This window comes from Actinophytocola sp. NPDC049390, from assembly GCF_044466355.1.
Classification (GTDB): domain Bacteria; phylum Actinomycetota; class Actinomycetes; order Mycobacteriales; family Pseudonocardiaceae; genus Actinophytocola.
In genome coordinates this window covers 692,222-747,997 of record NZ_JBITMQ010000002.1, presented here as the reverse complement: position 1 = coordinate 747,997, position 55,776 = coordinate 692,222, and the positions used below count along the sequence as shown (strand labels likewise).

Annotated in this window: 57 protein-coding genes (1 of these 57 running past the window's edge); 31 read left to right on the top strand and 26 right to left on the bottom strand. The window is 71.6% G+C overall.

The features are described 5' to 3' along the window. Complete coding sequence (locus ACIBVP_RS09665) at positions 1–942, bottom strand: acyl-CoA desaturase (RefSeq protein WP_396105856.1); 942 nt, start codon at positions 940–942, stop codon at positions 1–3. Positions 943–1,026: 84 nt separating this feature from the next. Continuing rightward, on the bottom strand, positions 1,027–1,995 hold the full coding sequence (locus tag ACIBVP_RS09660; protein WP_396105611.1) for a heme A synthase: 969 nt from the start codon (positions 1,993–1,995) through the stop codon (positions 1,027–1,029). 82 nt (positions 1,996–2,077) lie between these two features. Between ACIBVP_RS09660 and ACIBVP_RS09655 the strand changes: the two genes are divergently transcribed. After that, positions 2,078–2,935, top strand: coding sequence for a TIGR03619 family F420-dependent LLM class oxidoreductase (locus ACIBVP_RS09655; RefSeq protein ID WP_396105610.1), 858 nt, complete (start codon positions 2,078–2,080; stop codon positions 2,933–2,935). A 6-nt stretch (positions 2,936–2,941) separates the two neighbouring features. Here ACIBVP_RS09655 and ACIBVP_RS09650 read toward each other — a convergent pair whose 3' ends face one another. The 4 genes from ACIBVP_RS09650 to mptB form a co-directional block, all read right to left on the bottom strand. Further along, positions 2,942–3,721, bottom strand: a complete 780-nt coding sequence (locus ACIBVP_RS09650; RefSeq protein WP_396105608.1) for an ABC transporter permease — start codon at positions 3,719–3,721, stop codon at positions 2,942–2,944. Beyond that, positions 3,718–4,641 (bottom strand): ABC transporter ATP-binding protein, encoded by a 924-nt coding sequence (locus tag ACIBVP_RS09645; RefSeq protein ID WP_396105607.1) that lies wholly within the window; start codon positions 4,639–4,641, stop codon positions 3,718–3,720. Before ACIBVP_RS09645 ends, ACIBVP_RS09650 begins: the two co-directional genes overlap by 4 nt. A 36-nt stretch (positions 4,642–4,677) precedes the next feature. Beyond that, entirely contained in the window at positions 4,678–4,830 is a 153-nt protein-coding gene (locus tag ACIBVP_RS09640) for a DUF6058 family natural product biosynthesis protein (protein ID WP_396105606.1), read from the bottom strand. Positions 4,831–4,993: 163 nt separating this feature from the next. Continuing rightward, the gene (mptB, locus tag ACIBVP_RS09635) at positions 4,994–6,616 is read right to left on the bottom strand and encodes a polyprenol phosphomannose-dependent alpha 1,6 mannosyltransferase MptB (RefSeq protein WP_396105605.1); all 1,623 of its coding nucleotides are present in this window, start codon (positions 6,614–6,616) and stop codon (positions 4,994–4,996) included. A gap of 95 nt (positions 6,617–6,711) precedes the next feature. On the opposite strand from mptB, the gene ACIBVP_RS09630 reads away from it, so the two are divergent. From ACIBVP_RS09630 to ACIBVP_RS09590, 9 genes are read left to right on the top strand one after another with little or no spacing between them, the layout of a single operon-like run. Further along, positions 6,712–7,422: a helix-turn-helix transcriptional regulator gene (locus tag ACIBVP_RS09630; protein ID WP_396105604.1), complete on the top strand. Its 711-nt coding sequence runs from the start codon at positions 6,712–6,714 to the stop codon at positions 7,420–7,422. Continuing rightward, positions 7,419–8,858 carry a Fe-S cluster assembly protein SufB gene (gene sufB / locus ACIBVP_RS09625; RefSeq protein WP_396105603.1) on the top strand — a complete coding sequence of 480 codons (1,440 nt, stop codon included), beginning with the start codon at positions 7,419–7,421 and terminating at the stop codon, positions 8,856–8,858. The genes ACIBVP_RS09630 and sufB overlap by 4 nt, the downstream gene beginning before the upstream one ends. After that, positions 8,859–10,019 (top strand): Fe-S cluster assembly protein SufD, encoded by a 1,161-nt coding sequence (sufD, locus tag ACIBVP_RS09620; RefSeq protein ID WP_396105602.1) that lies wholly within the window; start codon positions 8,859–8,861, stop codon positions 10,017–10,019. Between the two features lie 34 nt (positions 10,020–10,053). Continuing rightward, positions 10,054–10,368: a non-heme iron oxygenase ferredoxin subunit gene (locus ACIBVP_RS09615; protein ID WP_396105601.1), complete on the top strand. Its 315-nt coding sequence runs from the start codon at positions 10,054–10,056 to the stop codon at positions 10,366–10,368. A gap of 29 nt (positions 10,369–10,397) precedes the next feature. Next, positions 10,398–11,171 (top strand): Fe-S cluster assembly ATPase SufC, encoded by a 774-nt coding sequence (gene sufC, locus ACIBVP_RS09610; protein WP_396105600.1) that lies wholly within the window; start codon positions 10,398–10,400, stop codon positions 11,169–11,171. 27 nt (positions 11,172–11,198) lie between these two features. Continuing rightward, entirely contained in the window at positions 11,199–12,455 is a 1,257-nt protein-coding gene (locus ACIBVP_RS09605; RefSeq protein ID WP_396105599.1) for a cysteine desulfurase, read from the top strand. Beyond that, entirely contained in the window at positions 12,452–12,889 is a 438-nt protein-coding gene (gene sufU / locus ACIBVP_RS09600) for a Fe-S cluster assembly sulfur transfer protein SufU (protein WP_396105598.1), read from the top strand. Before ACIBVP_RS09605 ends, sufU begins: the two co-directional genes overlap by 4 nt. Next, a complete protein-coding gene (locus ACIBVP_RS09595) occupies positions 12,886–13,440 on the top strand; it encodes a Uma2 family endonuclease (RefSeq protein WP_396105597.1) in 555 nt (184 codons plus the stop codon). The genes sufU and ACIBVP_RS09595 overlap by 4 nt, the downstream gene beginning before the upstream one ends. A gap of 16 nt (positions 13,441–13,456) precedes the next feature. Further along, complete coding sequence (locus tag ACIBVP_RS09590; protein WP_396105596.1) at positions 13,457–13,843, top strand: metal-sulfur cluster assembly factor; 387 nt, start codon at positions 13,457–13,459, stop codon at positions 13,841–13,843. Positions 13,844–13,888: 45 nt separating this feature from the next. Here the strand turns inward: ACIBVP_RS09590 and ACIBVP_RS09585 are convergent, their stop codons facing one another. Beyond that, a complete protein-coding gene (locus ACIBVP_RS09585) occupies positions 13,889–15,145 on the bottom strand; it encodes a hypothetical protein (protein ID WP_396105595.1) in 1,257 nt (418 codons plus the stop codon). Between the two features lie 117 nt (positions 15,146–15,262). Between ACIBVP_RS09585 and ACIBVP_RS09580 the strand changes: the two genes are divergently transcribed. Then, positions 15,263–16,513: a sensor histidine kinase gene (locus tag ACIBVP_RS09580; protein WP_396105594.1), complete on the top strand. Its 1,251-nt coding sequence runs from the start codon at positions 15,263–15,265 to the stop codon at positions 16,511–16,513. Then, on the top strand, positions 16,510–17,166 hold the full coding sequence (locus tag ACIBVP_RS09575) for a response regulator (protein ID WP_396105593.1): 657 nt from the start codon (positions 16,510–16,512) through the stop codon (positions 17,164–17,166). Before ACIBVP_RS09580 ends, ACIBVP_RS09575 begins: the two co-directional genes overlap by 4 nt. Here ACIBVP_RS09575 and ACIBVP_RS09570 read toward each other — a convergent pair. The 4 genes from ACIBVP_RS09570 to ACIBVP_RS09555 all read right to left on the bottom strand — a co-directional run bounded on the left by ACIBVP_RS09570 (position 17,136) and on the right by ACIBVP_RS09555 (position 20,700). Beyond that, on the bottom strand, positions 17,136–17,534 hold the full coding sequence (locus tag ACIBVP_RS09570; protein WP_396105592.1) for a MerR family transcriptional regulator: 399 nt from the start codon (positions 17,532–17,534) through the stop codon (positions 17,136–17,138). The genes ACIBVP_RS09575 and ACIBVP_RS09570 overlap by 31 nt on opposite strands. Before the next feature lie 10 nt (positions 17,535–17,544). Beyond that, positions 17,545–19,194 carry an EAL domain-containing protein gene (locus ACIBVP_RS09565; protein WP_396105591.1) on the bottom strand — a complete coding sequence of 550 codons (1,650 nt, stop codon included), beginning with the start codon at positions 19,192–19,194 and terminating at the stop codon, positions 17,545–17,547. Positions 19,195–19,315: 121 nt separating this feature from the next. Beyond that, entirely contained in the window at positions 19,316–19,642 is a 327-nt protein-coding gene (locus ACIBVP_RS09560; protein ID WP_396105590.1) for a hypothetical protein, read from the bottom strand. Continuing rightward, entirely contained in the window at positions 19,639–20,700 is a 1,062-nt protein-coding gene (locus tag ACIBVP_RS09555; RefSeq protein WP_396105589.1) for a lycopene cyclase family protein, read from the bottom strand. Before ACIBVP_RS09555 ends, ACIBVP_RS09560 begins: the two co-directional genes overlap by 4 nt. Here ACIBVP_RS09555 and ACIBVP_RS09550 point away from each other — a divergent pair. The 3 genes from ACIBVP_RS09550 to ACIBVP_RS09540 all read left to right on the top strand — a co-directional run bounded on the left by ACIBVP_RS09550 (position 20,699) and on the right by ACIBVP_RS09540 (position 25,737). Beyond that, complete coding sequence (locus ACIBVP_RS09550; RefSeq protein WP_396105588.1) at positions 20,699–22,264, top strand: deoxyguanosinetriphosphate triphosphohydrolase family protein; 1,566 nt, start codon at positions 20,699–20,701, stop codon at positions 22,262–22,264. The genes ACIBVP_RS09555 and ACIBVP_RS09550 overlap by 2 nt on opposite strands. A 221-nt stretch (positions 22,265–22,485) precedes the next feature. Further along, a complete protein-coding gene (locus tag ACIBVP_RS09545; RefSeq protein ID WP_396105854.1) occupies positions 22,486–25,236 on the top strand; it encodes a S8 family serine peptidase in 2,751 nt (916 codons plus the stop codon). Positions 25,237–25,305: 69 nt separating this feature from the next. Beyond that, complete coding sequence (locus ACIBVP_RS09540) at positions 25,306–25,737, top strand: SRPBCC family protein (protein WP_396105587.1); 432 nt, start codon at positions 25,306–25,308, stop codon at positions 25,735–25,737. A 54-nt stretch (positions 25,738–25,791) separates the two neighbouring features. Here ACIBVP_RS09540 and ACIBVP_RS09535 read toward each other — a convergent pair whose 3' ends face one another. Beyond that, positions 25,792–26,811: a Glu/Leu/Phe/Val dehydrogenase dimerization domain-containing protein gene (locus tag ACIBVP_RS09535; protein ID WP_396105586.1), complete on the bottom strand. Its 1,020-nt coding sequence runs from the start codon at positions 26,809–26,811 to the stop codon at positions 25,792–25,794. Positions 26,812–26,923: 112 nt separating this feature from the next. Here ACIBVP_RS09535 and ACIBVP_RS09530 point away from each other — a divergent pair, with 112 nt between their 5' ends. After that, positions 26,924–27,379 (top strand): Lrp/AsnC family transcriptional regulator, encoded by a 456-nt coding sequence (locus ACIBVP_RS09530; RefSeq protein ID WP_396105585.1) that lies wholly within the window; start codon positions 26,924–26,926, stop codon positions 27,377–27,379. Here the strand turns inward: ACIBVP_RS09530 and ACIBVP_RS09525 are convergent. Next, positions 27,371–28,135 carry an SDR family oxidoreductase gene (locus ACIBVP_RS09525; protein WP_396105584.1) on the bottom strand — a complete coding sequence of 255 codons (765 nt, stop codon included), beginning with the start codon at positions 28,133–28,135 and terminating at the stop codon, positions 27,371–27,373. The genes ACIBVP_RS09530 and ACIBVP_RS09525 overlap by 9 nt on opposite strands. Positions 28,136–28,314: 179 nt before the next feature. Here ACIBVP_RS09525 and ACIBVP_RS09520 point away from each other — a divergent pair, with 179 nt between their 5' ends. Both ACIBVP_RS09520 and ACIBVP_RS09515 read left to right on the top strand, forming a co-directional pair. Next, the gene (locus tag ACIBVP_RS09520; RefSeq protein ID WP_396105583.1) at positions 28,315–29,946 is read left to right on the top strand and encodes an ABC-F family ATP-binding cassette domain-containing protein; all 1,632 of its coding nucleotides are present in this window, start codon (positions 28,315–28,317) and stop codon (positions 29,944–29,946) included. A 141-nt stretch (positions 29,947–30,087) separates the two neighbouring features. After that, positions 30,088–30,297 carry a helix-turn-helix domain-containing protein gene (locus ACIBVP_RS09515; protein WP_133909271.1) on the top strand — a complete coding sequence of 70 codons (210 nt, stop codon included), beginning with the start codon at positions 30,088–30,090 and terminating at the stop codon, positions 30,295–30,297. Positions 30,298–30,302: 5 nt separating this feature from the next. On the opposite strand, the gene ACIBVP_RS09510 is transcribed toward ACIBVP_RS09515, so the two are convergent. Then, positions 30,303–31,628 carry a glycosyltransferase family 87 protein gene (locus ACIBVP_RS09510; protein WP_396105582.1) on the bottom strand — a complete coding sequence of 442 codons (1,326 nt, stop codon included), beginning with the start codon at positions 31,626–31,628 and terminating at the stop codon, positions 30,303–30,305. A 103-nt stretch (positions 31,629–31,731) separates the two neighbouring features. Between ACIBVP_RS09510 and ACIBVP_RS09505 the strand changes: the two genes are divergently transcribed. Next, positions 31,732–33,597, top strand: a complete 1,866-nt coding sequence (locus ACIBVP_RS09505) for an ABC transporter ATP-binding protein (RefSeq protein ID WP_396105581.1) — start codon at positions 31,732–31,734, stop codon at positions 33,595–33,597. 1 nt (position 33,598) lies between these two features. Here the strand turns inward: ACIBVP_RS09505 and ACIBVP_RS09500 are convergent, their stop codons facing one another. Together ACIBVP_RS09500 and ACIBVP_RS09495 are read right to left on the bottom strand one after the other, a co-directional pair. Next, positions 33,599–33,931 (bottom strand): DUF1801 domain-containing protein, encoded by a 333-nt coding sequence (locus ACIBVP_RS09500; RefSeq protein ID WP_396105580.1) that lies wholly within the window; start codon positions 33,929–33,931, stop codon positions 33,599–33,601. 82 nt (positions 33,932–34,013) lie between these two features. Further along, entirely contained in the window at positions 34,014–34,811 is a 798-nt protein-coding gene (locus ACIBVP_RS09495; protein ID WP_396105579.1) for a maleylpyruvate isomerase N-terminal domain-containing protein, read from the bottom strand. 72 nt (positions 34,812–34,883) lie between these two features. On the opposite strand from ACIBVP_RS09495, the gene ACIBVP_RS09490 reads away from it, so the two are divergent. Continuing rightward, a complete protein-coding gene (locus ACIBVP_RS09490) occupies positions 34,884–35,507 on the top strand; it encodes a winged helix-turn-helix transcriptional regulator (RefSeq protein ID WP_396105578.1) in 624 nt (207 codons plus the stop codon). On the opposite strand, the gene ACIBVP_RS09485 is transcribed toward ACIBVP_RS09490, so the two are convergent. Both ACIBVP_RS09485 and ACIBVP_RS09480 read right to left on the bottom strand, forming a co-directional pair. Continuing rightward, on the bottom strand, positions 35,500–36,066 hold the full coding sequence (locus tag ACIBVP_RS09485) for an NTP transferase domain-containing protein (protein ID WP_396105577.1): 567 nt from the start codon (positions 36,064–36,066) through the stop codon (positions 35,500–35,502). The genes ACIBVP_RS09490 and ACIBVP_RS09485 overlap by 8 nt on opposite strands. Positions 36,067–36,077: 11 nt before the next feature. Continuing rightward, a complete protein-coding gene (locus ACIBVP_RS09480; RefSeq protein WP_396105576.1) occupies positions 36,078–36,935 on the bottom strand; it encodes an SDR family oxidoreductase in 858 nt (285 codons plus the stop codon). A gap of 64 nt (positions 36,936–36,999) precedes the next feature. Here ACIBVP_RS09480 and ACIBVP_RS09475 point away from each other — a divergent pair, with 64 nt between their 5' ends. From ACIBVP_RS09475 to ACIBVP_RS09465, 3 genes are all read left to right on the top strand, one after another. Next, the gene (locus ACIBVP_RS09475; protein ID WP_396105575.1) at positions 37,000–37,776 is read left to right on the top strand and encodes a TetR/AcrR family transcriptional regulator; all 777 of its coding nucleotides are present in this window, start codon (positions 37,000–37,002) and stop codon (positions 37,774–37,776) included. Beyond that, positions 37,773–38,459 (top strand): alpha/beta hydrolase, encoded by a 687-nt coding sequence (locus ACIBVP_RS09470; RefSeq protein WP_396105574.1) that lies wholly within the window; start codon positions 37,773–37,775, stop codon positions 38,457–38,459. The genes ACIBVP_RS09475 and ACIBVP_RS09470 overlap by 4 nt, the downstream gene beginning before the upstream one ends. A gap of 84 nt (positions 38,460–38,543) precedes the next feature. Then, positions 38,544–39,722, top strand: coding sequence for an LCP family protein (locus ACIBVP_RS09465; RefSeq protein ID WP_396105573.1), 1,179 nt, complete (start codon positions 38,544–38,546; stop codon positions 39,720–39,722). A 47-nt stretch (positions 39,723–39,769) separates the two neighbouring features. Here the strand turns inward: ACIBVP_RS09465 and ACIBVP_RS09460 are convergent, their stop codons facing one another. Continuing rightward, positions 39,770–40,225: a peroxiredoxin gene (locus tag ACIBVP_RS09460; protein WP_396105572.1), complete on the bottom strand. Its 456-nt coding sequence runs from the start codon at positions 40,223–40,225 to the stop codon at positions 39,770–39,772. 35 nt (positions 40,226–40,260) lie between these two features. On the opposite strand from ACIBVP_RS09460, the gene ACIBVP_RS09455 reads away from it, so the two are divergent. Further along, the gene (locus tag ACIBVP_RS09455) at positions 40,261–40,866 is read left to right on the top strand and encodes a hypothetical protein (protein ID WP_396105571.1); all 606 of its coding nucleotides are present in this window, start codon (positions 40,261–40,263) and stop codon (positions 40,864–40,866) included. Between the two features lie 475 nt (positions 40,867–41,341). Then, on the top strand, positions 41,342–42,385 hold the full coding sequence (locus ACIBVP_RS09450) for a DUF2332 domain-containing protein (protein WP_396105570.1): 1,044 nt from the start codon (positions 41,342–41,344) through the stop codon (positions 42,383–42,385). Positions 42,386–42,394: 9 nt separating this feature from the next. On the opposite strand, the gene paaI is transcribed toward ACIBVP_RS09450, so the two are convergent. Beyond that, entirely contained in the window at positions 42,395–42,760 is a 366-nt protein-coding gene (gene paaI / locus ACIBVP_RS09445; RefSeq protein WP_396105853.1) for a hydroxyphenylacetyl-CoA thioesterase PaaI, read from the bottom strand. Positions 42,761–42,897: 137 nt separating this feature from the next. Here paaI and icmF point away from each other — a divergent pair, with 137 nt between their 5' ends. Genes icmF through ACIBVP_RS09430 form a run of 3 tightly spaced genes read left to right on the top strand, consistent with a single transcriptional unit; the run spans position 42,898 to position 47,688 of the window. Then, positions 42,898–46,158, top strand: a complete 3,261-nt coding sequence (gene icmF, locus ACIBVP_RS09440) for a fused isobutyryl-CoA mutase/GTPase IcmF (protein WP_396105569.1) — start codon at positions 42,898–42,900, stop codon at positions 46,156–46,158. A 14-nt stretch (positions 46,159–46,172) separates the two neighbouring features. After that, positions 46,173–47,036 (top strand): 3-hydroxybutyryl-CoA dehydrogenase, encoded by an 864-nt coding sequence (locus ACIBVP_RS09435; RefSeq protein WP_396105568.1) that lies wholly within the window; start codon positions 46,173–46,175, stop codon positions 47,034–47,036. Between the two features lie 4 nt (positions 47,037–47,040). Beyond that, on the top strand, positions 47,041–47,688 hold the full coding sequence (locus ACIBVP_RS09430) for a transglycosylase SLT domain-containing protein (protein WP_396105567.1): 648 nt from the start codon (positions 47,041–47,043) through the stop codon (positions 47,686–47,688). Positions 47,689–47,692: 4 nt separating this feature from the next. Here the strand turns inward: ACIBVP_RS09430 and ACIBVP_RS09425 are convergent, their stop codons facing one another. The 6 genes from ACIBVP_RS09425 to ACIBVP_RS09400 form a co-directional block, all read right to left on the bottom strand. Beyond that, the gene (locus ACIBVP_RS09425) at positions 47,693–49,249 is read right to left on the bottom strand and encodes an LCP family protein (RefSeq protein ID WP_396105566.1); all 1,557 of its coding nucleotides are present in this window, start codon (positions 49,247–49,249) and stop codon (positions 47,693–47,695) included. 126 nt (positions 49,250–49,375) lie between these two features. Further along, complete coding sequence (locus tag ACIBVP_RS09420; protein ID WP_396105565.1) at positions 49,376–50,578, bottom strand: amidohydrolase; 1,203 nt, start codon at positions 50,576–50,578, stop codon at positions 49,376–49,378. A 25-nt stretch (positions 50,579–50,603) separates the two neighbouring features. Further along, entirely contained in the window at positions 50,604–51,134 is a 531-nt protein-coding gene (locus ACIBVP_RS09415) for a DUF6882 domain-containing protein (RefSeq protein WP_396105564.1), read from the bottom strand. A gap of 71 nt (positions 51,135–51,205) precedes the next feature. Further along, positions 51,206–51,508: a roadblock/LC7 domain-containing protein gene (locus ACIBVP_RS09410; protein WP_396105563.1), complete on the bottom strand. Its 303-nt coding sequence runs from the start codon at positions 51,506–51,508 to the stop codon at positions 51,206–51,208. Then, on the bottom strand, positions 51,505–52,950 hold the full coding sequence (locus ACIBVP_RS09405) for a S1 family peptidase (RefSeq protein WP_396105562.1): 1,446 nt from the start codon (positions 52,948–52,950) through the stop codon (positions 51,505–51,507). The genes ACIBVP_RS09410 and ACIBVP_RS09405 overlap by 4 nt, the downstream gene beginning before the upstream one ends. Positions 52,951–53,055: 105 nt before the next feature. Beyond that, positions 53,056–54,003: a LysR family transcriptional regulator gene (locus ACIBVP_RS09400; RefSeq protein WP_396105561.1), complete on the bottom strand. Its 948-nt coding sequence runs from the start codon at positions 54,001–54,003 to the stop codon at positions 53,056–53,058. A gap of 80 nt (positions 54,004–54,083) precedes the next feature. Here ACIBVP_RS09400 and ACIBVP_RS09395 point away from each other — a divergent pair, with 80 nt between their 5' ends. The 3 genes in view from ACIBVP_RS09395 to ACIBVP_RS09385 are tightly spaced (each overlapping or abutting the next) and all read left to right on the top strand, a layout consistent with a single transcriptional unit that may run on beyond the window. Further along, positions 54,084–54,938: an oxygenase MpaB family protein gene (locus ACIBVP_RS09395; RefSeq protein WP_396105560.1), complete on the top strand. Its 855-nt coding sequence runs from the start codon at positions 54,084–54,086 to the stop codon at positions 54,936–54,938. Continuing rightward, a complete protein-coding gene (locus ACIBVP_RS09390; RefSeq protein ID WP_396105559.1) occupies positions 54,935–55,534 on the top strand; it encodes a TetR/AcrR family transcriptional regulator in 600 nt (199 codons plus the stop codon). The genes ACIBVP_RS09395 and ACIBVP_RS09390 overlap by 4 nt, the downstream gene beginning before the upstream one ends. Further along, positions 55,534–55,776: the 5' portion of an SAM-dependent methyltransferase gene (locus ACIBVP_RS09385; RefSeq protein ID WP_396105558.1), read on the top strand. Its footprint extends 186 nt past the window's final position; 243 of the gene's 429 nt are visible here — the first part of the coding sequence; it begins with the start codon at positions 55,534–55,536; its stop codon lies off the right edge, out of view. Before ACIBVP_RS09390 ends, ACIBVP_RS09385 begins: the two co-directional genes overlap by 1 nt.

Genomic DNA, 55,776 nt, shown 5'->3' with positions numbered 1-55,776 from the left:
CTACGCCGCGAGCTTGGCGGCCAGCCGTTCCGGTCGGGGCCAGCGTACGGCCCACGCCCAGCCGAGCTTCTCGAAGATCCAGATCACCCGCGCGGAGATGTCGATCTGCCCACGTCGCACCCCGTGCCGGGCGCCCGTCGGGTCCGCGTGGTGGGAGTTGTGCCACGACTCGCCCATGGACAGGATCGCGAGCGGCCAGAAGTTGGCCGCCTTGTCGCGGCTCACGAACGGCCGCGAGCCGATCATGTGGCAGATCGAGTTGACCGACCACGTGACGTGGTGCAGGAACGCCACCCGCACGAAGCCCGCCCAGAAGATGCCGGTCACGACACCCCACCAGGACATGGTGATCAGGCCGCCGAGCACACCGGGCAGGCCGAGCGTCACCGCGGTCATCGGGATGAACAGCTTGTCGACGAGCTGGATGTCCTTGTCCGACAGCAGATCCGGCGCGAACCGCTCGGCGTTGGTCTTGTCCCGCTGGAACAGCCAGCCCATGTGCGCGTGCCAGAAACCCTTGGCGATCGCCAGTGGCGAGGTGCCGAACAGCCACGGCGAGTGCGGGTCGCCCTCCTTGTCGGAGAACGCGTGGTGGCGCCGGTGGTCGGCGACCCACGAGACGACCGAGCCCTGGGACGCGAGGCTGCCCGCCAGCGCGAGCGCGATCCGCAGCGGTCTCTTCGCCTTGAACGACCCGTGGGTGAAGTAGCGGTGGTATCCGACGGTCACGCCGAGCGAGCTGACCAGGTAGAAACCGGCGGCGAGGCCGACGTCGACCCAGCCGAGCCCCCAGCCCCACGCGAACGGGACCGCGGCGGCGAGGGCGAGCAGGGGGAGGATGAGGAAGACCTGGACGGTCACGTGTTCGGCGCCGGAGCGACGGCCGGAGATGATGGGCTTGGGCGCCTGGGGTTCGCGCGTGGGCGTCAGTGTGGGGGAGATGGTGGCGGAACCTCATAACTCGGCCGGGACGCGGCCTGGTGACGTGGACCTACGGTTACGTATCCGTAGGTTTCCGTCTCCAGGTTAGGCGGTCTCGGACGCACCCGCCATAGTTGTGTGATCCACCGAGGCACGACCGCGCACCCCGCACCACAGCGAACCGGTGGCGATGATCACGCACATCGCGCCGAGAACGTGCAGGCAGACCAGCAGTTCCGGGACGCCGGTCCAGAACTGCACGAACCCGACGGTGCCCTGCGCGAGCACCACGGCGACCAGCACCTGGTAGCGCCGCCACGGCGGGGAGAACGCGTGCTGACGAGCCAGCCAGATCCCGAGCAGCACCAGCGACCCGAGGAACGCGTACAGGAACGCCGCGTGCACGTGGGCCATGGTCTCGACCGGGACGTCGAAGCGCGGGGTCGCCGGGTCGCCGCCGTGCGGGCCCGCGCCGGTGACCATGGTGCCGGTGACGAGCAGCCCGGCGAGGAACGCGGTCTGGACGTACAGCCACGTCGACAGGGTGCCGGGGACGGGCTCGGCCGTGCCGGGGGCCTCGTCGCGGGGCACGGCGTGCACGAGCAGCGTCGCGAGCCACACCATGATCGTGGACGCGAGCAGGTGCACCGCGACGCTCCACCACACCAGGTCCAGCCGCACGGTCAGGCCGCCGATGACCGCCTGGACGACGACGCCGATCGGCATGGCGGCCGCGAGCCACAGGTAGCGGCGGTCGGTGCGCGGGCGGTTCAGGTAGGCGAGCACGAAGCAGACCCCGGCGATGATGCCGACGACGCCCGTGAACAGGCGGTTGCCGTACTCGATCCACTGGTTGAGCGTGTCGTACTCGGGGTGGGAGACAGGGACCATGCTGCCGGGGAAGCACTGCGGCCACGTGGGGCAGCCGAGGCCGGAGCCGGTGACCCGGACGACCGCGCCGGTCATCGCGATCAGCGCCTGCGTGGCGAGGACGGCGACGGCGAACCCGACCTGCAGCCGTCGGCTCGGGTTGGGCAGGCGGTCGATGCGGGCCTTCAGCGTTTCCAGCGGCACGAGCCGATCGTAAGGAGTGGTCGGGCGGGGTCCGCGCGCGGGTTTGCCCTGCCCCCGGCGGCAAGGTCTAGCGTCCGGCGGCGTGCGTTTCGCGATCAGCCACCAGCCCGCCGTCCACGGTCTCGACCCCGACCGGCTCGCCGACTTCGCCCGGCACGCCGAGGAATGCGGTTTCGAGGGCCTGTACCTGCCCGAGCACGTCGTGCTGCACCCCGGCGCGGCGCTCGGCGGTTTCGAGTTCCCGCCCACGACGCCATACCTGGACCCGCTCGACGCCCTCGCGTTCGTCGCCTCGGCCACGTCCCGCCTGCTGCTGGGCACCGCCGTGCTGCTGCTGCCCTACCACCACCCGGTGACGCTGGCGAAGCGGCTCGCGACGGTGGACGTGCTGTCGAAGGGCAGGCTGCGGTTGCTGACCGTGGGCGTCGGAGCCCTGCCGGGGGAGGCACGGGCGATGGGCGTGGACTTCGCGAGCCGGGGCCGACGCGCGGACGAGGCGATCGACGTGCTGCGGCTGCTGTGGTCCGGCGGCGCGGACGGGGTGAGCCACGCTGGCGAGTTCTACCCGTTCGAGGACCTGTGCAGCTTCCCGCAGCCCGTCGGTGGTCCGCTGCCGATCCACGTCGGCGGGTCGAGCGCGGCGGCCGCGCGGCGGGCGGGACGGCGCGGCGACGGCTGGTTCCCGGGCGGCGCGCTCACGCCCGACGAGCGGGCCAGGCAGTTCGACCTCGCACGGGCGGCCGCCGCCGAGGCCGGACGGGATCCGGCCGCGCTGGAGTACACGCGGTGGGCGTCGATCGACGTGCCGGAGTCGTCGGTCGAGGCCTACGCGGCACAGGGGGTGACCCGGCTGGTGGTGAGCCCCACCGCCGACGACCCGGACGGGCGGCACGCGCAGCTGTCCGCGTTCGCGTCCCGCTTCCGCCCGCGACCCGTGTGATCCGGATCAGGCGAGTTTCGTGGTGCGCGTCGCGGCGGTGGTCGCGACCGCACCCCAGCCCACCAGCACCGCGAACACGGTCCAGCTCGGGGCCGCGCCGTCGACGAGCGCGGTGTGCAGCCCGTCGGTCAGGGCGCCGGACGGCAACAGCATGACCACGTCGCCGAGCCCGCCCGGCATCGAGTCCGGTGGGACGACGATGCCGCCGCCCAGGAGCAGCACGAACCACACGATGTTGGCGAGCGCCAGCACGACCTCGGCCTTCAGCGCGCCGCCGAGCAGCACGCCCAGCGCGCCGAACGACAGCGTGCCGATGAGCACCAGCAGCACCACCCACGCCAGCCCCGCCAGGTCCGGCGACCAGCCCATGACCGCGGCGATCACGCCCAGCACGACGATCTGCACGGCGACCACGACGAGACCGGCGACCGCGCGCCCGGACACCAGCAACCACCGGGGCAGTGCGGTCGCGGCGAGGCGCTTCAGCACGCCGTAGCGGCGGTCGAACCCGAGCGCGATCGCCTGCCCGGTGAACGCCGACGACATGACGGCGAGCGCGAACACCCTCGGCACCACCGAGCCCACGCGCGGGTCGGGCAGGTCGAAGATGTCGAGAACCGTGAGGCCGACGAGCAGCGCGGCGGGGATCAGCAGCGTCAGCAGGATCTGCTCGCTGTTGCGCAGCGTGAGCACCGCTTCGGTGCGTGCGTGGACGAGCAGCATCCGGCCCGCCCGGCCGCGGCCGGGCGCGGGCGTGAACGTGCCCGCCGGGAAGGTCGTGGTCATCGCAGTTCCTTCCCGGTCAGCTCGAGGAACACGTCCTCCAGGCTGCGCTTGCCCACGTGCAGCTCCTCGGCCAGCACACCCTGCTGCGCGCACCACGCCGTCACCGCGGACACGACCTGCGGGTCGACACGACCGGTCAGCACGTACGAGCCGGGCGCCGTCTCCTCCAGCCGGCAGCCCTCGGGCAGCGCCGAGCACAGCTCGGTCAGGTCCAGGCCCGCCCGCGCGCGGAAACGCAGCTGCGCGGAGTCCGGCCCCTCCGAGGTGAGCTGGCTCGGGCTGCCGTCGGCCACGACCCGGCCGCGATCGATGATCACGACGTGGTCGGCCAGCTCCTCGGCCTCCGCCATCACGTGCGTGGTCAGCAGCACGCTCACGCCGTCGGCCCGCAGCGCGCGCACCAGCTCCCACACCAGCCGCCGCGCCTGCGGGTCCAGCCCGGCCGTCGGCTCGTCGAGGAACACCAGCTCGGGTCTGCCGACCAGCGCGCACGCGAGCGACAACCGCTGCTGCTGGCCGCCGGAGAGCCGCTTGTACGGCGTCCGGCGCGCGCCGGACAACCCGAGCACGTCGATCAGCCACGCCGGGTCGATCGGGTCGGCCGCGCACGCCGCGACGAGCGCGAGCATCTCCTCCGCCCGCACGCCGGGGTAGGCGCCACCGCCCTGCGGCATCACGCCGATGCGCGGCCGCAGCCGCTCGTGGTCGGTCGCCGGGTCGAGCCCGAGGACGCGGACGTCACCGGCGTCGCGGCGCTGGAAACCCTCGCAGATCTCCACGGTCGTGGTCTTGCCCGCGCCGTTGGGGCCCAGCAGCGCGAGGACCTGCCCGCGGTCGAGCCGCAGGCAGAGCCCGTCGACCGCGGTCGTCGCGCCGAAGCGCTTGACCAGCCCGGACAGCTCGACGGCAGACTCGTTCACGCCGGTAAGGCTATTGCGTGGACCTAAAGCCGCGGTTCACGCCCCTCGCGGCGTGTGACCGAGCACGGACGGCCACCGCTCCCGCACGTGCGTGACGTACCGGTCCCGTCCGGTGTCGCCCCACCGCTCACGGTCGTGGTCGGTGTACGGGCGGAGCAACGCGTCCAACGCGTCGACCGCCTCCCGCATGGCGCCGTACGTAACTCCTCGATCCGCGCGATGAGCCGGGCTTGACTCTGGATCTTTGCGCGCAAGTCTTGGCCTGAGCAGCAGTTACCTCAAGGGAACGTGACGGCACGCAACCACCAACCGCCTGCGGTCCGGCAGTGTCGCCGGGTCGGGACCAACACTTTTAATCGCGGGGAGGCGGGCTGGCCGCGCGCTCGCGGCGGGGCCGGGTCGGGACGTGCCTGCGCACCGCGAACAGCGCGATCGCCACCACGATCGCCGCCGCCAGGTAGGCGTAGGGCAGCTGGTAGGTGCGGCCGTCGAAGGTGTTGCCGGTCGGCGGCAGGGCCACCGCGAACGCGGCGCTGATCGCGGTCGCCGCCATCCGGAACCGGGTGTTGCCCGCCGCGGACGCCAGCGGGATCGCCGCCCACAGCAGGTACCACGGCTGCACGGTCGCGCCCAGCACCAGCACCGCGCCCATCGCCGCGCCGAGGCCGATCATGGGCCGCAGGCGCCAGCGGAAGCTGTCCAGCAGCAGCTTCGCCGCGAGCAGGGGACCGAGCAGCGTGCCGACCATCCTGCTGACGGTGATCGCCGCGTCGATGTGGTTGCCGAGCCCGAGGAAGATGCCCAGGCCGCCCGCGCCGAAGCCGAGCGCGGTCATGGGCGCCATCCAGCTCTTGATCGTGTTGGCCGTGTTCAGCGTCGACGCCCAGCCGAAGCCCAGGCCACTGCCGAGGGAGGTCAGCGCGACCACGCCCAGGAAGATCACGAGCAGCGCGCCGGCGGTGACGAACAGGTGTTTCCACCGGCCACCCCACCGCCGCGCGATCATCACCCCGAGGAAGCCCAGCGCGAGCGCGGCCGGGATCTTCACGACCGCACCCAGCGTGATGACCACGGCACCGATGCCGTACCAGAGCAGCTCACCCGGCTGCCACGGCGGGTACGGCCCACCCGGTCCGCACGGGGGCATCCGCCGCAGGCCCAGTTCGATGCCGACCAGCATGAGCCCGATCGCGAGCGCCTCGTTGTGCACGCCCACGACCAGGTGGAACAGGACGAGCGGGTTGGCGGCACCCAGCCACAGCGCGCTGACCGGGTTGATGCCGAAGCGGCGCGCGAGCCGGGGGAGCGCCCACACGATCATCGCGAACCCGAACAGCGCGAGCAGCCGGTGGAACACGACCCCCATCACCACGTGGTCACCGGTCAGCCAGGTGATGCCGCGCCCGACGACCAGGAACAACGGCCCGTACGGCGACGGCGTCTCCCGCCACATCGTCGGCACGTTCTTGGTGAGGATGTCCTCGTAGCCGAGCGCGTCGGCGGGCCCGACGGTGTACGGGTCGAGGCCCCGTGCCGCGATCTCGCTCTGCGCGAGGTAGCTGTAGACGTCCTTGCTGAACATCGGCACCGTGATGACCAGCGGCGCGGTCCACATGACCAGCGTGCGGGCCATCTGCGGCAGCGACATCAGCCGTGCGCGGCCGGGCAGCGAGAGCCGCCCGAGGCCCAGCCACGCGAGCACGATCATGAACACGCCCGCGAACGCGATCGCGATCGAGACCGTGGTCATCCGGCTGAACAGGCCGAACACGGGCAGGCCCCACACCGGGTTGTTCACCGGCGCGGCGCCCGCGCCCAGTGAACCGGCGGCGAGCAGCAGCGCACCGACCGTGCCGAAACGGCGGATGACGTCGAGTTGTCTGCGCTCACGCGTGTCGAGCGGCTCGGTGACGGACACGGCTGGTCCAGGCGGCCGTCCGCCCACGTCTGCCTCCGTCACGTCACCCACCGCCACGTGCGGAAGCGTATCGGTCGAGACTCCCCGTGACTCCGATCACCTCACGGCGGGGCGGCTTTGCCCACTTCAGGGAAATAAGACACACTGGTGTTGTGAAAAACGAGCAGCAGCTCTCCGAGGGCCGCACCAGGCATGGTGTGGCGCGGCTGCTGCTGGAACGGGGACCGATCACCGCGGCGGCCGTCGCGGAGACGCTCGGGCTGAGCCCGGCCGCGGTCCGCAGGCACCTGGACTGCCTGGTCGCCGACGGCGAGGCGTGCATGCGTGACGCTCCGTCACGGGGCAGGCGCGGTCGCGGGCGGCCCGCGAAGCTGTGGCTGTTGACCGAGACCGGGCGTGCCCGGTTCGGTCACGCGTACGACGACCTCGCCATCGCCGCCATCCGCTTCGTCGCCGAGTCGGCGGGCGAGCACGCGGTGCGCGAGTTCGCCAGGCGCCGGGTGAACGCGATGGTCGGCAGGCACCGCGACGACGTGGTCGGCGAGCAGGGGCCCGCGGAACGTGCCAAGGCCCTCGCGGACGCCCTCACCAGCGAGGGTTACGCTGCGTCGACCAGGCGCGTCGGGGCAGGGGAGCAGCTGTGTCAGCACCACTGCCCGGTCGCCCACGTCGCGGCGGAGTTCCCCGAGCTGTGCGAGGTCGAGACGGCGGCGTTCGCCGAACTGCTCGGCACCCACGTGCAGCGACTCTCCACCATCGCGCGCGGCGACGCCGCGTGCACCACACACGTGCCGCTCGGTGGCGCCGAACCACCGGAGGCGGGCGCGACCGCTCCCACCACAACCGAAGGGACGCCTTCATGACCACCGCCGCGGAGCGCGCTGGCACGCCGCTGACGCAAGAGGAGACGATCGCCGCACTGGGCAAGTACCAGTTCGGCTGGGCGGACTCCGACGTCGCAGGCGCGAGCGCCCAGCGCGGCCTCTCCGAGGCCGTCGTCCGGGACATCTCGGCCAAGAAGAACGAGCCGGAGTGGATGCTCGAGTCCCGGCTCAAGGCCCTGCGTCTCTTCGACCGCAAGCCCATGCCGAACTGGGGCGCAGACCTGTCGGGCATCGACTTCGACACGATCAAGTACTTCGTGCGCTCGACCGAGAAGCAGGCCCAGAGCTGGGAGGACCTGCCCGAGGACATCAAGAACACCTACGACAAGCTGGGCATCCCGGAGGCCGAGAAGGCCCGCCTGGTGGCCGGTGTCGCCGCGCAGTACGAGTCCGAGGTGGTCTACCACAAGATCAACGAGGAGCTCGAGCGCCAGGGCGTGATCTTCCTCGACACGGACACCGCGCTCAAGGAGCACCCCGAGCTGTTCGAGGAGTACTACGGCTCGGTCATCCCGCACGGTGACAACAAGTTCTCGGCGCTGAACGGCGCCGTCTGGTCCGGTGGCTCGTTCATCTACGTGCCGAAGGGCGTGCACGTCGAGATCCCGCTGCAGGCCTACTTCCGGATCAACACCGAGAACATGGGCCAGTTCGAGCGGACCCTGATCATCGTCGACGAGGGTGCCTACGTGCACTACGTCGAGGGCTGCACCGCGCCGATCTACTCGTCGGACTCGCTGCACTCGGCCGTCGTCGAGATCATCGTGAAGAAGGGCGGCCGCTGCCGGTACACGACCATCCAGAACTGGTCGAACAACGTCTACAACCTGGTCACCAAGCGCGCCAAGGCCGAAGAGGGCGCGACCATGGAGTGGATCGACGGCAACATCGGCTCCAAGGTCACCATGAAGTACCCGTCGGTGTTCCTCATGGGCGAGCACGCCAAGGGCGAGGTCCTCTCGATCGCGTTCGCGGGCGAGGGCCAGCACCAGGACGCGGGCGCCAAGATGGAGCACCTCGCGCCGCACACCTCCTCGACCATCGTGTCGAAGTCGGTGGCGCGCGGCGGCGGCCGGACCTCCTACCGCGGTCTGGTCAAGGTGGCCAAGCGGGCCAACAACTCGAAGTCCACGGTGAAGTGCGACGCGCTGCTGGTCGACCAGATCAGCCGCTCGGACACCTACCCGTACGTGGACATCCGCAACGACAACGTGTCCATGGGCCACGAGGCGACCGTCTCGAAGGTCAGCGAGGACCAGCTGTTCTACCTGATGTCCCGCGGCCTCACCGAGGACGAGGCGATGGCGATGGTCGTGCGCGGCTTCGTCGAGCCGATCGCCCGTGAGCTGCCCATGGAGTACGCACTGGAACTGAACCGGCTCATCGAGCTGCAGATGGAAGGGGCCGTCGGCTAAATGAGCCAGGCTGTTACTCAGACCCCGCACTCCCACGGGGTCGTCGTCCCGGCCGCCTCCAGGGCCGAGCAGTTCGCCTCGTTCGACGTCGAGGCGTTCGAGGTCCCGGGCGGACGCGAGGAGATCTGGCGCTTCACGCCGATGAAGCGGCTCCGTGGCCTCCACGACGGCTCTGCGGTAGCTTCAGGTGAGCTTCTTGTCGAGGTCGGCGGTCCCGACGTGCGGGTCGAGACCGTCGGCCGCGACGACTCCCGGCTCGGCGAGTCCGGCACGCCCGCCGACCGGATCGCCGCGCAGGCCTACACCTCCTTCACGCAGGCCACCGTCGTCACCGTGCCCAAGGAGACCCAGGCGGCCGTCACGACCGTGACGGTCACCGGGCCGGGCGAGGGCCAGGTCGCCTACGGGCACCTGCAGATCCGCGCCGAGCAGTTCGCCGAGGCGGTCGTGGTGATCGACCACCGCGGCTCCGGCACGGTCGCCGACAACGTCGAGCTGGTCGTCGGCGACGGCGCCAAGCTCACCGTCGTCAGCGTGCACGACTGGGCCGACGACGCCGTGCAGGTCTCGGCGCACCACGCGAAGCTGGGCCGTGACGCCACGCTGCGCCACCACCTCGTGGCGCTGGGTGGCGACCTCGTCCGCGTGAGCCCCACCGTGACCTACGCGGGCCCCGGCGGCGACGCCGAGCTGAACGGCCTGTACTTCGCGGACTCCGGGCAGCACATCGAGCTGCGCACCTTCGCCGACCACGCGCAGCCCAACTGCAAGTCCAACGTGGTCTACAAGGGCGCGCTGCAGGGCGACGACGCACGCACCGTCTGGATCGGCGACGTGCTGATCCGGGCCGCGGCCGAGGGCACCGAGACCTTCGAGCTGAACCGGAACCTGGTGCTCACCGAGGGCGCGCGCGCCGACTCGGTGCCGAACCTGGAGATCGAGACCGGCGAGATCGCCGGCGCGGGCCACGCCAGCGCCACCGGCCGGTTCGACGACGAGCAGCTGTTCTACCTGCAGGCCCGCGGCATCCCCGAGGGCGTCGCGCGCAGGCTGGTCGTCCGCGGCTTCTTCCACGAGCTGCTGATGAAGATCCAGGTGCCGGAGATCCGGGAGCGGCTCGAAGCGGCCATCGAGGCGGAACTGGAAGCAGTAGGGGCATGATCCGCGCCGAGGTACTTGTTCCCGCGGAGGCGCAATGATTAGAGCGTGTGCACTGTCCGACCTGGACGAAGGGAAACCGTTCGGCGTCGAGCTCGACGACGAGCCGGTCGTCCTTGTCCGGCAAGGGGACGAGGTGCACGCGCTGCGGGACGAGTGCAGTCACGCGACGCTCAACCTCTCCGAGGGCGAGGTCACGAAGAAGGGCATCGAGTGCTGGCTGCACGGCTCCTGCTTCGACCTGCGCACGGGGCGGCCGTCCTCGCTCCCGGCCACGGAGCCGGTGGACGTGTTCCCCGTGGAGATCCGCGACGGTGACGTGTACGTCGACGTCACCACCACCACGAACTGACTTGTAACACCAAGGAGAAAGCACAGAAGATGGCCACGCTGGAGATCAAGGATCTGCACGTCTCGGTGAACGCCGACGACACCGCCAAGGAGATCCTGTCCGGGGTCAACCTGACGATCAACTCGGGTGAGACGCACGCGATCATGGGCCCCAACGGGTCCGGCAAGTCCACCCTGTCCTACGCCATCGCGGGCCACCCCAAGTACGAGGTGACCGGCGGCGAGGTGCTGCTCGACGGTGAGGACGTGCTGTCGCTGTCCGTCGACGAGCGTGCGCGCGCCGGTCTGTTCCTCGCCATGCAGTACCCGGTCGAGGTGCCCGGCGTCTCCATGTCGAACTTCCTGCGCACCGCCGCCACCGCGGTCCGTGGCGAGGCCCCCAAGCTGCGCCACTGGGTCAAGGAGGTCAAGGAGGCCATGGCGGAGCTGGAGATCGACCCGGCGTTCGCCGAGCGCTCGGTCAACGAGGGCTTCTCCGGCGGCGAGAAGAAGCGCCACGAGATCCTGCAACTCGCGCTCCTACAGCCGAAGATCGCCATCCTCGACGAGACGGACTCCGGCCTGGACGTCGACGCGCTGCGCGTGGTCTCCGAGGGCATCAACCGCGTCAAGGCCGGTGGCGAGGTCGGCGTCATGCTGATCACCCACTACACCCGCATCCTGCGCCACGTCACGCCGGACTTCGTGCACGTCTTCGCGGGCGGCAAGATCGTCGAGTCCGGTGGCCGCGAGCTCGCCGACCAGCTCGAGGAGCACGGCTACGTCCGGTTCACCGGCAAGCAGGAAGCCGCGGCCATCGGCTGACCCTGCCCCACGAGACGAGGTTCCCGGATGACCACCACCACTTCCGGTCTGGACGTCGAGACGATCCGCAAGGACTTCCCGATCCTGTCCAGGCTGGTGCACGGCGACAAGCCGCTCGTCTACCTGGACAACGCGGCGACGTCGCAGAAGCCGCGCCAGGTGCTCGACGCGATCGTCGACTACTACGAGAAGCACAACGCCAACGTGCACCGCGGCATCCACACGCTGGCCGAGGAAGCCACCGCGCTGTACGAGGGCGCCCGCGACAAGGTCACGGCGTTCATCAACGCGTCGTCGCGGGACGAGGTCATCTTCACGAAGAACTCGTCCGAGGCGATGAACCTGATCGCCCGCGTGCTCGGCGACGCCGGTCCCGGCTACCGCGTCGGTCCCGGTGACGAGATCGTCATCACCGAGATGGAGCACCACAGCAACATCGTGCCGTGGCACATGCTGGCGGAGCGGACCGGCGCGACGGTCAAGTGGTTCCGGATCACCGACGAGGGCCGCCTCGATCTGTCCACCCTGGACTCGGTGATCACCGAGCGCACGAAGATCGTGTCGATGGTGCACGTGTCGAACCTGCTCGGCACCGTCAACCCGGTCGAGCAGGTCATCAAGCGGGCCAAGGAGGTCGGCGCGCTGGTGCTGGTGGACGCGTCGCAGTCCGCGCCGCACCTGCCGCTCGACGTGACCGCGCTCGGCGCCGACTTCGTGGCGTTCACCGGCCACAAGATGCTCGGCCCGACCGGCATCGGTGTCCTGTGGGGACGGTTGCCACTCCTGGCTGAGTTGCCGCCGTTCCTGGGCGGTGGCGAGATGATCGAGGTCGTCACCATGGAGCGGTCGACCTACGCCGCGCCGCCGCACAAGTTCGAGGCGGGCACCCCGCCGATCGCGGAGGCGGTCGGGCTGGGCGCGGCCGTGGACTACCTGACGGCCGTGGGCATGGACCGCATCGCCGCGCACGAGCACGAGCTGACCGCGTACGTGCTGGACGCGCTGTCGGCCGTGGAGGGTGTGCGGATCATCGGCCCGCCGACCGCGGAGGGCCGGGTCGCCGAGGTGTCGTTCACGGTCGAGGGCATCCACCCGCACGACGTGGGCCAGGTGCTGGACGAGCAGGGCATCGCGGTGCGCGTCGGCCACCACTGCGCGCGGCCCGCCGTGGTGCGGTACGGAATTCCGGCGACCACCCGGGCGTCGTTCTACCTGTACAACACGACCGCCGAGGCGGACGCGTTGGTCAAGGGGCTGGCGGCGGTGAAGAAGGTCTTCGGATGAACCTCGAGTCCATGTACCAGGAGATCATCCTGGACCACTACAAGAACCCGCACGGGCGCGGCCTGCGCGAGCCGTACGACGCCGAGTCGTTCCAGGTCAACCCGACCTGCGGCGACGAGGTGACACTGCGGGTCGCGGTGGCCGACGAGAAGGTCACCGACGTGTCCTACGAGGGCCAGGGCTGTTCGATCAGCCAGGCGTCCACGTCGGTGCTGACCGACCTGGTGACGGGCCGGACCGTCACCGAGGCGCTGTCCACCATGGACGCGTTCGTCGAGATGGTGCAGAGCCGGGGCACGATCGAACCGGACGAGGACGTCCTCGAGGACGGCGTCGCGTTCGCGGGCGTGGCCAAATACCCGGCCCGCGTGAAGTGCGCGCTGCTGGGGTGGATGGCGTTCAAGGACGCGGTCGCCAAGGCATCGACGCGGTGATCGCTCCACCTGACCACCTGCTCACTCTCGACGAGTGGGTCGCGTTGCCCGAGGACAACAGCCGGAACTACGAACTCCAAGAAGGTGTGGTGGTCGCGAATCCCAAGTCGCACATGCCGCACCAGTCGGTCGTGGTGAGGTTCGCGGTCGACGTGGCCCCTCAACTTCCTCCCGAGTGGGACCTGGTGGGCAGCGTTGAGGTCGTCACAGAGCCGGGTTTTCCGGCCAGTGTGCGCGTTCCGGACCTGGTCATCTTCAACCGTGCCCTCATCGGTGCCGACGCCCCCCACTTCACCCCTGAGCAGGTCCTGGTCGCCGTGGAGGTCGTCGCGCCCGGGACACGGATGGTCGACACCGTGGTGAAGCCGGTTGAGTACGCCGCTGCCGGGATACCCTTCTACTGGGTGATAGACCTGGCTGATCCACTGTCGCTGGTGGCCCACCGCCTCGGCGACGATGGCCGGTACCGAGAGACATCGGCGACCACCGGAATGTTCGAGACGAACGAACCGTTCCAGGTCAGGATCGATCTGGCCGAGTTGCCTGCCTGAGCGAGGGGAGAGACTGATGAGCGAAGAAGCAGGTCGCGGCGTGGAGTCGCTGCCCGAGCCGCCCGCGCCGTCGGCGGACGTGGCCGCGGTCGAGGACGTCGAGGAGGCGATGCGCGACGTCGTCGACCCCGAGCTGGGCATCAACGTCGTCGACCTCGGCCTCGTGTACGACATCCGCGTCGAGGACGACAACACCGCGACGCTCGACATGACGCTGACGTCCGCGGCGTGCCCGCTGACCGACGTGATCGAGGACCAGACCCGTGCCGCGCTGACCGCGGGCCCGGGTGGCGGCCTCGTCGGCGACTTCCGGATCAACTGGGTCTGGATGCCGCCGTGGGGCCCGGAGAAGATCACCGACGACGGCCGTGAACAGCTGCGGGCGCTCGGCTTCACCATCTGAGCCAGGCTTGCCGGAGCCGCGCGGGTGCCAGCCCGCGCGGCTCTTTCATGTCCAGGTGTTGCAGGCGTCGAGCGTGCGGGCCTGGGCACCCTTGTCCAGCCATGCCTTCGCGTCCGGTGGTGCGTCCACACTGGACAGCCGGTCGCCGATCTCGCCGGTGATGTTCGCGTCCACCGCACCCCGGTTCGCCATGGCCCCGCTCGCGATGCCCGCCATGCACGTGGCCTGTCGCGCGAGTCGTTCCTCGGCCCCGTCCACGTCCGCCGCCGTCTCGGCGAGGCCGGTCGTGAACTGGAGGGCGCGGGCGTACTCACGGAGGAACACCCCGAAGTACCGGCCGGGGTAGCGGCCGTTGCGCTCGGTGTCCCGCAGGTGCGCGGGTGTCATGTAGACGGTGCCGTCGCACTGGGTCGCCGGGCTCTCCGGGGTGATCTCACCGCACGAGGACGTCCGCACCGTGTCGGTGACCGTGACCACCTCGACCCGGCCGTCGAGCCCTGCCTCCGCGAGGACCCCGCCCCACGCGTCGTCGGCGCACGTCTTGGCGGCGGTGTAGAAGGCGGCCTGTGCCTCGTCGGGGAGGTCGAAGCGGGGGAGCGCGCAGGTGGCGTCGGCCATGCGTGCCGTCGAGGTGGACAGTGGGTGGTCGGCGGGTCCGTCCGGTCGCCGCGGGGGCGGTGTGGTGGTGGTCGGCGGCTCGGTGCTCGGGGTGGTGATCTCCGGGATGGCCTGGGCGGGCCGGGCGGTGCCGGCCACCTGCCGGGTCGGCCGCACGACCGTCGCGAGCGCCGCGGCCGCGACGAGCGCGACGACGAGGACCACCGCGGCGCCGAGGGCGATGTAGTAGGCCGGGTGGTGGGGGCGCGGCGGGGGTTCGGGGGTGTCCGGGCGCCAGACGAGGTCGGTGGGCGGCGGCGGGAGCAACTCGTCGAGGGGCCAGCTCGCGACCGTGGGACCGGTGGTGGTGGGCGACTCGTCGACGACGGCCGCGGTGGGCTCGTCCGGTTCCGCCGGGATGACGACCGGGGTGCCCATCGTCGGGCCGTACGGCCAGGTCGTGGCCGGGGCGGTGGGTTCGGCGAGGGTGGCCTCGTCGATCGAGGTGGCGACCGTCGGGCCGTCGGGGAACGTCGGCGGTGGAGTGGGTTCGGGGAGCGTGGGTTCTTCGTCCGCGCCGGCGGTGGCGTCCGCCGGGAGCGTCGGCTCCTGCGGCGTCGGGCCGTGGAGATGGCCGGTCGACGGGCCCATCACCGTGGGGCCGTCCACTGGTGGGCGCCGGGGCCCGTCCTGCTCTTCAGTCATCCTCGTCCTCGCTCGGGGGCCGCCTTGCAGCGTAGCCGCCCGGCTCCCTCCTCGGAGTGACCTCCGCCGGTCCGGTGGGGGAGGGCCGGTCACGGGTGGGTCTGCCAGGATCGGGGTGTGGCGGCCGTTCTCGACCTCGTGCTCGGCCCGGTGATCCGCCCGTCGACCTACCGGCGATGGGTGTACCTGATCCTGGGCGGCGCCGTGCTGGTCCCGTTCATGCTGATCGCCGGCATGGTCCTGCCGTCGCTGATGCCCGCCGCCTTCCAGGACGAGACCACGCTGGTCGTCGCGTTGTCGCTGGTCCTCGTCCTCGGCGTGATGGTGTTGATGTCGCTGATCCCCGCCGTCCGGGTGATCGAGGGGACCGCGGCCAGGGAGCTGCTCGGCGACGGGATTCCCGAGCAGGCGACCACGGGCGGCCGCTCGTGGGAGTCGCGGGCGCGGTTCGCCGGGTGGTTCGTGCTGCACCTGCTCGTCGGCGGGATCCTGTCGGTGCTCACGCTGACCGTGCCACCCACCGCCGTGCTCACCTTCTTCGCGCCGTTCGTCGGGCGGGTCGACGCGCTCGGGTTGGTCGTCGCCACGCCACGCGGATGGGCGGGCGCGTGGGTGCCGCTGGCCGGGCTGGCCGGGGTCCTCGTGCTCGTCCACCTCGTCGTCGGGGCGGCGGTGCTGGCCACCCGGGCCGCGCCGTTCCTCCTCGGGCCCCCGGCGACCGAGCGGCTCGCCGAGCTGGAGCAGCGCACCGAGCGGCTCGCCGAACGCAACCGCCTCGCCCGCGAGCTGCACGACTCCGTCGGGCACGCGCTCTCCGTCGTCACCATCCAGGCCAGCGCCGCGGGCCGCGTCCTCGACTCCGACCCCGAGTTCGCCCGCACCGCGCTGTCGGCCATCGAGGAGTCCGCCCGCGCCGCACTCGCCGACCTCGACCACGTGCTCGGGCTGCTCCGCGAGGAGACGAGCGCCGGTGATCCACAGTGGACCCTCGCGAACCTGCCGACCCTGCTCGAACAGACCAGGATCGCCGGGGTCGCCGTCGAGTCCACCGTGGAGGGCGCGCTCGACCGGGTGCCGCCCGCGGTGTCCCGCGAGGCCTACCGGATCGTGCAGGAAGGGCTCACGAACGTGCTGCGGCACGCGGGCAGGGTGCCGGTCGAACTACGGCTCGCCGCGCGCGGCGACCGGTTCGAGCTGGACCTCTCCAACCCGATCGACGAGCATGCCGGGACGAGGGCGGGCGGCGGGCACGGACTGTCCGGGATGCGCGAGCGCGTTACCGTCCTGCGTGGACAGATGACCGCCGGGCCGGACGAGGGCCGCTGGCGGGTACAGGTGCGGATTCCACTGAGGACGGTGCGCGAATGACGGACGGCAAGACGACGGTGTTGCTCGTCGACGACGAGGAGCTGATCAGGGCCGGGCTGCGGGCGATCATCAACGCCGAGCCCGACCTCACCGTCGTCGGCGAGGCCGGTGACGGTGCCGAGGTCCTGCCACTGGTCACCAGACTCCGGCCGGACGTGGTGCTGATGGACGTGCGCATGCCCGCCGTCGACGGCATCCAGGCCAGCAGGCACATCCTCGAGACCGTCGCCGAACCACCGAAGATCCTCGTCGTCACCACGTTCGAGAACGACGACTACGTCTACGACGCGCTTCGGGCCGGTGCCAACGGGTTCCTGCTCAAGCGCACGCGGCCGGAGGACATCGTGCGGGCCATCCGCATGGTGGTGAGCGGGGAGTCGCTGCTGTTCCCGTCCGCGATCCGGGCGCTCGCCGCCGCGCACGGCGGTGGTGGCGCGGGCGGGCTCGCGCATGCCGGGCTCACCGAACGGGAGGCCGAGGTGCTGCGCCTGATGGCGACCGGCTTGTCCAATGTGGAGATCTCGGAGCGGCTGTTCGTCAGCGTGCAGACGGTGAAGACGCACGTGGGCAACGTGCTCGCGAAACTCGGGGCGCGCGACCGCACCCAGGCGGTGATCCTGGCCTACGAGACGGGGTTCGTCACGCCGGGCTGATCTCGGGACGCCTGGTGCCGCTCGTAGTAGGCGATCTTTCCGCGGATGTGCTCCTGCTCGCGGAGCAGGTGCGCGATCCTCTCGTCGATGTCGCGGTCGTGCTCGCGCAGCACCTCGAGCCGCTCCGCGACGGTCTCGTCCCCGCCGCGCGCCAGCTCCGCGTACCGCACCATCCGCTGGATCGGCATGCCCGTGTCCCGCAGGCAGCGCAGGATCCGCAGCCACGCGACGTCGTCGGCGGTGAACACCCGCTGCCCGCCCGAGTTGCGCTCGATGCCGTCCAGCAGGCCGATCCGCTCGTAGTAGCGCAGGGTGTCGAGGCTGAACCCCGTCTGCTCGGCGACCTGGCCAGGTGAGTAGCGCTCCATTGGCACGAGTCTAGGCGCCGACGGCGTGGTCCCGGCCGCGCAGCACGTCGACCCGGTCCGAGTTCGGTCGCCCGAGCACCCAGCTCGACGTCGGCACCGCCTTCGCCCGCTGCTTGAGCGGCGCCAGCAGCCGGGACGCCTCCCGGTGGGACGTCACCGACCCGACCGCGCACACCAGCGACGCGAGCGACACCGTGACCACCGTGCCGTCGACCCGCCACATCCGGTCGACCGCCTCGTTGGCGAGCGTGCCGACCTCGTCGACGTCGGTGACCACGAGGAAGTCGTCCCCGCCGACGTGTGCGACGCGGGTGCCCGGCAGGTTCACCGCGAGGTCCGACAGCACCCGGCCGAGCGCACGGATCAGGTCGTCCCCGGCGACGATGCCCTTGGTGTCGTTGACCGTCTTGAACCTGTCCACGTCGAGCCAGCTCACGACGAACATCTCCGCGCGCTCGATGCGCCGGTCGATCTCGCGGGTCACCTCACCGGTGCCGGGCAGCCGGGTCAGCGGGTTGAGCGCGACGGCCTGCTCGACCTTCGCCTCCGCGACCCCGCGCATCACCTCGGTCAACCGCACGGTCCCGACACACCGCCCGACCGGGTCGACCACGACCACGTCGTCACCGGCGCGGGAGCCCTCGGTCTCGCCGACCGCCTCCAGCAACTGGATGCCTGCCGCGTCCGCGCGGATCGTGCGTGGCGCGTCCGCGTGCCGGGCCGCGGGCCTGCTCGCGTGCAGCGCGTGCCCGTAGGGCCCGGTGACCGCGAGCAGGAACCGGTGGCGGGACAGCGACCAGCGCGGCCGCCCGCCGGAGTCGATCAGCACCACGCCGGTGACCTCGGGCGAGTCGACGAACACCTGCCGCACCTCTTCGGAGGTGGCCGACTCGGGCAGCGTGACCGCCGGGCGGACCAGGTCGGCGACCAGCGGGCCGCCTGGACCGGCGGGCACCCCGTCGAGCCGGGTGATCTCGGGCGCCACGTACGTCGGCGTACCGTGCTGTGCCGCCGCCATCAGGTTGCCCTGCGCGACCGGCACCCCCATCCTGCTGAGCACGGCGAGCTGGTCCTCCGACTCGACCCCCACGGCGGCGAGCCGGATGCCGGTGCGGGTCGCCAGGTGCCCGAGCGCCTCGATCATGGCGACGACCGCCGCGTTGCCCGGCACACCCGCCAGCAAGTAGGCGTCGAGCTTCACCATGTCCGGCAGCACGTCTGCGATGATCGACAGCGGCAGGTCGCCGTCCCCGGCCCCGTCGAAGGCGATGCGGAAACCCTGCTCCCGCAACGTCTTCAGCCCGCCGAGCAGTGCCTCGCGGGCGAGCCCGCCGAACGGCGGGGTGACCTCGACGGTCACGTCGGCGGGCTCCCGCCCGGTGGCCCGCAGCGCGGGAAGCAGGGGGCCGAGCAGCTCGTCGGTGCGGGTGGCGGTCTTCGCGAGGACGTTCACGTGCAGCGGCACCTCGGCCGTGGTGGCGGCGCGGACCGCCCCGGCCGCGAGCGCCGCGTCGACCTCGACCAGCCGGTTGCCGCGGGCGGCGTCCCGCAGCACGTCGTGCACGGTGCCGGTCCCGGGCCGGGCGAGGGCTTCGAGTGCGAGCAACCGTCCCGTGCGTGTCGACAGCATGGGCTGGAAGGCGTAGGAAACTCCCGGCACGGAGGCCACAGGAGCATCCTGGCGATCCGGCCTGGCGAGGTCACCTGATGTAACCGACTGTTCATGTTGGTGGGGGGCAAATCACCGTATCGGTGCAACGTGCTGCGGCAAAAGGTGCCTTCTACCTCGCCAACCACCGTGCGTACTGTTGTCGATCCGCTTTCACGACCTTCGCACGGTCGGTTACCGACAGTGAGAACCAGTCGGGTCGCATCTGCTGCGGGAACTCCGCCCACGCGAGCACGTCGCGGTGGTCCTGGCACGCGGTGTCGACGTAGCGCGGCAGCGCGTCGGTCCCGTCCTCGTCGCAGAGCTTCACGATCGCGAGCTGCACCCTCGCCCGCTCCGGCCCCGCGTACCCGTCGAGCACTCGCTGGACCGCCGCGGGGTCGGTGCCGGGGAACACCTGCGGGATCTTCCTGGCGAGGAGCTGGGCTGGAGTGTTCACGAGGCGATCATCTTCCGGCGGAGGTGGGCTGGTGCGGCGCGGAACAGGGCGGTCATCGCGGCGACCGTGCCGAGCACGTCGGTGCGCCCGGACAGGTAGGCGCGCTGGTGGCGGACCGGCAGGGCGAAGAACAGGTCGAAGAACTCCTCGTGCTCGGTGGCGGTGAGGCTCAGCAGGGTCGCGAGCCCGCGCATCCGCAACTGGTACACGAGCCGCGCCCGCCACGGCCAGATGACACGCCGCACCGCCCGCTGACCTCGCCCGATGGTGTCGGCGACCACCGGGGCGAGCCGGAACGCGTCGGCGACCGAGAACCCCGTGGCCGGGTGGACGAGCCCGGCGGCCGCCCCGAACCGGATCGGTCCACGTGCCCGCCGGGGCGGCGGTGGCACGTCGACGGGGAAGCGCACCCGCTCGACCGGCCCGGTCACCTCGCCCAGGCGCGCGTGGAGCCGGTCCCGCAGCTCGTCGAACCCGAGGCCGGGCTCGCGGGCGAGGCTCGTCTCCTCCAGCAGCATGCGGCCGTCGGGCAGCGGGATCGCGTAGAGGAACGTGGCGGGCCCGTCGGTGGGCTGCCGCCAGTCCATGAAGACGGCCTCGCGCGGTTCGGGGACGATCACCCCGTAGGCGGTCTGCTCCACCTCGCCCCGCCGCGCCCCGGTCGCGTCGAACACCATCCCGTGCCGGACCTCGCCGGTCGTGAGCGTCGCCGAGCCGGCCGTCATCGCCGTGGCCCGCGCCCTGACCACCTCGATGCCCGGGGACGCGCAGGCGGCGAGGACCGAGTCGTTGTCCAGCACCGCGTACTCCCGGGGCAGGACACGCCCGCCACCCCGCACCCGGGTGGTCACCCACCGCGACCCCGGCGGCAGCAACCGTGCCTCGTCCGCCCACACGCCGTAGGTCGCGTGCCACCGGTGACCAGGGGCGACGAGCGTGACGGCATGCCCCCGCCGCGCGCAGGCCCGTGCGAGTGCCCACCCGGCGGGCCCGCCACCGACCACGACAACGCCGACCACCAGCCGATCCCACCACACGACGACTAAGGTCTCCCGCATGGCTGATCAGGTCGACCCCAGGGAGGCGCGTCGCTCCGAGCGTCACGCAGGGCCCGAGTCCGGCGATCTGGCGGCGAGCCCGTACCGGGTCGACCGGGACCGCATCGTCGCGTCCCCGTTCTTCGCGCGCCTGGGCGGGGTCACCCAGGTGGTGAGCGCGTCCGGGTCCGGGCTGCTGCACAACCGCCTGACGCACAGCCTCAAGGTCGCCCAGGTGGCCCGCGCCATCGCGGAACGGCTCAGCGCCGACCCGGTGTTCGCGTCGGTCATCGACAAGCTCGGCGGCTGCGACCCCGACGTCGCCGAGGCCGCCGCGCTCGCCCACGACCTCGGCCACCCGCCGTTCGGACACCTCGGCGAGCAGGTCCTCGACCGCCTCGCGCGACACCGCTTCAGCCTTCCCGACGGGTTCGAGGGCAACGCGCAGAGCCTGCGGATCGTGACCACCACCGACACCGGCGGCCCGAGCGCGGTGGGCCTCGACCTGACCGCCGCGGTCCGCGCGGCGATGCTGAAGTACCCGTGGACCCGCCTCACCCACCCCGACCCGCACCCGAGGCACATGGCGTCCCCGCCGCGCGGCGCCTCGGAACCCGCGGGCGAACCGGGCACCGGGTCGAGCAAGTTCTCCGTCTACGTCACCGAACTCGACGACATGGCGCAGTCGCGGGCCGCGTTCGCGGGCCGGCTCGCGAGCTGGCAGCAGACCGTCGAGGCGTCGGTGATGGACACCGCGGACGACATCGCCTACGCCATCCACGACCTCGAGGACTTCCACCGGATCGGCGTCCTGCAACACGCGCCGGTGGCGGCCGAGCTGGGGCACTGGCTGTCCAGCGCGCTCGAACTCGCCGCGCTGGACGACGAGACGCTCGCCGCGCAGGCCCGCCGTCCCGGCTACTCGCTCGAACAGCTACGCCGCCGCATGCACCGCCGCGACGCGTGGGTGGTCGACGACGACGCGTTCGTCGCCGCCGTGGCACGGGTGCGCACGGAGCTGGTCGACGGCATGCTCGACACCCCGTTCGACGGTTCCGTCGAGACGGAACAGGCGGTCGCGCGGTTCTCGTCGGTGTGGACCGTCCGGCTCGTCGACGGTATGACGGTCGTGATGGACCCGCCCACCCGCTCCGGGCACGTCATGCTCGCGCCCGCGCAGTGGCACGAGGTGCAGGTCCTCAAGTTCGTCCACCGCCGGTTCGTCCTGTTGCGCCCGGATCTCGCGCTGCACCAACGGGGTCAGGCCGCGATGCTGACCGCACTGGTGGAAGCGCTCGAACAGTGGCTGTCCGACCGACACGAGGCGAACCGGCTGCCGAGGCGGCTCGGTGACCTCGTCGACCTGGCCGAGACCGAGTACCGCGCGCTCGCCAGGACCGACATGTCCACTTTGGTCGGTGCGACCGGTGAGCCGCCGCACGGCGAGTTCGGAATCCGTGAGCTGGCAAGGGGTCGAGCCGTGATCGACTTCGTCGCGTCTCTCACGGACAGTCAGGCCGCGACGTTGCTCGACGCCCTTTCCGGGCGCAGCGCGCAGCCCTGGTCCGACGCATTCGTCCTGTGAGTCGCTGACGGACCGCGACCGTTAACACACACGCTGTGTGGTTGCGCCGAATGGCCGCTGTGTCGGAAAGCTTCTGACCATACGTTTGGTCCGGCCGGGGGCACCGGCACTGGGCAGTCGTGAGTCGGGGCACGGCCGAGCAATCGCGGAGGACATCCGTGCGTTCACCTGCACACGCATCACGAAGATCCCGAGTACTTCTCACCACCGCCGCGTGTCTGCTGGCAGTGGTGGGACTGGCTACTCCCGCCGTGGCCGCGCCACCGCGCGAGGACCAGCAGATCTCCGCCGAGAAGAGGGCGGCGAACCAGATCGCCGCCCTCCAGGCCATCAAGAAGAGCCAGTCGTCCGCTGAGGCCAAAGTGGACAGTCAGCTGGTGTTGCGGCAGCGGTTGGGAGGCGCCCGGACGGCGAGCGCGACCGTGCCGTTGCTGCGCAACGACGTCGACACCAACGCCAAGGGCAAGGTGTCGGTCGACATCCGCGCCCGCGTCAGCGACGGTCTGCTGGAGACCCTCGCGGCCAAGGGCGCCGAGGTCAAGGTCACCTCGGAGCGGTACGGCTCGATCCGGGCCGACGTGCCGCTGTCCGCGATCAACTCGATCGCCGCGCTGCCCGGCGTGAAGCGCGTCGAGGAGGCGGGTGGCTACATGACCGCCCGCGAACTCTCCCCGGACGAGAACCGCGAGCCGGAGAGCAAGGCCGAGCGGGACGCGCGGATCGAGAAGGAGACCCGCGCCGCGCTGGCCGCCCGCGCGGGCACGCTCGACAGCGAGGGCGACCGCGCGCACAACGCGGACACCGCGCGTGCCGAGGTCGGGGTCACCGGTATCGGCGTGAAGATCTGCGCCCTGTCCGACGGCGTGTCCTCGCTCGCGGCCTCCCAGGCCCGCGGCGAGCTGCCCGCCGTGGACGTGCTGCCGGGCGAGGCGGGCTCGGGTGACGAGGGCACCGCGATGCTCGAGATCATCCACGACGTGGCGCCGGGCGCCGAACTCGGCTTCGCCACGGCGTTCCGCAGCGACGCGAGCTTCGCGGACAACATCCGCAAGCTCCGTTTCGACGCCGGCTGCGACATCATCGTCGACGACATCATCTACTTCAAGGAAGCCCGGTTCCAGGACTGGATCATCGCCCAGGCCGTGAACGACGTGATCGCGGACGGCGCGCTGTACTTCTCGTCCGCGGGCAACGAGGGCAACACCGTCGACGGCACGGCGGGGCACTGGGAGGGCGACTACGTCAACTCCGGTCAGGTCATCGGCAAGATGGCGGGCTACGCCCACGACTTCGACCCCGGTCCCGGCACGCAGGTCCTCGACCCGTTCACGGCCGCGGCGGGCCGCCCGGTCATCCTGAACTGGGCCGACCCGGTCGGCGCGTCCGCCAACGACTACGACCTGTACGTCGTGAACTCGTCGGGCAACGTCGTGGCCGCGAGCCAGAACTACCAGACCGGTACGCAGGACGCCTACGAGCGCGTCGACGTGCCCGCGGGGTCGAACCTGCGGGTCGCCGTGGTCAAGTTCTCGGGGGCCGACCGGTACCTGTCGGTCACCGTGCTGCGTGGCCGCTTCGTCGACCAGGGCACGCTGAAGGCGTTCGCCACCCCGGGGGTCTCGTGGGGCCACTCGGCCGCACGCGGCGCGTTCTCGACCGCGGCCGCCCCGGCCGCCGTCGCGTGGTCCGGCGTCCTCGTGCCGGGCGACCCGGCGAACCCGGCGGGCCCGTACCCGGGCACGTACGACTCGAACTCGCGGCTGGAGCGGTTCTCCTCGGACGGCCCCCGCAGGGTCTTCTTCGAGGCGGACGGCACGCCGATCACCCCGGGCGACTTCAGCTCGACCGGCGGCGAGGTGCGGCAGAAGCCGGACATCACCGCGGCGGACGGCGTGGTCACCAGCGTGAGCGGCTTCACCCGGTTCTACGGCACTTCGGCGGCGGCCCCGCACGCGGCGGCCATCGCGGGTCTCGTGCTCTCCGGCAACCCGGGCATCGACCCGGCGGAGGTGCGTGAGGCGCTCACCCGCACGGCGATTGACATCGCCGAGCCGGGGGTCGACGGCCGCAGCGGCCACGGCGTGCTGCTCGCCGACCGCGTGCTCGCCTACACCGGCGCCAGCCCGCAGCCGCTCGCGGTCGCGGAGACGCCGAAGGTGACACCGGAGAGCGGCAGCGAGTACCTGCAGCCGGGCGACACGGCGACGGTGTCCCTCCCGGTGACCAACATCGGTGACGGCACCGCGGTGTCGACGAGCGTCGTACTCACCACGTCCGCCCCGGGTGTCACCGTGACGCCGCGCGCCCAGTCCTACGGCACGATCCCGCGCGGCGAGACCGTGGTGAAGGACTACACGATCACCGTGCCCGCCACGCACGAGGTCGGTGTGCCCATCCAGTTCGCCACCCGGGTGACGTTCGCGGGCGTGTTCTCGCCGAGGACGGCCACGTTCTCCGTGGGTGTCGGGCAGCCGTCGGACGAGTCGGTGACGTTCGCGTACTCGGGCGCCCCGGTCGCGATCCCCGACAACAGCACCCTCGGCGCGACGGTGCGGATCCCGGTGAGCGGCTTCGGTCGCGCGTCGCGGATCTCGCTGTCCGTGGACGGCACCACCTGCAGCACGCAGGAAGGTGCCACGACCGTGGGCATCGACCACACCTACGTCGGTGACCTGGTCGGCACGCTGACCGCGCCGAGCGGCCAGACGGCGACGCTGTTCAGCCGCAACGGAAGCAGCGGCAACAACATGTGCCAGGTCGTGTTCGACGACGCCGCCGCGAACCCGTTCTCGTCGGTGACGTCCGGCACCGCCCCGTTCACCGGGGCGTGGCGGCCGGCCACCGCCATCGACGCGCTGACCGGCGCGCCGGCGGACGGCACGTGGACGTTCACGGTGCAGGACGCCGCGGGTGCCGACACCGGCTCGCTGCGTGGCATCTCGTTGCACCTCAACGGGTACGTGCGGCCGTAGCCCGGTTTCGTTGGCCGCCCGCCGGTTTCGCACCGGCGGGCGGCCCTGCGCACGGCTACGCTCTGCGTCGTGCCCAAGGTCAACGCGACAGCCACCGTTCCGGCGTCCCCGTCCCGCACGTGGGCGGTGGCCTCGGACCTGACCCGCTTCGACGAGTGGATGACCCTCCACGACGGCTGGCGCGGTGCCCTGCCCGACGAGATCGAGCAGGGCACCTCCCTCACGTCGGTCGTCAAGGTGATGGGCCTGCGGAACCGGGTCAGCTGGCTGGTCGAGTCCTACACGCCGCCGTCCGGCCTGCGGATCAAGGGCCGTGGTGTCGGCGGCGTGCGGGTCGCGCTCGCACTGTCCATCCGGGAGTCCGGTGACGGCTCGACGGTGACCATCGACGCCGAGGTCACCGGCCGACCGGTCTTCGGCCCCGTCGGGGTGGCGATCGGCCGTGCCGTCCGCGCGGACGTCCGGCGCTCGGTCGAGGCCCTCGCGGACCTCGTCAGGTGACGCACGGGGTGCGCACGGCTTCCCCGCGCGTCCTGGCGACCTGACAGCCGCTGATCACACCAGCGCCGCCGCCCCGAGCCGCTGTTCGGCCAACGTCAGGGCTTCCGCCAATGGGGTGGTCCCGCCCGCCGCGGCGCGGGCGAGCAGCGTGCCGACCGTGTCCTCGATCATCGCCACGCGGGTCATGGCGGCGTCGTGGTCGAGGCCCTCCGCCTCGCGGGTGAGGGTGTAGATCACGCCGCCCGCGCTCGCCACGAAGTCCGGGACCCACGTGACGCCCGCCGCCGCCAGGGCGGTGGCCACGTCGTCGCGGGCCAGCTGGTTGTTCGCCGGGCCCACGACCAGCGGTGCCCGCACCGAGGAGTCGACGACCCCGCCCACCGCCGCCGGGACCAGCACGTCCACCGGAAGGCCGTACGCCGACGCCACCGGCACCTGCTCGTACCCGGCGCACCGCGCCGCGTCCACGTCCGCGGCGACGACCGTCGCACCCTCCTCCGCGAGCGCGCGGGCGACGAGCGACCCCACCGAACCCATGCCCACCACCGCGACCCGGCGCCTGGCCGCCGACGGCGACCCGAACACCGCGGACGCGCCCGCGCGCAGCGCGGCCAGCACCCCCGCGGCGGTCGGGCCGCTCGACGACCCGGTGCCGCCCGCCGACTCCGGCAGACAGAACACGTGGTCGGTGAACTCCCGCAGGTACAGCATGTCGTCCGGGCCGGTACCGATGTCCGGGCCCGCCAGGTACGACCCGTCGAAGGTGGCGATCAGCTCCCCGAGGTCGGCGAGCGCGGCCGCCCGCAGCTCCGCCGTCACCGGCGTCGACGACGGCACCGCGATCACGCTCTTCCCGCCGCCGAACGGCACGCCCGCCACGGCGTTCTTGTACGTCATCCCCTTCGCCAGCCGCAGCGCGTCGAGCTGGCCGTCCTGCCACGTCGGGTACTGCTTCAGCCGGATCCCGCCCGCCGCGGGCCCGAGCGTCCGCGAGTGCACCGCCACCGTGACCGGCACCCCCGAGCGCCGTCCGAGCCGGGTCACGACCTCCACGTGCTCCCACGATTCGACCATCACGTCCTCCTGCCGAACAAACGCGCAACCGACACCGAGAACGCTAGGCAGATCAGGAGGCTCACACGCGCTACGCCGAAGAAGATTCGGTCCGGGCGGGCAGAATGGGGGCATGGACGAAGTGGATTCGGCGATCATCCGGGAGCTGCAGGAAGACGCGCGGCAACCCAACCAGGACATCGCGCGCAAGGTCGGGATCGCGCCGTCGACCTGCCTGGAACGCACCCGGTTGCTACGCCAGCGCGGCGTGATCCGCGGCTACCACGCGGACATCGACCTCAAGGCACTCAACCGGGGCGTCCAGGCACTCGTCGCCGCACAGGTGCGGCCGCTGTCGCGGCGGGTGATCGAGTCCTTCCAGAACTCGGTCGCCGCGCTGCCGGAGGTGCTCTCGGTGTTCACCCTGGCCGGCAGCGACGACTTCATCATCCACGTGACCGCGCAGGACATCGACCACCTGCACGCGTTCCTCGTGGACCGGCTCACCAGCCGCCGCGAGATCGTCGGCTTCCGCACGTCGATCGTCTACCGGCACCAGGTGAACACGGTCCTCGCCCGCTTAGAGTGAGCCGGTCGCGAGCATGCCGCCGTCGACGCGCACGGTCTCGCCGGTGATCCACGACGCCTGGTCGGACGCGAGGAACGCCACCAGCTGCGCCACGTCGGCCGGGTCGCCGAGCCGTCGCATCGGGTACCGCGCGGCCGCCGCCTCCTCGTCCGCGCTGTAGAGCGCCTCGGCGAACTTCGTCTTCACCACGGCCGGGGCCACGGCGTTGACGCGCACGTTCGGGCCGAGCTGCCACGCCAGCTCCTCGGTGAGCCGGATCAACGCGGCCTTCGAGGCGCCGTACGCGGCGATGACCCCGGACGAACGCAGGCCCGCGACCGACGCGATGTTCACGATCGACCCGCCGTGCTCGGCCATCCACGCCTTCAGGGCGAGCTGCACGTACCCGAGCGCCCCGACCACGTTCACGTCGAACAGCTTGCGGACCGCGCCCAGGTCGGCCTCGGCGAGCGGGCCGTAGGTCGGGTTGATGCCGGTGTTGTTGATCAGCACGTCGAGCGAGCCGAACTCCTCGACGGTGCGGCGCACGACCTCGGCCCGGTCGTCGTCGTTGCCGGTGTTCGCCGGAACCGCCAGCACCCGCGCGTCCGGCACGAGCCCGCGCAGCTCGTCGGCCGCGGCCGCGATCTGGTCGGCCTTGCGCGAGGAGATCGTGACGGCGGCGCCACCACGGGCGAGCTCGACGGCGATGGCGTGCCCGATGCCGCGGCTGGCACCCGTGACCAGCGCGACCTTTCCCTTGAAGTCCGGTGTCATGGGCCGACCCTAGCTAAGCGAGCGCTTAGTGCGCGAGTGCGCGCGAAAACCTGTTGAGCACGGCACGTATAGTCAACGTCGTGGTGATCCGTACGGCCTAGGTGGCGGGCGGGCTCGCTGGTCACGGCCAGCGAGCGGACGAGGCCTGCCCATGACCAACCTCCCGGAGCTTCCGAATCATGATCACCGCAACCGACCTCGAACTGCGTGCCGGCACCCGCATCCTGCTCTCCGACGCCACGCTGCGCGTCCAGCCCGGCGACCGCATCGGCCTCGTCGGCCGCAACGGTGCGGGCAAGACCACCTCCCTGCGCGTCCTCGCGGGCGAAGGCGAGCCCTACGCGGGCGACCTGCGCCGGTCCGGGGAGATCGGCTACCTCCCGCAGGACCCGCGGGAGGGCAACCTGTCCATCACCGCCAAGGACCGCGTGCTGTCCGCGCGTGGTCTCGACGAGCTGCTGCGTGAGATGGAGAAGGCGCAGTCGGCGATGTCCGAGCACGCCGACGACTCCGTCCGCGACAAGGCCGTGCGCCGCTACGGCCGTCTCGAGGAGCGGTTCGCCGCGCTCGGCGGCTACGCGGCGGAGAGCGAGGCCGCGCGGATCTGCGCGAACCTCGGCCTGCCCGACCGCGTGCTGGCCCAGCAGGTCGGCACGCTCTCGGGCGGTCAGCGCCGCCGCGTGGAGCTGGCCCGCATCCTGTTCGCCGCGGCCGAGGCGGGCGCGGGCAGCGGGGGCTCGGGCACCACGCTGCTGCTCGACGAGCCGACCAACCACCTCGACGCCGACTCGATCAACTGGCTGCGCGGCTTCCTCAAAGCCCACAACGGCGGGCTCGTCGTGATCAGCCACGACGTCGAGCTGCTAGCCGACGTGGTCAACAAGGTGTGGTTCCTCGACGCCATGCGCGGTGAGGTCGACGTCTACAACATGACCTGGCAGCGCTACCTCGACGCCCGCGCGGCGGACGAGAAGCGCCGCCGCCGCGAGCGCGCCAACGCCGAGAAGAAGGCGGGGGCGCTGCAGGCGCAGGCCGACAAGATGCGCGCGAAGGCCACCAAGGCCGTCGCGGCGCAGAACATGATGAAACGGGCCGAACGCCTGCTGTCCGGTCTCGACGAGGTCCGGCAGGCCGACAAGGTCGCGCGCATCCGGTTCCCGGAGCCCGCGCCGTGCGGCAAGACGCCGCTCCAGGCCGAAGGCCTGTCGAAGTCCTACGGCTCGCTGGAGATCTTCTCGGGCGTCGACCTGGCGATCGACCGCGGCTCACGCGTGGTCGTGCTCGGCCTCAACGGCGCCGGCAAGACGACGCTGCTGCGGCTGCTCGGCGGCATGGAGGAGGCCGACGCGGGCGAGGTCGTCCCCGGCCACGGCCTGCGGATCGGCTACTACGCCCAGGAGCACGAGACGCTCGACCACAGCGCGTCGGTGTGGGAAAACGTCCGCCACGCCGCGCCGGACACCCCGGAGCAGCAGCTGCGATCGCTGCTCGGCACGTTCCTGTTCACCGGCGAGCAGCTCGAGCAGTCCGCGGGCACACTGTCCGGTGGTGAGAAGACCCGGCTCGCGTTGGCGGGCCTGGTGTCCAGTGCCGCGAACGTGCTGCTGCTCGACGAGCCGACGAACAACCTCGACCCGGCGTCCCGCGAGCGCGTTCTGGAAGCCCTGCGGGGATATACGGGCGCCGTTGTGCTCGTCACACACGACCCCGGCGCGGTCGAGGCGTTGGAGCCCGAACGAGTGATCCTCCTGCCCGACGGCACGGAAGATCACTGGTCAGCGGACTATCTGGAACTGGTCCAGCTGGCCTGACCATTGCGCCATCCCGGTGAGGCGTGACTGATTTCATAGGTATTTTCGATCTCGCCTGGCATTCCGCGCGCTCGTGTTCGATCATTGGCCACGGCAGGTGTTCCACTAAACCTCCGTGACACGCTACGGAAGGCGGACGACGTGGCTGATCTGAAGAAGGGCGCGCGGATCACCGGCAGTACGCGCGACAAACTGGCGGCCGATCTCAAGAAGAAGTACGAGAAGGGCGCCAGCATTCGTGCCCTGGCCGAGTCGACGGGGCGGTCGTACGGTTTCGTGCACCGCGTCCTGTCGGAATCCGGGGTGACGTTGCGCGGCCGGGGTGGCGCAACGCGAACGAAGAAGAAGTAACCGGGTCACGCTTGGATGCCGCGGGTGTCGGGGCTCGCGACCGGGTCGTCGTCAGAGTCGGGGTCTCCTCCTGGGGGCCTGGCGTGGTCGCCGGTCGGACCCGCAGGCGTCCTGGTCTTCTCCTTCCGCGCGGCGGCGAAGCCGAGCATCGCACCGCACATCGCCAGCGGGTACACGAGATAACCCCAGCGCGTGGCCGGTGCGAGGATGATCGCCGTCCCGAGACCCACCGCGGTACGCAGCATCACGTCCGCGGGGTCGCGTGGCGGGCGGATCACCAGCCACCCCGCGATGGCACAGGCTGCCAGCGTGAGCAGGGCGAGTGACACCGCGTGCCCGACCGAACCGAGCTGCGCGATCAGGTGTCCCGGCAGCGGACTCGCGGCGGGTGAGCCGGCCTCGCCGAGCCCGGCCGGGTAGAGGACCACGTGCTCGACGAACGACTGGGGGTCGACCGACAGCACCGGGATCACCAGCACCGCGCTCGTGATCAACACTGTACCAAAGAAGATCAACAACGCTCGTGTCCCGCGCGTCGCGACGATCGCGACGGCGATGACGGCGAGCGCGGGCAAGGCCGTGAGCTTCATGGTGATGACCACGGCCAGGGTGACGCCTGCCCATATCGGGCTCGCCCGAAAAGCCAGTGCCGCACCGAGCACGATCAGGGCGATCACCGGGATGTCGTCGCCCGCCACCACCATCGTCAGCAGCGTGAGCGGGCTGACCGCGGCGAGCTGCGCCGCGAGGACCGGTACCCGTGGCCGGCCCGTCACCTTCAGCGCGAGCACGATGACGAGCACGGTGACGACCGCGAACGCGATCCGCGAGTCGGTCAGCGGGCCGTCGCCGAACAACGCGCGCGGCAGGCCGAACACGGTCATGGCGGGGCCGTAGGGCGTGTAGTCGTCGGGATGGGCGGCCCTGCCCAGGAGCCCGAGGTCCGGGTACGGCGTGCCGTTCGCCAGCAGCAGGCTCGCGGACCGCTCGACGACCCACACCTCGGGCTGCGCCGGGAACGACCAGGGCCAGTTCCCCCACACGAACGCGGGGTCGCGGCGGAAGACCAGCACGAACAACGGCACGACCCCGGCGAGCAGTCCCGCGACCACCACCGGTGTCCAGCGGGACGCGAGCCACCTGACCTTCGTGCTGGTCACGAGCTGCACGACCGAAACTGTCAGTGCCAGCAGATAGCCTGCGGTCGCGAAGTTGCCCCACACGCGATAGCCGTAGAACTCGGAGAACATCGCGTTGCCGGCGGCGAAGAGCAGGCTGACACCGTAGAAGAGCAGGTCCAGACGCAACGCTCGTCGACCGGTCCGCTCCACGCGGGCAGGCTACCGAGCGGCACCGACGTGTTCGCTCTCCGGGTAACCGGGAAGGCGCCGACCACCACCGGCGTTGCCGAGATCGGGCAGAGGAGGGGTGCACGTGGAGAACAGCTGGATGCTGATGCGTGGCGCCATGCACGCGCAGGACGCGCCGAAGGGGCTGAAGAAGGGCACGATCCGCCGCGTCTACTCGTTCGCGGGGCCGCACCGGGGCAAGCTGGTCGTGTTCCTGGCACTGACGATGATCTCGGCGGTGCTCGCGGTGAGCACGCCGCTGCTCGCGGGCGAGGTCGTGAACGCCATCGTCGGCGGCGGCGCCGTGTCGACGGTGGTGTGGCTCGCGGTGGCGATCGCGGGGGTGGCGATCGCGGACGCCGCGCTGGGGCTGGCCGAGCGCTGGCAGTCCTCCCGCATCGGTGAGGGGCTGATCTACGACCTGCGGCGGGCCGTGTTCGGGCACGTGCAGCGGATGCCGGTCGCGTTCTTCACCAGGACGCGGACGGGTGCGCTGGTGTCGCGGCTCAACAACGACGTGATGGGGGCGCAGCGGGCGTTCACGTCGACGCTCGCCGGGCTGGTGACCAACGTGATCCAGCTCGTGCTGTCGGTCGGTGTGATGCTGACGCTGTCGTGGCAGGTGACCCTGCTGGCGCTGGTGCTGCTGCCGATCTTCGTGCTGCCCGCGCGGCGGATGGGGCGGCGGATGGCCGACCTGCAGCGCGAGTCGGCCGGGCTGAACGCGTCGATGACCACGCAGATGACCGAGCGGTTCTCCGCGCCCGGCGCCACGCTCGTGAAGCTGTTCGGGCACCCGAGGGCCGAACTGGAGGAGTTCTCGGGCCGCGCGGCGCGGGTGCGGGACATCGGGGTGCGCTCGGCGATGCTGACCCGCTGGTTCATGACGAGCCTGACGCTGGTGTCGGCGCTCGCGCAGGCCCTGGTGTACGGCCTGGGCGGCTACCTGGCGATCACCGGTGCGCTGGCGCCGGGCACGGTCGTGGCGCTCGCGCTGCTGCTGACCAGGCTGTACACGCCGCTGACCGCGCTCGCGAACGTGCGCGTGGACGTGATGACCGCGCTGGTGTCGTTCGAGCGGGTCTTCGAGGTGCTGGACCTGAAACCGATGATCGCGGAGAAGCCGTCGCCGGCCACCGTGCCCGACGGTGGCGTGGCGGTGGAGTTCGACGACGTCCACTTCGCCTACCCGTCGCCCGAGCAGGTGTCGCTGGCGTCGCTGGAAGAGGTGGCGGTGCTCGACAAGCGCGGCGGCGAGGAGGTGCTGCACGGGGTGTCGTTCCGCGCCGAGGCGGGGGAGATGGTCGCGCTGGTCGGGTCGTCGGGTGCGGGCAAGTCGACGATCGCCTCGCTGGTGCCGCGGCTGTACGACGTGTCGTCCGGCACCGTCCGGTTGTCCGATGTGGACGTCCGCGAACTGTCGTTCGACGCGTTGCGCGACGCGGTCGGCGTGGTCACGCAGGACGGTCACCTGTTCCACGACACGATCCGCGCGAACCTGTTGTACCCGAGGCCCTCCGCGTCCGAGGACGACCTGTGGGAGGCGCTGCGCCGGGCTCGTCTGGACGAGCTGGTGCGCAGCCTCCCCGACGGCCTCGACACCGTGGTGGGGGAGCGCGGCTACCGGTTGTCCGGCGGTGAACGGCAGCGGCTGACGATCGCGCGCCTGCTGCTCGCGTCGCCGAGGGTCGTGATCCTGGACGAGGCGACGGCGCACCTGGACTCGGAGTCGGAGGTGGCGGTGCAGGAGGCGCTGGCCGACGCGCTCGCCGAGCGCACCGCCATCGTGATCGCGCACCGCCTGTCGACGATCCGCGCGGCCGATCAGATCCTGGTGGTGGAGGCCGGCCGCGTCGTCGAACGCGGCGACCACGACACGTTGCTGGCGGCGGGCGGCCGGTACGCCGAGCTGTACCGCACGCAGTTCGCGAACCAGCCCACGGCGGCGTGAGCTACGGGTCGGTCTGGTGTGCGAGCGCGTCCCGCACCAGACCGGCCACGTCGCCGGGCGCGGCGAGCGCCTGGGCGGCGGGCACCTGACGGGTGTACTTGCCGTCGCCGGTGAGCAGCCCGGCGGGGTCCGCGAGCAACGAGCCCTTGTGGAACACCAGGTACACGGCCGTGCCCGTGGCGGCGACCGCACACACCCAGTGGTGCCAGTCGCCGTTCGCGGTGAAGGTGAGGCGGTTCCACTTGACGGCCTCGTCGAGTTCGGCGGTGCGCCGCACCAGGTCCGCGAGCGGCGCCGCGTCGGGACGTGCGTCCAGCCATTCGTCGACGGTCATGTGGCCTCCGGCTCCCTCGAACCACGCTACCCGCCACCACCGACGATGTCCGTGCGCGCCGGGCGGGTCGTCCACGTCCTGGTTACGGTGGGCTGAGGACGGTGAGCATGCGGGCGAGCTTCCACGGCTGAGCGCCCCACGCGGTGAGCTTTCCGCCGAGCACCGGTGACCACAGTGCCTGCCTGCCGATGAACACCAGCATGAGGGCCGCGGGGTCGGCGGACAGGTGGGCGTCGACGTCGTGCGTGCCCGGGGTTTCGAGCGTCAGCGAACCGCCGTCGAAGGCGAGCACCGTGCGCCCGCCGCCGCGCAGGCGGAACTCGACGCGCGCGCGGAAGGACCGGGCCTTCTCCTGGTCGACGAACGCGGTGGGCGGCAGCGCGGCGATCAGCGGAAGCACCCCGCCCTCGATCGCTAGCAGGGCGTGGTGACGCGGGATCGGCCACCGCTGCCCGGTGGCCTTGGCGATGTCGTGGCCGTGGATCAGGCATTCCTCGAGCAGGTGACACGCCACGACAGACGGCGGCACGGGCGTGCCCTGCAGCCAGTCGACCGTCGCCGGTCGTGTGCCCGAGGCGACGTCGTCGAACTCGTTCGCGAGCGCGGCGATCCGGTCCGCGAGGACGACCGGGTCCCGGACGTCGTCACCGGCGAGCATCCTCGCGTTGACCTCGGCCATGCCCGCGGCCGTGACCGTGGCCTCCGGGACCGCTTTCCCGGCGACGGCGTCGGTGTCGAAGCGGAACACGTGGGACAGGTGCGCCGCGACGTCGCCCACCGTCCAGGTGCCGACCGACGGGGCGTCCGCGTCGGGAGCGTGCCCGAGGAGCGCGACGAGCTCTCCGGCGACGTCCCGCAACGCGGCCCTTGCCTCGGTCATGGTGCCGGGAATGCCGATCACCTCCTCGTGGTAGATTAACTCAATCGCACTTTAGATTATCAAGTAGGCGGGATGAGTCGGAACTACGGCCAGTACTGCGGTCTCGCCAGGGCGCTCGACGTCGTGGGCGACCGGTGGAACCTGCTTGTCGTGCGCCAGCTCCTGCTGGGGCCCGCCCGCTACCGGGAGCTGCTCGACGGACTGCCCGGTATGGCCACCAACCTGCTCGCCGACCGGCTGCGCGACCTCGAGGCCGCGGGCGTGGTCGAGCGGCGCCTCGCGGAGCGGGGCAACGCGGTCGTGTACGCCCTCACGCCGTGGGGTGCCGAGCTGCGGGGGCCGATCGACGGCCTCATCCGCTGGTCGACGCCCCTGATGGCCCGCGGCCCGGACGGTGACCACTTCCGCGGCGAATGGCTCGTCGTGGCGCTGTCCGCCCTGCTCACCGGTAAGGGCCGCCGGTCGTCGACGGTGGGGATCGCGGTCGACGACGGTCTGCTCCAGGTGCGCAGCACACGTTCGGGCGTGGCCGTGAGCCCGCACGACGGTCGTGATCTCGACGCCGTCGTGCGTGCCGATCCGGCCGTCGTGCTCGGGCTCGCGGCGGGTGCGCTCGCCCTGGACGACGTCCGTGGGCTCGTCGAGGTGGACGGCGACGAGGACGTGGTGCGGGCGCTGTTCGGCGCCGTCAGGTGATCAGGTCCTCCGGGCGGTCCACGTCCGCGCCGCTCGCCACGTCCTCGCACGGCACCGCGGTCACCTCGTGCCGGGCCAGGTAGGGCCGCGCGCCCGCGTCACCGGCCGCCAGCTCACCGACCGCCGCCCACCGGTCCCGCCCGATCAGCACCGGGTGACCGGGCACGCCGTCGTACGTCGCGCGGGCGAGGGCGGACGGCGACGCCAGCGCGACGAACCGCCGCACCGCGGCCGCCGTCACGCCCGGGGTGTCCACCGGCAGCACCACGACCGCCTCGCAGCCCGCCGAGGGCAACGTCGCGAGCCCGGTCCGCAACGACGACCCCATCCCGGACTCCCAGTCCGGGTTGTCCACAAGGGTCGATCCGGACAACGCGGCGGTGCTCCGGACGTCCGCGGCCAACGCGCCGAGCACCACCACCACGGGCGCGCACCCGCCCGCGTGCAAGGCGTCGGCCGCGTGTTCGACGAACAACCGGCCCTCGTGGTGGACCAACGCCTTCGGCATCCCGAACCGCCGCCCGGCACCCGCCGCCAGTAGCAATCCCGCGACCGTCATGTTCGACAAGCCTAGGCGCGGAAGGCCGCCACGTTGTCGCGTGCCCATTCCGCGTAGGTGCGTGCGGGGCGTCCGAGCACCTCCGACACCGTCGGCAGCGGGACGAGCAGCTCCGACCAGTCCACGTCGTCGAACGACGGCCCGCCCGCCGAGTAGTCCTCGAACCCCAGCAGGAACCCGGCGTTCTCCGCCGCCCAGCCACCCTGCCGCTCGAGGATCTCCCGCGCCTCCTCCGCGCTGACCTCCTCGAACGCCACCTCCTCGCCGAGCGCGGCGCCGATCGCCGCCACCTGGTCGCGCAGCGTCAGCAGCTCGGGCCCGGTCAGGTCGTACCAGCGGCCGCTGTGCCCGTCCTCGGTCAGCGCGGCCACGGCCACCGCCGCGATGTCGCCGTCGTGGATCGCGAGGGTGGGCGCGTCCGGTCGCGCGTACCGCACGACCCGGTCGGCGCGGATCATCGGACCCCACAGCCGCTCGGTGTTCGACGCGAAGTCGCCCGGCCGGACGTGCGTGTACTCCAGGCCCGACGCCTCCACGGCCTGTTCGACCGGCAGCTGGAAGTCCGTGTCGAAGCCACCAGTCACCGCGCCCGACGACAGCGTCACGATCCGTGTCACCCCGGCCGCCTTCGCCCGTGCCACGACCTCGGTCGCGGTCCTCGGCTCGGGGAACAGGTACATCCGGTCCACCCCGTCGACCGGCACCGACTCCGGTTCGAGCAGGTCGCCGCGCACCACCTCGACGCCCGGCGGGAACGCGGCACCTGCCGGGTTCCTCGTCATCGCCCGCACCTCGTGGCCCGCCGCCGCGAGCTGCGTGACCACGTGCCGCCCCACATGACCGGTCGCGCCGGTCACCAACACCCTCATGACACCCCCGTCAAAAGTGGGTACACCGTACGCATAAACGGTACCACCTACGATGGCGGGCACGATGACCGAGGACGACAAGGCCGCGAGTTTCGGCGGCAGCGCAGCGTCGGCCGAGACGATGGCGTTGCTGTGGGGGACCAAACCGGCACCCACCCGGGGCCGAAAACCGGGTATGACGGTGCCCGCGATCGTGGCCACGGCCATCGAGATCGCCGACGCCGAAGGGCTCGACGCGCTGTCGATGCGCCGCGTCGCCGACGCGCTCGGCGTCGGCACCATGTCGCTCTACCGCTACCTGCCCGGCAAGGCGGAGCTGGTCGAGCTGATGCTCGACACGGTGATGGGCGAGGGCGGCCCACCCGAGCCGGACCCGGCGGGCTGGCGTGCGAGCCTCGCTGCCTTCGCCCGTCAGAGCCTCGCGGGCTACCGGCGCCACCCGTGGCTGCTGGACGCGTCGATCTCCCGTGGGCTGATGGGCCCCAACCAGACCGCCGCCCTGGACGCGCTGCTGCGGATGATCGCCGGCATCGGCCTGACGAACGGGCAGATGATGGCCGTGGTCGGGCTCGTGGTCGGCTACGTGCAGGGCCGGGCGCGGCAGCTCGCCGACACCACGCGGGCCGAACAGCGCTCGGGCGTGTCCGACGAGCAGTTCTGGCGCGACTTCGCGCCCATGCTCGACGAGCACCTGGACGCCGACCGCTTCCCGGCGCTGGCCGCCGTGTGGCGCGACGACGAGCTGAGCTGGGAGGACGAGTTCGAGTTCGGGCTCGAACGCGTGCTGGACGGGATCGAGGCGTTCGTGAACGGCACAGGGAACAGGGAGAGTGGTCGGTGACGGTGGCACCTCGGCTGCGGAAGCGGGGTGCGAGCGGCGGTGGCGTGCGTGCCGCCGTGCTCGTGCTCCACGGCGGTCAGGAGAACAGCGAGGCTCCCGCGTCGCCGTGGCAGCCCGCGTACGTCCGGATGGTGCCGTTCGCGCGGGACCTCGCACGGGCGCCGGGTGTCGCGGTGTGGCAGCTGTGCAACCGCTACCGCGGCTGGAACGCCCCCGCCCTCGACCCGGTCACCGACGCGCGCTGGGCGCTCGGGGAGCTGCGCCGGGCGCACCCGGACGTGCCGGTCGCGCTCGTCGGGCACTCCATGGGTGGCCGGGTCGCGCTGCGGGTCGCCGACGAGGACGCCGTGACCGGGGTGTGCGCGCTCGCGCCGTGGACACCGGACGGTGAGCCGGTGGCGCAGCTGGCCGGGCGGACGGTCCTCATCGCGCACGGTGACCGCGACACGATGACCGACCCGGCGCTGTCGTACACCTACGCCGAACGCGCCAAGGAGGTCACCGACGCCGTGGCCCGGTTCGACGTGCGCGGCGAGGCGCACGCGTTGCTGCGCCGTTACGCGGAGTGGACGCGCCTGGTCAGGCGGTTCACACTCGGTGTGCTGGGAGTGGTCGACGTCGATCGCGACATCGCGGAAGCGCTGGCGAAACCCGCCCCGGCGGGACTGCGTGTACCGATTTGATCACCGTCTCGTACGGTGTAGCCCCGTGACGCGCAACCTCGGTGCGGGTCCCCACGTCTCGTCTCGTAACGGAAGGGTGGGGAGATGAGTTATCAGCCGCCGCCACGTCGGCCCGGTCCGCCGCCACGGCAGGGCCCCGGCTACGGCCGTCCGCAGGGTGGGGCCCGCAAGCCGCCATACCACCAGACACAGATGCTGCCGCTGCCCGGACAGGAGCAACGGCGCGACTACGGACCGCCACCGAGACGCGACGACTACAACCAGCCACCACCCGGCAGAGACGAGGGTTACCCGCCGCCACCCCCGCGCAGGCCGCGCCGAAGGCCGCGGTGGGGTCGCCGGATCGGGATCACGTTCCTGATCCTGCTCCTGCTGATCGCCGGTGGCTTCTTCTGGATGGACACGTCGCTGAACCGCGTCGCGGCCATCGAGGACTACCCGGGCCGCCCGGCCGAGGCCGCGGGCACCAACTGGCTGATCGTCGGGTCGGACAGCCGCGAGGGCCTGACCCCCGAGGAGCAGGCCAAGTACAACACCGGTGACCCGACCAGCAAGCTCACCGACACGATCATGATCGCGCACATCCCGGACAACGACACGAAGCCGACGCTGGTGTCGCTGCCCCGGGACCTGCGTGTGGAGGTCCCCGGGCACGGCCGCAAGCAGATCAACGCCGTGTACTCGCTCGGCGAGGCGCCGCTGCTGGTGAAGACCGTCGAGGCCAACACCGGTCTGCGCATCGAGCACTATGCGGAGATCAGCTTCCTCGGGTTCGCGGGCATCGTGGACGCGGTCGGCGGCGTCGAGATGGACATCCCGGAGAAGATGGTGGACCGGCAGACCGGTGCCGTCATCCCGGCGGGCAAGCAGACGCTGGACGGCGTGCAGGCGCTGGCGTTCGTGCGCATGCGCAAGTCGGACGCCACCCCGCGCTCGGACCTCGACCGCGTGGTGAACCAGCGCAAGTTCATCGGTGCGCTGGCCGGCGAGATGGCGAGCCCCGGCACGCTGCTGAACCCGTTCTCGCTGTTCCCGATGATCGGCGAGGCCACCGACGCGCTGACCGTCGACGAGGGCGACCACCTGTGGCACCTCGCGAGCCTCGGTTTCGCGATGGACGGCATCTCCGACGGCGGCACCGTGACGACGACCGTCCCGGTGACCAGCGGCAACGCGCACGACATGGACGACGCTCGGTCGGAACAGCTGTGGACGGCGCTGCGGGAGGACACCGAAATCCCGGCGGACGTGATCGAGAACTGACGTGCACGAGTCCCCGGGACCGCGTGGTCCCGGGGACTCCGCCCGTCTCAGGCGGCCCGGGCGCGCAGCACCTCGAGCGCGCGGTCCGCGTGGACGGCCATCCGCAGCTCGCTCTTGATCACGTCGACGACCGTGCGGTCGGTGTCGATCACGAACGTCTGCCGTCGGGTGAGCAGTGGGCCGAAGCTGCGCCGCACGCCGAACCGCTTCGCCACCTCGCCGTCCACATCGGACAGCAGCGGGTAGTCGAAGCCGTGCTTCTCGCTGAACTCCGCCTGCCTGTCGACCGCGTCCGGGCTGATGCCGATCCGGTGCGCGCCGACCCCGGCGAACTCGGCCGCGAGGTCGCGGAAGTGGCAGCTCTCCGCGGTGCAGCCCTTCGTCATCGCGGCCGGGTAGAAGAACAGCACCACCGGGCCCGACTCCAGGAACTCGCGCAGCGCGCGGGTCGTGCCGGTCTCGTCCGGCAGCTCGAAGTCCGGTGCCGACTCCCCAACCTTCATGCGCGTTCCCTTCCTCAGGTGCCACCATGTGCTCCGTGGACGTCACCGCCCCTCCCAGTCTGCCGCTCCGCCTCGCGCGCGCGGTCACCGAGGTGCTCTCGCCGGCCGTGGTCGTGCCGCTGCTGTCGTTCGCCGTCGCGTGGTACGGCACCAACCACGACCCCGTCGGGACGGTCGGCTGGGGCCTGCTGGTGACGGTGTTCTACTGCGCGATCCCCATGGCCATCGTCATCCGCGGGGCCCGGGGCGGGCGCTGGGAGGGGCACTGGGTGCGCGAACGTGAGCGCAGGCTGGTGCCGTTCCTGCTGATCCTCGTGTCCACGCTCGTCGGCCTGGTGGTGATGCTCGTCGGCAGCGCGCCGAGGGACGTGCTGGCGCTGGCGTGGTCGATGGTCGCGACGCTGCTGGCCTGCCTGGTGATCACGCGGTGGTGGAAGGTGTCCGTGCACGCCACGGTCGCGGGCGGCGCGGTCGCGACGATCGTGCTGCTGTACGGGCCGTGGTACCTGCTGCTCGTCCCCGCGCTGGCGCTCGTGTGCTGGTCCCGCGTGGTGGTGGAGGACCACACGGTCGCGCAGGTCCTCGTCGGCGCGGTCCTCGGGCCGGTGGTCGGCGGGGTGGTGTTCCTCGCGCTCAGGTGAGGTCGGGCCCGAACCCGGCCGCCGCCGCGAGCCGCACGGGGTCACCGCCGAGCCCGCGCGCGTCGGCGACGGTCGGCCGGACGCCGCCGGGCGGGGTCGTGCGCTTCACACCACAAAGACCAGGGGATCAGCAGCATCCGGCCGAGCTGTTCGAGGTTCTCGAGGATCCGGTGCGCGGCAACGGCTTCGTCGAGCGACAGTCGCGTGTGGACGGACGGGCCGCGCCGGAACCTGGTCGACGGAGTTGGCGTCGATCGCCGTCGTACGGATGAGCACCTGCCCCTCGCCGGGGACAGGTACGTCCGCCTCCTCGGCTTTCAGCACTTCAGGCCGCCGTATTCGTGGTACCGGGCTCTGCGCACGGTATTCTCCTGCCTTGGCGAACCAAGTGGACCCGCGGTCGAGGGCATGATGGGGGGCGCCGGGGGCGGAGGTCGCGTCGCGGACTTGCACGCACTGGCATCGGGAGTTCTGGATGGGTAGGGCGCGCACGCTGGCCCAGGTGTACCGGCACTTCGGCGAGGGCGAGGCCGCGGGGACGCTGTACGCGCGCGTCGCCGTCGCCGTGAGCGAGTCCGCCGAGGCCCTGCGGGCCGTCGAAGCGGCACCGGCGCGCAAGCGGCAGCCCGCGCTGATCCTCGCCGCACTGCACGACCTCGCGCTCGCCGGACGCGCCCCGGCACTCGCCGCGGCCTACGCGGCCAGGGACGGTGACGCTGCCGCCGCGGCGGCCATCGACGCGTTGCTGTATGAGACTGAACTGGTCGTGGCCCTCGCCGCGCACCGGAAGGCGCGGAAGGGCGAGACCGGGCGCTGTGCGGTGCTGTACCCGGCCATCGCCGAGGCGGCGCACCGGGTGGGCGCGGACGCGGTGGGGCTGGTCGACGTCGGCTGCTCGGCCGGGCTCAACCTCACGGTCGATCGCGTCGGCATCACCTATGACAACGGGCAGTCACTGGGCGACCCGTCGTCTCCGGTGCGGCATGCGGCGGGGGTCGTGGGCGACAGGCGCCTCCCGGCGCACGCGATGCCCGACGTGCGCACCCGCGTCGGCATCGACGCGGAGCCCGTCGACGTGACCGACCCCGAGCAAGCCCGCTGGGTGCGCGCCTGCCTGCCGCCGGAGGAGGTCGCCGGGCTCGACGCCGAGCTGGCCCTGGCGGCGGCGGACCCACCGGTGTTGCTGCGGGGTGACGTCGTCGACCTGCTGCCCGAGGCCATCGCCCGGGTGCCGGACGACGTGCTGCCGGTCGTCACCACGACCTGGGCGCTGCGGCGGCTCTCGCTCGAGCACCGGCTGCGGTTCCTGCGCCGCCTCGACGAAGCTGCCACCCACCGGCCGGTGGCGTGGGTGTCGGCGGAAGGGGTCGGCGTCGCGCCCGCGATACCCACCTTCGGCGACCGCCACGCCTCCGGCCACAGCATCATCGGCCTGGCCGTGTTCGAGCACGCGACCCTCCGCGCCGAGGGCGTCGGCCGCACCTGGTCGCAGGGCCGCCTGCTGTCCTGGCTCGCCTAGCCGAGTCCGTCAGCGCAACATGCGACTGCGGCCCCGGAACTCGGCGATCACCTCGTCGGCCCTGGTGACCGTGACGTCGTAGATGCCGCTGCGGCCGTAGACCACGCGTTCCTCCGCCCTGGCGGTCAGCTCGTCGCCGAGGTGGGCGGACGCGACGAACGTGATGTCGGCGCCCGCGGCGACCGTGACCGGGCCGTGGCTGTTGCAGGCGCACGCGAACGCGGTGTCGGCGAGCAGGAACACGTAACCGCCGTGGGCGAGGTCGTGGCCGTTGACCATCGTGTCGGTGATGGTCATGCGGACCGTCGCGTGGCCTGGGCCCGCCTCGACCAGTGTGATGCCCAGTGACCGGGACGCCAGGTCGTCGTCGAGCATTCTGCGTACTGACTCCGGCACCGGCACGTGGGCTCCATCGTCGTTCGAGTGGGCATCGTCGCAGGTGGGATATCACATCAAGCGAGACCTGCGCCACATCGGTTGCACATCCGAAAGTAGGACGACAAACTATTTTCATGGCGAAGACCTCGTTGTACCGTCCGGAGCACCCGGTCCGTTTCGTCACCGCGGCGAGCCTGTTCGACGGGCACGACGCGGCGATCAACATCATGCGCCGGATCCTGCAGTCGCAGGGCGCCGAGGTGATCCACCTCGGGCACAACCGGTCGGTCAACGAAGTGGTGCGCGCGGCGATCCAGGAGGACGTCCAGGGCATCGCGATCAGTGCCTACCAGGGCGGCCACGTCGAGTACTTCAGCTACCTCGTCGAACTGCTCGCCGAGCACGGCGCCGGCCACATCAAGGTCTACGGCGGCGGCGGTGGCGTCATCGTCCCCGAGGAGATCGCCCTGCTGCACGAACGCGGCGTGGCGCGCATCTTCTCGCCGGAGGACGGCCAGCGGCTGGGCCTCGCGCGCATGATCAACACCATGGTCGAGGCGTGCGACCACGACCTGGCCGACCGGGCGGAGCCCACCGTGGAGGCGATCGTCGCGGGCGGGCACGACGTGCTCGCGCACACGATCACCGCGATCGAGGCGGGCAGGCTGTCCGACGGCACGCTCGCCGCGATCCGCGACGCCGCGGCCAAGCGGCCGGTGCCGGTCCTCGGCATCACCGGCACCGGCGGGTCCGGCAAGTCGTCGCTCACCGACGAGCTGGTCCGGCGCTTCCGCGTGGACCAGCAGGACAAACTGCGCATCGCGGTCCTCGCCGTCGACCCGACGCGACGACGTGGCGGCGGCGCGCTGCTCGGCGACCGGATCCGCATGAACTCCCTCGGCGGCATCGGCGGCGACGACGGCGCCCAGATCTACTTCCGCTCCATGGCCACGCGCGCCGCGGCCACCGAGGTGCCCGCGGCGCTGACCGACGCGATCGCCGCGTGCAAGGCGGCGGGCAACGACCTGGTGATCGTCGAGACCCCGGGCATCGGGCAGGGCGACGCGGCGATCGTGCCGTTCGTCGACACCTCGCTGTACGTGATGACGCCGGAGTTCGGCGCCGCGTCGCAGCTCGAGAAGATCGACATGCTGGACTTCGCGGACGTCGTCGCGATCAACAAGTTCGAGCGCCGCGGCGCCGAGGACGCCCGCCGTGACGTGGCGCGGCAGATGGTGCGCAACCGCGAGGCGTTCGGCGTCTCGTGGGAGGACATGCCGGTCTACGGCACCAGCGCCGCCACGTTCAACGACGACGGCGTCACCGCGCTCCACCACCACCTGCGCGACCTGCTCGCCGAGGGCGGTCTCGCCGTCAGCGAGCCGACGCTCGCGCCGGTCGACGGGAGGGTCTCGACCCGGGCCGCGACCGTCGTGCCGCCGCAGCGCGCGCGGTACCTGGCCGAGATCGCGGAGTCCGTCCGCGGGTATCACAAAGAGACTGACGAGCAGGTGGCCGCGGTCCGCGAACACGATGGGCTCGGCCGTGCCCGCGCGGCGCTGGAGCGGGCCGGTGCCGCCACCGACGACGTCGACAAGCTCGTCGCCGAGGCGCGGCGGCGGGTCGCCCGCGACACCGAGGACCTCCTGGCCCGGCACCGCAAGCTGGCCGAGGACTACGCGGGCGAGGAACTGGTCGTGACGGTCCGCGACAAGGAGCTGCACACACAGCTGTGGCGCGAGACCCTGTCGGGCACCCGCGTGCCCCGGGTCGCGCTGCCGCGGTTCGACGACGACGGTTCGCTGCTGCGCTTCCTGCGCAAGGAGAACCTGCCCGGCTACTTCCCGTTCACGGCGGGCGTGTTCCCGTTCAAACGGGACGGCGAGGACCCGGCCCGGATGTTCGCGGGCGAGGGCGACGCGTTCCGCACCAACCGCCGGTTCCGCTACCTGTCCGAGGGCTCGTCGGCGACCCGGCTGTCCACGGCGTTCGACTCGGTCACGCTGTACGGGCACGACCCGGACACCCCGCCGGACATCTACGGCAAGGTCGGCACGTCCGGCGTCTCGATCGCCACGCTCGACGACATGAAGGCGCTCTACGACGGCTTCGACCTGACCGCGCCGACCACGTCCGTGTCGATGACGATCAACGGCCCGGCCCCCACGATCCTCGCGTTCTTCCTGAACACGGCGATCGACCAGACCGTGGACAAGTTCGTCGCCGAGCACGGCCGTGAGCCCAGCGACGAGGAGCGGGAGAAGCTGGCCGCCTGGGCGCTCGCGAACGTGCGCGGCACCGTGCAGGCCGACATCCTCAAGGAGGACCAGGGGCAGAACACCTGCATCTTCTCCACCGAGTTCTCCCTGCGGATGATGGCGGACATCCAGGAGTGGTTCATCGCCAACAAGGTCCGCAACTTCTACTCGGTGTCGATCTCCGGCTACCACATCGCGGAGGCGGGGGCGAACCCGATCAGCCAGCTCGCGTTCACACTGGCGAACGGGTTCACCTACGTCGAGTCCTACCTGGCGCGCGGCATGCACATCGACGACTTCGCGCCGAACCTGTCGTTCTTCTTCTCCAACGGCCTCGACGCCGAGTACAACGTGATCGGCCGGGTCGCGCGGCGGATCTGGGCGGTGGCCATGCGGGAGCGCTACGGCGCGAACGAACGGTCGCAGAAGTTCAAGTACCACGTGCAGACCTCGGGCCGGTCGCTGCACGCGCAGGAGATGCACTTCAACGACATCCGCACCACGCTGCAGGCGCTGTGCGCGCTGTACGACAACTGCAACTCGCTGCACACCAACGCCTACGACGAGGCGGTCACCACGCCGACGGAGTCGTCGGTGCGCCGGGCGATGGCCATCCAGCTGATCATCAACAAGGAGTGGGGCCTGTCGAAGAACGAGAACCCGCTGCAGGGCTCGTTCATCGTCGACGAGCTGACCGACCTGGTCGAAGAGGCCGTGCTGACCGAGTTCGAGCGGCTCTCCGAGCGGGGCGGCGTGCTCGGCGCGATGGAGACCGGCTACCAGCGCGGTCGCATCCAGGACGAGAGCATGCTCTACGAGCAGCGCAAGCACGACGGGTCGCTACCGTTGGTCGGGGTGAACACGTTCCTGCCGACCAAGGACAACGCCGAGGAGCTGCCGACGATCGAGCTGGCCCGCGCGACCGAGGACGAGAAGCGGTCGCAGGTGGAGCGGACCAGGGCGTTCCAGGCGGCGCACAAGGCGGAGGCCGAGGAGGCACTGCGGCGGCTGCGCGCGGCGGTGGCGGAGGACCGTAACGTGTTCGGTGAGTTGATGGCCGCGGCCAGGGTGTGCACGCTGGGACAGGTCACCGACGCCTTCTTCGAGGTCGGTGGCCAGTACCGGCGGAACGTGTGACTTCGGAGGGTCTTTTGTCAGGCATCGAGCGGGTTGGCGTCGTCGGTTGTGGCCTCATGGGGTCGGGCATCGCGGAGGTGAGCGCGCGGGCGGGCCTGGACGTCCTGGTCACGGAGGTGTCCGGGGACGCGCTGAAGGCGGGGCAGGCCCGGATCGAGAAGTCCCTGGCCCGCGCCGTGCGCAACGGGAAGCTGTCCGAGGAGGACCGCGCCGCCGCGCTCGGCCGGATCAGGTTCACCCCGGACATGGGCGACTTCGCCGACCGCCAGCTGGTGGTCGAGGCGGTCGCGGAGAACGAGCAGGCCAAGACGGAGGTGTTCGCCTCCCTCGACAAGGTCGTGACCGACCCGACGGCGGTGTTCGCGTCCAACACGTCCTCCATCCCGATCATGAAGCTGGGCATGGCGACGTCCCGGCCCCAGCAGGTGATCGGCATCCACTTCTTCAACCCGGTGCCGGTGCTGAAGCTGGTCGAGCTGGTCCCGTCGCTGCTGACCGGCGAGGACACGAAGGCCCGCGCGCAGGCGTTCGCGCAGGGGAAGCTGAGCAAGCAGGTCATCCTGTCGCAGGACCGCGCGGGGTTCGTCGTGAACGCCCTGCTGGTGCCGTACCTGCTGTCGGCGATCCGGATGCTGGAGTCGGGCTTCGCGTCCGCGGAGGACATCGACACCGGCATGATCCAGGGCTGTGCGCACCCGATGGGGCCGCTGGCGCTGACCGACCTGATCGGCCTGGACACCACGAAGGCGATCGCGGAGTCGATGTACGCGGAGTTCAAGGAGCCGCTGTACTCGCCGCCGCCGCTGCTCCTGCGCATGGTCGACGCCGGTCTGCTGGGCAAGAAGAGCAACCGCGGCTTCTACGACTACAGCAGCTGAGGTCGTGCCCGGCACGAGAGCCGTGGCGGGGCTCGTCGCGGCGGCGTGTGTCATGGCGGGCTGTTCGGTGCCGGAGGCCGAGCAGCCCGTCGAGTCGTCCCCGACGTCGGTCGCGGCCCAGTCCGCGACCCCCGTCCCGTCGACGACGGCATCGCGGACCGGGGTGAACCAGGACCCGGCGGAGTTCGCCGACCCGGTCGTCGAGCACGCCGGTGCGGCGGAGGTCAACCCGGTGCTGCTGATGGCGATCCTCTACAACGAGTCCTACAAGCCGCACGACCCTGAGCTGGAACGCGCCTGGCAGAAGATCGACCCGGACGCGGCGTTCGGGGTGGCGAACATGCACCGGGCCGCGTTCGACGACACCAGGCGGGGCCGCCCGTTCGCGGACCGGCGGTGGGAGGAGCTGCCCGACGACCCGGACCTCGCGATCGAGGCCGCCGCCTGGTACCTCCACGACCTGGCCGCGCGGCTGCCGGTGGCGCAGCGCCCGCCGTTGCGCCACGACGACCTGCTCGCCATCGGGTACAACGCGGGGCCGGGCGCCATGAGCGCGGTCGCGAACGGCGCCGCGCCCGGCACACAAGCACAGTCCTACGTGGAGAAGTTGCGGCGCAACTGGGCGAAGGCGGAGGACGCCGTCCGCCGGTAGCGGGTCAGTTCACGCAGACGCCGTCACCCACGGCGGGTGGGCCGGCCGGCTGCCCGGCGGAGTGGAGGTCGAGCAGGCCGGGCCGGGCGACGCCGTCGACTGTGGGGTAGTCCTGGCCGAGCAGGACGGTGACCTGGCCGGGCTGCTGGTTCGCGTCCTCCTCGACCTGGGCCGGTGCGGCCAGGGCCGCGGTGACGAGGTCGGCGGCCGCCCGTTCGCCGGGGGCGTGGCGGACGACGGTGGTGTCGCGGGTGCTGGCGTCCTCGACGAGCCCGATCGTGAAGCCCTCCTTGGTCAGGACGCCGGCCACGCCGCTCGCCAGGCCGTCGACCTGGGCGGCGTTGCGCACGTTGACCGTGATCGACGCGGGCCGCGGCGTGCCGTCGACCGGGGCCCTCGGCGTCGCGTCGTCCGGCATGACGCCGCGGACGAAGTCCCTGACCTCGGCGGGGTCGACCTCGACGGCCTTGCCGTCCGGGGTGGGCATGCCGATGTCGCCGTGCGGGATGGTCTGGAAGGTGAGGTTCCCGCCGGTGAAGTCGACCATCTGCTGCGCGAACTCGATGATGTTCCACCCCTGGTCGAGCACGACGGACTTGGTCACCGCCTGCTGCAGTCTGCGCATGGTCTCCGAGCCCGGTGCCAGCAGGTCGGCCGAGAACGCCTTCCTGGCCATGCCCGCGAGGAACACCTGCTGGCGGGCGACCCGGTCGATGTCACCGTTCGGCAGCCCCTTGCGTTGCCGGACGAACGCCAGCGCGGGCGCACCGGACAGGTTCTGGCGGCCCGCCGGGAAGTTCGCGCCCGAGTCGGCGTCCTTCACGGGTTCCCTGAGACAGACCTCGATGCCGCCGATCGCCTTGGTGATGTCGTAGAAGCCGAGCAGGTTGACCTCGGCGTAGTGGTCGATGGTGACCCCGGTCAGCTGTTGCACGGTCGCGATGAGGCTGACGGCGCCTTCCTTGTTGGACTCCACGGTGAGAGTGCGCCGGTCGGTGACGCCCTCGTCGCGCAGGGACGCCAGTGCGTCATTCTTCTTCCGCGAGTACGCGGAGTTGATCTTGTGTTTGCCGTAGCCGGGGATGTCGACGTAGGCGTCGCGGGGGATGGAGATGCCGGTGGCCCTTCCGCCCTCGACCGGGATGTGGATCATCATGATCGTGTCGGTGTTGAGCACGCCGTCGGCCTTGCCCGCGTTCAGCATCGCCAGCTGCTCCCGCGACAACGGGTTGCCGTGTGCGTCGGTCCGCGAGTCCATCCCGACGAGCAGGATGTCGACCGCGCCGTCGATCGGCGGCCCGTCGTCCGCCGCGCCGCTGATCACGTCGATCGTGACCACGTCCTGCGCGAAGTCCGTCAGCTGCGACCAGTAGTAGCCGGTGCCCGCGAGCACCAGCGCGGACACCACCCCCAGCACGAGCTTGCCGCCGGCCAGCGCGAACCGCCCTCGGCGCGCAGCGTCGTCCGGTCCCCGGACAGCTCGCCTCGCGGGCACGGTCGGCTCGTGCATCCAGGCCCGCGACCTCGCCGCGGGCCGGTCACCGTCCCCTCGCCGTTCCACGTGTCCTCCCGTTCACCGCCCGCCCCGGGTGTTCGCGGCCGAGTCGCGGAAGATCGCCGCGGGCCGTTGACCCACTGACGTCGCGGGCTGCGCACCTGTTGAGCGCTGTGAACGGGATCACGCCGCTCAGGTCACGGGCAGCCACGCGCGGGCGGCGGCGGTCAGGGCCGCGGTGCCCAGGTCGAGCGTCGGGTCGACGACCGGCGCGAACAGCGGCGAGTGGTTGGCGGGCAGGTCGGCGACCCGCGCGCGGATCTCGTCCAGCGACGTCGCACCGGCGAACGTCCCCGGGTCGGCGCCGCCGAGCAGCCAGTACACGAGCGGCACCCCGGCCGCCGTGGCGAACACCCCGACGTCCTCGCTGCCGGTGACGGGCCCCGGGTCCACCACGATCGGCACCGCCGACGCGAGCGCAGGGCGGGTCCGGTCGGCCGCCTCGGGGTCGTTGACCGCGGCCGGGTAGCTCGTCTCCACGACGATCTCGGGTGGCTTGGGCGCACCGGACGCGGTCGCCTCGCCCAGGACGATGCGTTCCACGGTGGCGAGGGTGCGGGCCCGGACGTCCGGGTCGTAGGTGCGGATGCTGAGCAGCAGCTCGGCGTCGTCGGGGATGATGTTGGCGACCGTGCCCGCGCGCATCGCGCCGACGGTGACCACGACCGTGTCGGTGGCCGCGGTCTCCCGCGCGACGACGGTCTGCAGCCGCAGGACCACGGACGCGGCCATCACCACCGGGTCGACCGCCGCCTCGGGGCGCGAGCCGTGCCCGCCGCGGCCGTGCAGCGTGACGCGGACCGAGTCGGCCGCCGCGAACGCCGGACCCGGCCGCAGCCCGATCACCCCGGCCGGGATGGGTGCCACGTGCTGGCCCAGCACCACGTCCGGCCTGCCGAACCGCTCGAACAGCCCGTCGGCGACCATCGCCTCCGCGCCGCCGCCGATCTCCTCCGCGGGCTGGCACACCGCGAGCACGGTGCCCGACCAGCTCGACCGGTCGGCGGACAGCGCGCGGGCAGCCCCGACCAGGCACGTGACGTGCACGTCGTGACCGCAGGCGTGTGCCACCGGGGTGCCGTCGACCACGACGGTGCTCGCGTAGGGGAGGCCGGTCTTCTCCTCGACCGGCAGGGCGTCCATGTCCGCGCGCAGCAGCGCCGTCGGGCCGTCGCCGTTGCGCAGGACGCCGACCACTCCGGTGCCGCCGACGCCCTCGGTCACCTCGAACCCGGCGGCGCGCAGCTCCCTCGCCGCGACGGCGGCGGTGCGGGTCTCCGCGAAGCCGAGTTCGGGGTGCTGGTGCAGGTCGCGGTACAGGTCGGCCAGGTCCATGGCGACAACTATCGCAGCGCGACCGTCACCGGTGATCGGCGACGTCGATCGTGAACTGGCGGGTGGCGCCGTCCTGGTCGGTCAGGGTGACCGCGCCGAACGTGATGATCGGAACGGCGGCGGCGCCGGTGCCCCGGTAGAACCCGGTCGCCCTGGTGATCCGGACCGCGAGCGCCGCGAGACTGGCGGCCGTCTCGTCGTCCGTGTCGACCTTGGGCTGCGTGAGCACGGCGACGCCGTTGGCCGCGCCCCACTCGCGCATGGCGTGGGCGTCCCGGCTCATGCCGGGCAGGATGCTCTGGTTGGCCCACGACCAGAGCCAGCTGCCCGCCGACGGGTTGTAGCTCGCGACGATCTGCGCGGGCGCGCTCGCGACCCCGTGGGGGAACGTCCACGAGATGATCCCGGTGCGCTGGTCGAGGTCCCAGCGGTCGGCGGTGCCCAGCCCCCACGTCCGGTGCGCCTGCGCCAACTGCTCGATCATGCTCTCGCCCTGGAAGAGCAGCTCGGCCAGCAGGTCCTGGTTGTCGTCGCCCCGGCGCCGGAAGATTCCCATGGACCGCAGCATCGCAGACCTCGGGGCGGGTTCCGCGTCAGGTGATCGACCGACAGGCGAGGCCGTCCCCCTCACTCGCGCACGGTCAGCACCGCCAGATGCGTGCCGTCCCTGAGCGTGGTCAGCACCAGCACGCCCCGTGCCATCTCGACCGTCGTCTGGTGCACGCGGTTCGCCCCCAGCAACGACGCCGCGCCCGCCGTCAGCCCGGCGACCCCAGCGGCGAGAGCAGCCAACTGGTTCGCCTGGGCCGACGGCAGGCCGGCCGAGGTGGCGAGTGGCGTGCCGTCCGCAGCGCACGCCACCGCCCGCACCACCCCGTGGATGACGTCGGCCAGGTCGTCGACCAGGCGGTCGACGTCAACCACGGTCATGGGCGCGAATACCCCAGCGTGTAGGCGCCGGACCCGCTGTACGCGTGCACGACGTACCGGTAGTACCCGGCGGTCCCGTTGTAGGACACCGTCTCGTCGGGGTTCGGGGTCGTGCCGCTCGCGACGTCGGCCCACGACGACCCGGTCCACTTCTGCAGGTACAGGTCGAAGTCCGCACCCGACGGGCCGTCCAGGCAACCGGTGTGGGCACCGCTCGTCGTGGACTGGTAGTAGCTGCCGTTCGGCTGCACGGCGGTCGCGCCGGACGCCAGGTTCCCGGTGAGCGACCCCTCGCAATCGCCACCGGGCGGCTCGCCGCCGCCGTTCGTCACCAGCGTCAGGCCGTACACCTGCAGGATCTCGTTCACCGGCTGGAAGAACGTCGTCCCGCCGGTGCGGCAGTTGCCGGAACCACCGGACGTCACGCCCTGCGCCTGGTTGCCCGCCAGCAGCGAACCACCGGAGTCACCCGGCTCGGCGCACACGTTGGTCCTGATCAGGCCGGTGATCGTGCCCTCGGGGTAGGTCACCGACGCGTTGCGGGCCTGGATCGTGCCGCAGTGCCAGCCGGTCGTGGAACCGGACCGGCACACGGTCGACCCGACCGCCGCGTCCTGCGACCCGGCCACCGCCACGCGGCCGCCCGCGTAGTTGTTGACCGCGCCGACCGGGGTGTTGCCCGCGTTCACCCGCACCCACGCGTAGTCGTTGCCGGGGAAGCTCGAACCGGCGAACTGGCCGCTGGGCTGCGAGGTCGTGGCGCCGGTCCGGCCGCAGTGGCCCGCGGTGACGAACCCGCCCTGCACCGAGAAGCCGACCGAGCACCGCGTGCCCGACCCGATGTAGTACGCGTTCCCGCCGACGACGTCGATGAGCGGCCGCGGCGACTCGTTCGACGCCACCACGCGCACGGCGTCCGTCGCGACCCCCGACGCCCGGACGAACCGCCACGCGGCGGCGGTCGCGTCCGGTCTCGACAACACCACGACCGTGTTCGACGGGGCGTCGACGTACCAGCCGGGCACGGTCCTCGGCGCCCGGGACTTGTTGCGGTCCAACGAGAAGCGCACGGTGTCGAGCGCCTTCTCGCTGCGCGCCACCACCCGTGCCGTGGCGCCGTGCGCACGCACCGACGACGCGGCGGCCGACGACGTCACGCCGACGACGAGCCGTCCGCCGGCGAGCCAGCCACCCGCGTAGGTGTCGCCGAGGTCCTTGCGCAGCGCCAGGTTCGTGTCGTTGGCCCGATTCTCGGACGCGAGCCGGGCCACCGCCGCGTCGGCGGTGAGCCCGAGGTCGCGTTGCATCGCCGCGAGCATGACCGCGTTCTGTGTGGCGGGCGGTGCGGCCGACGGCGGTGGTGCCGCCGTGGCCGAGGGGGCGGTCGCGAGCCCGGTGATCAGGGCCGCGACGAAGATGCCCGAACGGAGTCTTCGATCCATGTTTCGGTGTCTCCCTTGACAGCAAAAGCAGGGTGGATCAACAAGGGAGACGCTAGGACGACCCGGCGCGCCAGGGGACATACCAGTTGGGCCATAACGCCCGTCTTATGCACCGAACCCGGGGTGCCTGACCAGCCATCGCGCGTAGCTCGGGCTGTGTGCCAGCGAGTCCCGGTACGCCTCGCGCGCGAACTCGTGCACCTGGCCCGCGACCGCGTCGGCGGGTGCCTCGGGGTGCCAGCCGAGCAGGTGCCGCCACCGTAGCGGCGCGCCGGCGAACGGGTACCCGCGCACCCCGGGCTGCTCGCGGAACGTCGGCTGGCACAACGCGACCGCCTGTCCGCTCGTGACGAGGTCGACGCAGACCCGCAGGTCCGTCTCGTACATGGGTTCCGGCGTGAACCCGGCCCGTGCGCACGCCGCCGCGAAGCAGTCGGCGAAGCACCCGTCGCCCGGGGTGGCGGCCCACCGCGCGGCCGCGAAGTCGGCGAGGTGGACCTCGTCGCCACCGGAGCGCGGGTGGTCGTCGGCGAGCAGGACACCGACCGCGTCGACCGCCACCAGCCGCCACTCCAGGCCGGGTGGTGGGGGCGCGTCGCCGCACACGCCGATGATCGCGAAGTCCAGCTTGCCCGCGGCGACCAGTTCCGTCAGCTCCAGCGCCGACCAGGACGCCTGCGTGGTGACGCTCGTGTCCGGCCTGCTGTGCGACAGCCGCCGCATGAGCCCGCTGACCATCGAGTTGCCGACCGAGCCGATGCGGTACCGGATGGTCGCGACCGGCGTGCTCGCGAGCCGCGCGGCCTCCTGCCGCAGGTCGGCGACCGCGGGCAGCGCGACCTTCGCGCGGGAGAGCACCAACTCGCCGAGCGCGGTGGGGCGCGCGCCGCGGTGGTCGCGGTCGAACAGCGGCCCGCCGAGCGCCCGCTCGATGCGGTTGAGCTGGGCGGTCAGCGCGGGCTGGGCGAGCCCGAGGTGCGCGGCCGCCCTCGTGACGCTGCCGTGCTCGGCGATGGCGCACACGACCTTCAGGTGCCGCAGCTCCAGGTCCACCCGCACAGCCTAGGTGGTTCCGGCCGGAACGAACCCGTGATACAAAGAGTCACAACTGTCTCATCGACTCAGGAGCGGGTATGACCGAGGTGGTACGGACCGAGCCGACCCTCGGGATGCCCGGGCCGGGCACGCTGCACTGGCGGTACGCGGGCGAAGTCCGCGGTTACCTGCTGCTGGTGAAGGCCGGTCTGCTCCAGTTGATGCACCCGGGTCTCGGTGCGGGCGTCGAGCACCACTCGGACTTCTTCAACGAGCCGTGGGAGCGGGTGCTGCGGTCGGTGCCGGAGATCCAGGGGGTCACGTTCGACTACCCGGACGGCGCCGGGACCGCGCGGCGGATCCGGGACTACCACACGCACATCAAGGGCGTCGACGCCCAGGGCAGGCGGTACCACGCCCTGGACCCGGAGACGTACTTCTGGGCGCACGCCACCATCTGGGACGCCCTGTTCCAGATGATCGACCTGTTCGACCACCCGATGACGGACGCGGAGAAGGAGCGGCTGTACCAGGAGGGCCGCGGCGCCTACCGCGCGTACGGCGTGTCGGACCGGCTCGTGCCGCCGGACTTCCCGACCTTCCAGGTGTGGTTCGACACCATGTGCCGCGAGCGCCTCGAACTGACCCCGGCGGCGCGCGGGCTGATCTCCTTCGCCAAGGAGCCGCCCGCGACGTTCCCGCTCGTGCCCGCGTTCCTCTACCGGCTCGCGCGCAAGCCGACCGCCAGGCCGCTGTGGTGGCACTCGGTCGGTACGCTGCCACCCGTGGTGCGGGAGATGATCGGCGAGACGTGGACCGACCGCGACGAGCGCCGCCACCGCACGCTGCGCACCGCGATCCGCCGCACCTGGCCGCTGCTGCCCGCACGCGTGCGCTACACGGCACGGGCCCGTGCCGGTTACCGGCGGGCGGGAATCGGGCCGTTGGGATGAGCTCCCTCCTGGAGCTGGTGCTCGCCGACCCGTCGACCGACGAGGTCGGGGAGTCCATTCTGGACACCGCGCTCGCGGAGTTCCTCACCTACGGCCTGCGGCGCACGACCGTGGACGTCGTCGCGAAACGAGCGGGCGTGTCGAGGGCGACGCTGTACCGGCGTTTCGACGGCAAGGACGCGCTCGTGCAGGCCGTGCTGGTGCGCGAGTCCCGGCGGTTCTTCGGCAGCATCGCGGCCGCGGTCGCCGGTGTGTCCACTGTGGAGGACCGGCTGGTCGAGGGGTTCGTGGTCGGGGTGCGGTACGCGCGCGCCGACCGGCTGCTGAACCGGCTGCTGGCCTCGGATCCGGAGGCGCTGCTGCCGTACCTGACCACCAACGGCGCGCTGGTGGTCGCGGCGGCGCGTGACTTCCTCGTGCTGCAGGGCGGTGCGCGGACGCCGGTCGCTGACCGGACCCCGGAGGGCGTGGCGGAGTTGTTCGTGCGGTTGGCGATCTCGTTCACGCTGATGCCGGAGAGCGCGATCCCGTTGGACAGCGACGACGAGGTGCGCGCGTTCGCCCGCGCCTACCTCGCGCCGCTGATGCGTCCCTGATGGCCGCGCTGTCACCGCGTCTCGCCGCGATCGTCGACGCGTTGCCGCTGCGCCCCGGGATGCGCGTGCTGGAGATCGGCGGCGCACCGGGCGCCGCGGCGAAGGCCGTGTGCACGCGGATCGCGCCAGGCGGCCACGTGCTGGTGATCGACCGCTCGGCGAAGGGGGTCGCCCTGGTCGAGCGCAACGCCGCGGCGGAGATCGCGAGCGGGCTGCTCAGCGTCCGTCAGGTGGCGGCGGAG

Bases quoted from the DNA above. Each gene is read 5' to 3' on its own strand.
- ACIBVP_RS09650 (WP_396105608.1), bottom strand. From the start codon at position 3,721: ATGACCACGACCTTCCCGGCGGGCACGTTCACGCCCGCGCCCGGCCGC.
- ACIBVP_RS09640 (WP_396105606.1), bottom strand. From the start codon at position 4,830: ATGCGGGAGGCGGTCGACGCGTTGGACGCGTTGCTCCGCCCGTACACC.
- sufB (WP_396105603.1), top strand. From the start codon at position 7,419: ATGACCACCGCCGCGGAGCGCGCTGGCACGCCGCTGACGCAAGAGGAG.
- sufD (WP_396105602.1), top strand. From the start codon at position 8,859: ATGAGCCAGGCTGTTACTCAGACCCCGCACTCCCACGGGGTCGTCGTC.
- ACIBVP_RS09615 (WP_396105601.1), top strand. From the start codon at position 10,054: ATGATTAGAGCGTGTGCACTGTCCGACCTGGACGAAGGGAAACCGTTC.
- sufC (WP_396105600.1), top strand. From the start codon at position 10,398: ATGGCCACGCTGGAGATCAAGGATCTGCACGTCTCGGTGAACGCCGAC.
- ACIBVP_RS09605 (WP_396105599.1), top strand. From the start codon at position 11,199: ATGACCACCACCACTTCCGGTCTGGACGTCGAGACGATCCGCAAGGAC.
- sufU (WP_396105598.1), top strand. From the start codon at position 12,452: ATGAACCTCGAGTCCATGTACCAGGAGATCATCCTGGACCACTACAAG.
- ACIBVP_RS09590 (WP_396105596.1), top strand. From the start codon at position 13,457: ATGAGCGAAGAAGCAGGTCGCGGCGTGGAGTCGCTGCCCGAGCCGCCC.
- ACIBVP_RS09585 (WP_396105595.1), bottom strand. From the start codon at position 15,145: ATGACTGAAGAGCAGGACGGGCCCCGGCGCCCACCAGTGGACGGCCCC.
- ACIBVP_RS09575 (WP_396105593.1), top strand. From the start codon at position 16,510: ATGACGGACGGCAAGACGACGGTGTTGCTCGTCGACGACGAGGAGCTG.
- ACIBVP_RS09570 (WP_396105592.1), bottom strand. From the start codon at position 17,534: ATGGAGCGCTACTCACCTGGCCAGGTCGCCGAGCAGACGGGGTTCAGC.
- ACIBVP_RS09550 (WP_396105588.1), top strand. From the start codon at position 20,699: ATGGCTGATCAGGTCGACCCCAGGGAGGCGCGTCGCTCCGAGCGTCAC.
- ACIBVP_RS09555 (WP_396105589.1), bottom strand. From the start codon at position 20,700: ATGCGGGAGACCTTAGTCGTCGTGTGGTGGGATCGGCTGGTGGTCGGC.
- ACIBVP_RS09535 (WP_396105586.1), bottom strand. From the start codon at position 26,811: ATGGTCGAATCGTGGGAGCACGTGGAGGTCGTGACCCGGCTCGGACGG.
- ACIBVP_RS09530 (WP_396105585.1), top strand. From the start codon at position 26,924: ATGGACGAAGTGGATTCGGCGATCATCCGGGAGCTGCAGGAAGACGCG.
- ACIBVP_RS09525 (WP_396105584.1), bottom strand. From the start codon at position 28,135: ATGACACCGGACTTCAAGGGAAAGGTCGCGCTGGTCACGGGTGCCAGC.
- ACIBVP_RS09520 (WP_396105583.1), top strand. From the start codon at position 28,315: ATGATCACCGCAACCGACCTCGAACTGCGTGCCGGCACCCGCATCCTG.
- ACIBVP_RS09500 (WP_396105580.1), bottom strand. From the start codon at position 33,931: ATGACCGTCGACGAATGGCTGGACGCACGTCCCGACGCGGCGCCGCTC.
- ACIBVP_RS09495 (WP_396105579.1), bottom strand. From the start codon at position 34,811: ATGACCGAGGCAAGGGCCGCGTTGCGGGACGTCGCCGGAGAGCTCGTC.
- ACIBVP_RS09490 (WP_396105578.1), top strand. From the start codon at position 34,884: ATGAGTCGGAACTACGGCCAGTACTGCGGTCTCGCCAGGGCGCTCGAC.
- ACIBVP_RS09485 (WP_396105577.1), bottom strand. From the start codon at position 36,066: ATGACGGTCGCGGGATTGCTACTGGCGGCGGGTGCCGGGCGGCGGTTC.
- ACIBVP_RS09480 (WP_396105576.1), bottom strand. From the start codon at position 36,935: ATGAGGGTGTTGGTGACCGGCGCGACCGGTCATGTGGGGCGGCACGTG.
- ACIBVP_RS09475 (WP_396105575.1), top strand. From the start codon at position 37,000: ATGACCGAGGACGACAAGGCCGCGAGTTTCGGCGGCAGCGCAGCGTCG.
- ACIBVP_RS09465 (WP_396105573.1), top strand. From the start codon at position 38,544: ATGAGTTATCAGCCGCCGCCACGTCGGCCCGGTCCGCCGCCACGGCAG.
- ACIBVP_RS09460 (WP_396105572.1), bottom strand. From the start codon at position 40,225: ATGAAGGTTGGGGAGTCGGCACCGGACTTCGAGCTGCCGGACGAGACC.
- ACIBVP_RS09450 (WP_396105570.1), top strand. From the start codon at position 41,342: ATGGGTAGGGCGCGCACGCTGGCCCAGGTGTACCGGCACTTCGGCGAG.
- paaI (WP_396105853.1), bottom strand. From the start codon at position 42,760: ATGCTCGACGACGACCTGGCGTCCCGGTCACTGGGCATCACACTGGTC.
- icmF (WP_396105569.1), top strand. From the start codon at position 42,898: ATGGCGAAGACCTCGTTGTACCGTCCGGAGCACCCGGTCCGTTTCGTC.
- ACIBVP_RS09420 (WP_396105565.1), bottom strand. From the start codon at position 50,578: ATGGACCTGGCCGACCTGTACCGCGACCTGCACCAGCACCCCGAACTC.
- ACIBVP_RS09415 (WP_396105564.1), bottom strand. From the start codon at position 51,134: ATGGGAATCTTCCGGCGCCGGGGCGACGACAACCAGGACCTGCTGGCC.
- ACIBVP_RS09410 (WP_396105563.1), bottom strand. From the start codon at position 51,508: ATGACCGTGGTTGACGTCGACCGCCTGGTCGACGACCTGGCCGACGTC.
- ACIBVP_RS09405 (WP_396105562.1), bottom strand. From the start codon at position 52,950: ATGGATCGAAGACTCCGTTCGGGCATCTTCGTCGCGGCCCTGATCACC.
- ACIBVP_RS09395 (WP_396105560.1), top strand. From the start codon at position 54,084: ATGACCGAGGTGGTACGGACCGAGCCGACCCTCGGGATGCCCGGGCCG.
- ACIBVP_RS09390 (WP_396105559.1), top strand. From the start codon at position 54,935: ATGAGCTCCCTCCTGGAGCTGGTGCTCGCCGACCCGTCGACCGACGAG.